Origin of the sequence: Aquamicrobium segne (genome assembly GCF_042656785.1) — a bacterium.
In the GTDB taxonomy this organism is placed as follows: domain Bacteria; phylum Pseudomonadota; class Alphaproteobacteria; order Rhizobiales; family Rhizobiaceae; genus Mesorhizobium; species Mesorhizobium segne.
In genome coordinates, this window is record NZ_JBHSLL010000054.1 from 1 (window position 1) to 51,902 (window position 51,902).

Sequence of the window (51,902 nt, forward strand, 5' to 3'; positions counted from 1 at the left end):
TTGTCAGCAGATCGGCGATCACTGCATTCTCGTTCTTCAGCTTAGGGCTGTAACGAAAGCAGGTCTGACCGACCCCAAACGCTCGACACGCCAGCGCAATGCTGACCCTGCGTCGTTCCACCGCCGTTTCGGCCATCTCGCGGCGCTGAGATGGCCGAGCTACTTTTTTCCAAGGGCTTCCTTGAGCAGATCGTTTTGCATGCTCAAATCGGCATACATCCGCTTCAGGCGACGGTTCTCGTCTTCCATGGCTTTCATCTGGCTGACCATGGACGCGTCCATGCCGCCATACTTCGCCCGCCATTTGTAAAATGACGCATCGCTCATGCCATATTCACGGCAAAGCTGCGCCACCGGCACACCGCCTTCGGCTTGGCGCAGGATCGCGATGATCTGTGCCTCACTGTATCTGCTCTTCTTCATTCAAATTCTCCTCAGACATCTTGCCGAGAAAATTCTACTAATGAAGACCCTTAATTTCAGGGGGGATTACCAGGGGAGGCCTTGACCTAATCTACCCGGAAGAGATGAGGCTCCTTGAGCGTCTGGCAGGGCTCGAAACCATGGCAGCATAGTCAACCGCCAAGGTTCAGCAGAAAGGGCATGACGGTCACGCCATGCCGAGCGCCGCCATGTACAGGTCAAGTATCGCCTCGGCCTCTTGCCGCTCAGCCTGATCCTGCTTGCGAATTCTGACGAGCTGCCTGACCGCTTTCACGTCGAATCCGGTCCCTTTACATTCAGCGTATACCTCCTTGATATCATCGGCGATCGTCTTCTTCTCTTCCTCGAGCCGCTCGATGCGTTCGATGAAGGCGCGGAGCTGGCCTGCGGCCACGGTTTGGCTGCTGTCGATGACTTCATCTGTCATTTCGTCGTTTCCTATTATGGGGAGAAGGCGTGTCGTCTAAGTCGACGAAGTGTCGCCTGATTAAGCCATTGATCTGATTGCTAGGCGACACCTTTTAGGGGCGACACGAAGCCGGTTCCCTTGGCTTCGGCATAGACTTCCTTGATATCGTCGGCAATGGTCTTTTTTTCTTCCTCAAGCCGCTCGATACGCTCGATGAAAGCCCGCAACTGGCCTGCGGCGACAGTGCTGCTGGTTTCGGTGATCTCATCGGCCATTATAGTCTCCATATGGTTGTCAGCGGGCAGCGACTCGTAAAGACCCGACCGCAAATTCAGTCCGGCTGGATGCCTGACCAGCTTTGGCGGGTCAAGAGGCAAAACCGGATGCACAAAGGCGGAAATGTTTTTCAGCCCCGCCTTTGTGCATCATCGCATCATCATTATTCAAGAATGACAAGCAGATCCTTGGCGTCAATCTGGTCGCCGGTATGCACCAGCACTTCAGAAACGATGCCGTCACGCTCGGCATGAAGTGCCGTTTCCATCTTCATCGCCTCGATGGACAGCAGCACATCGCCTGCCTTGACACTTTGTCCGGCCACAACAGCAATGGTCGAGACAACGCCGGGCATGGGAGCCGCCACATGCGCCTCATTGCCGATTTCTGCCTTGGGGCGGGCTTTTGCAGCCGAGGCGCCATGGGCCCGGTCAGGCACCTTGACCCGGCGCGGCTGGCCGTTCAGTTCAAAAAATATGGTGACCATGCCGGTTTCATCAACATCGCCAACAGCCAGACAGCGGATCACCAATGTCTTGCCCTTTTCAAGATCGACGAGAATCTCATCCTCAGGCTTCATGCCGTAAAAATAATTCAGCGTCGGCAGCACCGAAACAGGACCATAAATCTCCTGTGCAGCGGCAAAGTCGGCAAACACTTTCGGATACATCAGCCAGGAGGCAAATTCCTGTTCTGAAAGATCTCGGCCCACCTGTTCTTGCGCCTGTTTGCGGTCAGCCACAAGATCGGCAGCCTCAAGCAGCGAGCCCGGCCGCACTGTGATCGGGGCCGCACCTTTGAGCGCCTTCTTTTGCAAGGCAACAGGCCAGCCGCCCGGTGACTGGCCAAGATCGCCGCGCAGCATCGACACTACCGAATCCGGGAAAGCAATATCACGGTCGGGATTTTCAACATCGGCAACGCTTAACTCCTGGCTGACCATCATCAGCGCCATGTCGCCCACGACCTTGGAGGACGGCGTGACCTTGACGATGTCACCAAACATGAGATTGGCATCATGATAGGTACGCGCCACTTCACTCCAGCGCGCCTCCAGTCCCAGACTGCGGGCCTGTTCCTTCAGATTGGTGAACTGGCCGCCCGGCATTTCATGCAGATAAACCTCGGAAGCCGGCCCCTTCAGATCGCTTTCAAAGGCCACATACTGGTTGCGCACCGCCTCCCAATAGGCGGAAATTTTACCAATCCATTCACGATCAAGGCCGGGGTCGCGCTCATCGCCCCTCAAGGCTTCAACGATGGAGCCAAGACATGGCTGCGATGTGCCGCCCGAAAAAGCATCCATGGCTGCCTCAACGGCATCAACGCCTGCTTCCACTGCGGCCAGCACGGTCGCCCCTGCAATGCCGGACGTGTCATGCGTGTGGAAATGGATCGGCAAATCCGTCTCGTTGCGCAGCGTCTTGAACAACAGGCGCGCCGCATTGGGCTTCAACAGGCCAGCCATATCCTTGACGGCAAGAATATGCGCACCGGCTGCCTCAAGCTCTCTGGCCAGATCCACATAATATTTAAGATCATATTTGGCGCGATTGGGGTCAAGAATATCGCCCGTATAGCACATGGCCGCTTCGCACAACCTGCCCTCGGCAATCACCGCATCCATGGCCACGCGCATATTTTCAACCCAGTTGAGGCAATCAAAAACGCGGAACAGATCAACCCCGCTGCTGGCCGCCTGCTTGACGAAATGCTGGACGACATTGTCAGGGTAATTCGTATAACCGACACCATTGGCGCCACGCAGCAGCATTTGCAGCAGGATATTGGGAGCCGCCTCGCGGATCAGCGCCAGTCGCTCCCACGGGTCTTCGGTCAAAAAGCGCATGGAAACGTCAAATGTCGCCCCACCCCAGCATTCCAGTGACAAAAGCTGTGGCAAGGCCCGCGCATAGGTACCGGCAATGCGGGTAATATCATGGCTGCGCATCCGCGTCGCCAGCAGCGACTGGTGGCCATCACGCATGGTGGTGTCGGTGACAAGCACCTGTTTTTGGGCGCGCATCCATTTGGCAAAGCCTTCCGGCCCCAGCGCATCCAGCTTCTGCTTCGTGCCATCGGGAATTGCCCCTTCAAACCACGGCACGACAGGGGCCGCACCATCCAGTTTCGGCTGACGCCGCCCCCGTGTTTCAGGATGCCCATTGACACTGACATCCGCCAGATAGGTCAGCAGTCTTGAGGCCCGATCCTGACGCTTGACATGCGTAAACAGCTCCGGCGTCGTATCGATGAACTTTGTCGTATAGGAATTATCATGGAATTTCGGATGGGAGATAATCGCCTCAAGAAAGGTCAGATTGGTTGAAACGCCGCGAATCCGGAATTCCCGCAAGGCCCGGTGCATGCGGTTCAATGCTTCATCGGGTGTGCGCCCCGAAGCAGTGATCTTGACCAGCAAGGGGTCATAATACCGGGTGATAATGGCGCCTGAATAGGCAGTGCCACCATCGAGGCGAATGCCAAAGCCTGCCGCCGAGCGATAGCCGGTGATACGCCCATAATCAGGGATAAAATGCTGTTCGGGATCTTCCGTGGTAATGCGGCACTGAAGGGCATGGCCTTGCAGGTGAATATCGGACTGTACTGGCACGCCAGACTCCGGCGTACCGATCGCGTAGCCGTCAAGAATATGAATCTGCGCCTTGACGATGTCGATGCCGGTCACCTCTTCGGTGACGGTGTGCTCAACCTGAATACGTGGATTGACCTCGATAAAGTAGAATTTTCCTGTATCGACATCTTGAAGAAATTCGACGGTTCCTGCACCGACATAATCGGTTTCATGGGCAATTTTAAGCGCATGAGCACACAGTTCCTGTCGCAACTCGTCACTCAGATAAGGAGCAGGTGCGCGCTCGACCACCTTTTGATTGCGGCGCTGGATGGAGCAGTCGCGCTCAAACAGATGCACGGCATTGCCATGGGTATCGCCCAGAATTTGCACTTCCACATGGCGGGCGCGCTCAATCAGCTTTTCCAGATAGACCTCATCCTTGCCAAAGGCGGCGCGCGCCTCACGCTTGCCTTCCAGAACCTCACGGGCAAGCTCTTCTTCAGAGCGGATAACGCGCATCCCGCGCCCACCGCCGCCCCAGCTTGCCTTGAGCATCAAGGGATAGCCGATTTCAGCAGCCAGCGTCTTTACAGCCTCAATATCATCGGGCAGCGGATCGGTTGCCGGAATAACCGGCACGCCGACCTCGATGGCCAGATTGCGGGCAGCCACCTTGTTGCCCAGACGGCGCATGGTTTCAGGCTTCGGGCCAATGAAGATGACACCTGCTGCCGCACAGGCTTCGGCAAATTCAGGGCTTTCCGCCAAAAGCCCATAGCCTGGATGAATGGCGTCTGCTCCGGAAAGTTTTGCAACACGCAACACTTCCTCAATCGACAGATAGCTTTCAATAGGACCTAGATCGCGTTCCAGATGTGGCCCGCGGCCAACCTGATAACTCTCATCTGCCTTGAAACGATGCAGCGCATATTTGTCTTCTTCTGCCCATATGCCGACAGTTTTGAGACCAAGCTCATTGGCCGCACGAAACACGCGAATGGCAATTTCAGATCGATTGGCGACAAGAATTTTCGAAATAGCCAAAACTATACTCCGCTGACTGAAAGAGGCGCGCACATGTTGAATATAAAATGCTGCAGCGCAACAAGAATAATAAAAAACCCCGGAAACAATTCTGTTTCCGGGGTTCTAGAGCATTTTGCAGTCAGATGAAATCATCCGACGTCGTATAAATACGATTAAGACAAACAGAAAGAGCGCTATGCGCCGCTAAAGCGAGACGCTTTAGCGGCGCATAGCATATAATTGCGCTTTTAGCCTTCAACCCGGAAATAGGTGTAGCGGCCGTCCTCGCCCTTTCTCCACTGATAGACCACATAGTCAGCGTCGGTGCGGTCACCCTTCTCATCGAAAGACAGTTCACCCAGAACCGTGCTGAATGGGCCTTTTTCCTTGACGGCCTTGGCCACTTCCTGTGGATCGTTGGAACCGGCGGCGGCTGCAGCCTGTGCCAGAACCTGGGTCGAGGCATAGGCATAAAGCGTATAGGCTTCCGGCTCAAAACCACCCGAACGGAACCTTTCAACCACTTCCTGGGCTTCCGGGTTCAGGCGCGGGTCAGGACCAAAGGTGTTATAGGTGCCTTCCACAGCGTCACCGGCAATGGCGGCAAGCTCGTTGGAAACAATGCCGTCACCCGAAAACAGGGGGGCTTCAAGACCCTGATCGGCAGCCTGGCGGATGATCAGGCCAGCTTCAGTGTGCAGCCCGCCCCAATAGATCAAGGTGACGCCAGCTTCCTTCATCTTGGCAATCAGTGCCGAGAAGTCCTTATCGCCGACATTGACGCCTTCATACATGACTTCCTTGAAGTCAACATTATTCAAGGCTGCCTTCGTGGCATCGGCAAGGCCCTGACCATAAGGTGTCTTGTCATGGATAATGGCGACTTTGCCGTCCTTGAAATTATCAGCAATGAAGGCAGCGGCAATATCGCCCTGCTGGTCATCGCGACCGCACACGCGGATCGTGTTCCACAATCCTGCTTCCGTATATTGCGGATTGGTGCAACCCGGAGTCAGTTCAAGAATGCCGTTTTCATGATAGACGGCTGAAGCAGGAATACACACACCCGAGTTGAAATGGCCGATCACGAACTGAACGCCATCGGCTGCAAATTTATTGGCAACGGAAATGCCCTGTTTGGGGTCGGAAACATCATCACCGACCACGGAGCTGACCTGCTCGCCATTGATGCCACCAGCAGCATTGATATCGGCAATAGCCTGTTCAGCCCCGCGCTGGATCTGTGCACCAAAAGCCGCATTCGGGCCGGTCACCGGAACGCCGATACCAACCAGCACATCCGCCCATGCAGCGCCGCTGAAGACCAGCATTGCCCCCAGAGATACTGCCGCCAAGAGTGACTTTCTCATTTATACGCTCCCATTTTCCGAGTGGACGTGAATTGTCATTTCATGCGATGTCCACCCATCTCGCAGAAAATCAACTTTGCCTATTTCAGGCCGCTTGTCACGCGCTTTCAACCATGGCGCGAGATGCCCCTCCAAAAAAAGAATTTATCCAGCCTCCTGCCCTTTTGAGCGCCAGCTTAACAGCGACGTCCGCTCATAAAGCCAATTATATTGGGTCACCATCTGGTTGGTGCGGGTGTAACGAAAACCCAGAAATCCGAGCAGAATGAGGACAAGCGTGTCCACCAGATAATAATGCAGGCTGAGCATGGTGCCATCAAAAAGCGCATGGTGAATGAAGCGAACCGCCAGCCCCAGCCCCAGCAGATAAAAGAAGAGAGCAAGCTTTGGGCGCCAGGTCTGCGCACAGGCCTTACCTGTCATCCACGCTGCCCAGCCACCCAGCAGACAGGTGACGAAGAAAAACTGCCACACTGACGGCTCTTCATAAAGAATGCCTTGCACGATAGCGCCTCCACACTCAGCAACGAGCCTGCGGCCCGCTCCCCTTGAGTTTAAATTTTATAAACCCATTGCAAACATAAAACTGTTTTCTGGTTATGCGTATAGATAAAAACCTGGAGCATGATGGCGGTTCAAGAAAATCATCATGCTCTAATCTCTTGTTTTAGCCGTATTTATGCGACGCCAGATGATTCCATCTGTACTCACAAAATGCTCTAATGCCGACCACCCTCCAAATAAGCTGCACGCACTTCCGGATCGGCCAGCAGATCACGCCCGCTGCCACTCATCATCACCCTGCCATTGACCAGAACATAGCCGCGATGGGCAAGTTTGAGGGCTGCAAAAGCATTCTGCTCAACCAGCAACACAGTCAGTTTTTCAGTCCGGTTCAATTCCTTGATCGCATCGAAAATCTGTTTGACGATCAAAGGCGCCAGACCAAGCGACGGCTCATCGAGCAAAAGCAGTTTTGGGCGCGCCATCAAGGCCCGGCCAATCGACAGCATCTGCTGCTCACCGCCCGAAAGCGTGCCGCCGCGCTGGCTGATCCGCTCCTTAAGACGGGGAAACAGGGCAAAGACCTTTTCCACATCCTCATCAAAATATTTCAGCTTGTCGAGGCTGGCTCCCATCTGGAGATTTTCCAGAACCGTCATGCGCGGAAAGATCCGCCGCCCTTCCGGTGACTGGGCAATGCGCATCCGCGCAATCTCATGGGTGGGCAGGTTGGTAATCTCGGTCCCAGCAAAAACAATGCGCCCGGAAGCCGCCCGTGGCGTGCCAAACACCGTCATCATCAAGGTTGATTTGCCAGCGCCATTGGCGCCGATAATGGCAACGATCTCACCTTCATCAATGCTGACATTGACCTCGTTGAGCGCCTGGATATTGCCATAGAACGTATCGACATTTTTAATGTCGAGCAGCGGAGTTTTGGACATTATTTGCTTCCTCCGCGCCCGGTTGCCGGTTTAGTTGCAGCCTTTTTGACAAGCGCTTTAGCCTGGGCAATCCAGTTTTCACGGGTAATACGCCCAGTAAAGGCCAGATAAGATTCAACGGCTTCTATATCGGCCTTCTTCCAGGCAGCTATCTGGTCAAAATGATAGATGCCATGGTCATTGAGCTTTTTTTCATTGACCGGACCAATGCCCTTGATGAGCTTGAGATTGTCGGCCTTGCCATCACGTGGGGCAGAAAGACGGTTGGCAATGCCTGCTTTTTTGTCCACTGCCGGTTTGGCGGTTGCGGGCGCAGGAGCCATTTTTTTAACCTGACCGGCTTTGCTTGCGCCCACATCCACGGTCACACGCTCGCCATTGCCATGGACAACGGTATCGCTCACCGGCCCGGCCAGCATGGAGGCGGAAGCCTCCGGCCCATGCTCGATATCGGGGCCGGTATCGAGTTGCTCGATCACCTTTTCGTCGCCGACTTCAGTCAGGACGTCTTCCACTTCCTCATCATCAACGCCCAGATAGGCAGCAATGACGCTTGGATCGGTGCGCACCTCTTCCGGCGTGCCGTCAGAAATCTTGCGGCCATATTCAAGCACCACAATATGGTCCGAAATTTCCATGACAACCGACATGTCATGCTCGATCAGCAGGATCGATGTGCCGGTGTTTTCCTTGATGTCGCGAAGCAGCACATTCAACGCCAGCGACTCACGCGGGTTCAGGCCAGCCGCAGGCTCATCAAGGCACAGCAATTCGGGATCGGTGCACATGGCGCGGGCAATTTCCAGACGACGCTGCGCACCATAGGGCAGATCACCGGCAGGATCATCGGCCCGATCAATGAGATCGGCCTTTTCCAGCCACATCCTCGCCTTCTCGATAGCCTCGGCGGCAGCTTGCTGATAGCCGCCAATGCCCAGCATGCCAAGGATCGTATAGCCTGACGCCTTCATCAGCTTGTTGTGCTGGGCAATCAGCAGGTTTTCCAGCACCGTCATCCCCGCAAACAGGCGGATATTCTGGAATGTGCGGGCAACCTTGGCCTTGGCGGTAATCTGGAAGTCGGGCATGCGCTCCAGCAGGAATTCATTGCCCGCATGGCCGGTAAAGCGGATCATGCCTTCCGTGGGCTTGTAAAAACCCGTGATGCAGTTGAACACCGTGGTTTTGCCCGCCCCGTTGGGACCGATCAGTGCAGTGATTTCACCGCGCCGGACATCGAAGGACAGGTCGCCAATGGCAACCAGCCCGCCAAACTTCATGGAAAGGTGCTCAATCCGCAGGATCGGCATTGTTGTCGTGCTTGTCCCGCTCATCAACCGTGCCCTTCCGTCGTGAACTCGCCTGAAACCGTTTTGCGTTCCTTTAGGAAGGCTGTCGGTTCTCGTCTGGCGACGAAACCACGCGGCTTCCACACCATCACCGTCACCATTGCCGCCCCAAACAGCAGCATGCGGTAAAGCTCAGGCGTAAAGTCCGGCCCGAAAATCTGCTTGAGGAATTGCATTTCACGCAGGATTTCGGTGCCGCCGACCATGACGGCTGCAGCCACGGCAATGCCGCCAAGCGACCCCATGCCGCCAAGAACCACAATGGCGAGAATGATTGCCGATTCGAGGAAGATAAAGGATTCAGGACTGACGAAACCTTGCCGTGCCGCAAAAAAGGAACCGGCAAAGCCACCGAACATGGCGCCAATGGCAAAGGCGGTAAGCTTGGTGGTGGTGGTGTTGATGCCAAGCGAGCGGCAGGCGATTTCATCCTCACGCAACGCTTCCCATGCCCGGCCAACCGGCAGGCGGCGTAGACGAATGGTGACGTAGCCGGTGAGAATGCACAGCGCCAGAATGAGGTAATAGAGGAAGATTTTATAATAAGCGCCGGAGGTGGCGAGGTTAAACACCTTGGCAACGTAATTCGGATCGGAAACATTGAATGTGAACCAGCCGAAGAAGCTGACTTTCGGAATCCCGGAAATGCCTGCCGAGCCATTGGTCACTTCACGCCAGTTGATCAAAACAAGGCGGATGATCTCACCAAATGCCAGCGTGACAATTGCCAGATAGTCTCCTCGCAATCGCAAAACCGGAAAGCCGAGAATGACACCCCACATGGCTGCCATGGCGCCTGCGGCCGGCAGCAGGATCCAGAACGACCAGCCAAAATGGGTGCCAAGCAGCGCATAGGAATAAGCACCGACGGCGTAAAAGGCCACATAGCCAAGATCAAGCAGACCGGCCAGACCAACCACGATATTCAGGCCCCAGCCCAGCATCACATAAATGAGAACCTGGATGCCGAAATTATCGACCCATTTCAGCGAGCCCTGAAACCCGAGCAGGGCGACCATGACGACCGGATAGATCAGCAGGATGACAAAGCCGAGCGAATAGGCATGGGCGTTGATGAAGCTGCGAAAATAGAAAATGCCCCAGGCAACCACATAAATAATCGCCGCCGCCCGCAGCAAACCGACATAGGCTCCCCAATAGACCCCGACCGCAGCCTGAATGCTGCTGCCGAACAAGAACAGCCCGCCCGCCACAACAAGGCCAATGATGAGATTGCTCTTGCTGAAGAAGCGCAATGCAAATGCTGTCGGCAGTTTCCCGGTGCTTGCATCAATTTTTTTCTGCCCGGCCAAAAACGGGGTCAGGTAAACGACCTGAAGAAAGCGCAGTACAGCCGCCAGGACTACCAGCGCCGCCAGCAGATAGGGGCGCGGCACCAGCACCAGCTCATTGTGAATGTTCTGGTCGGACTTCAGACCGACAAGAAGCACAAACAGGAAAAAAGTGATGATGGCGGCGTAAAACGCTTCGCGCAGGCCAGTGGCGACTGTCGCACCACCGGCAGTTTTTCTGGTTTCAGCCATAGCCATTGTCAGACCTTTTCGACTTCTGGCCGGCCAAGAATGCCGGAGGGCATGAAGATAAGAACGATAGCCAGAATAGAGAAAGCGGCCACATCCTTATAGTCGATGGAGAAATAGGCCGACCAGATGCTTTCGATAAAGCCGATGGCAAGGCCACCCAGCACAGCCCCGGGTATGGACCCGATCCCTCCCAATACCGCAGCGGTGAAAGCCTTCACACCAGGCACAAAACCATCGGAAAACACCACCACGCCGTAATACATGAGGAACAAGGTGCCAGCCACTGCGGCAAGCGAGGCGCCGATGATGAAGGTGATGGAGATAGTGCGATCAACATTGATGCCAAGCAGCGCAGCCATCGTGCGATCCTGCTCACAGGCGCGTTGCGCACGCCCCAGCGAGGTTTTGTTGACCACATACCAGAAGATGCCCAGCAAAAGCGCCGTCACCACCACAATGATGATCTGCTTAAGCGAGACCGAGACGCCATAGACATCGTAAACCTTGCTGACCATGGGCGGGATCGGCTTGTTGCGCGGGCCTTGCGTGACCTGCACGAAATTGGACAAGACAATCGACATGCCGATCGCGGTAATCAGCGGCGCCAGCCGGAATGAGCCGCGCAAGGGGCGGTAGGCCAGCTTTTCAATCACCCAGTTATACAGGCTGACCAGCAGCATGGACACGATCATCATGATTAAAAGTGCAGCCACAACCGGCACGGAATAAAACATCACGCCAAGCAGCAGAAACACGATCAGCGCAACAAAGGCGCCAACCATGAAAATGTCGCCATGTGCAAAATTGATCATGCCGATAATGCCGTAGACCATCGTATAGCCGATCGCAATCAGGCCATAGATCGATCCCAGCGTCAGCCCGTTAATAAGCTGCTGGATAAAATACTGCATGTTTAAGCCGCTCCCCTGGAATGTCGCCTCCGCCGACGCATTCCCTTTTGTAGTTCCCCTAGTGGTACGGTTTCAATTTCGGATTGCAACTCTATTTTTATTCTTTCTCACGACTCCAAGTTGATATTTCCCGTCGTCAGTCAAGCTGCATTCTGTCCGTGAATCAGCGCGAAACCTATCATCTGGCCTGCACAATGTCATAGACATTTACGCATATGAGCCAGATGAAAAGACAAGAATTTGCGCCTTTCATGCCATTTACCGAAGATTATTGATCATTTGAGAAATTCATAACTCCCGGCAAAAATCAAGACCAGACACAAAAAAGGCTGCCTGTTATCCAGACAGCCTTTTTTTGATTGGGCACAAAAATGTTACTTCATCGTTGGCATGGCAAATTCTGCACCTTCCTTGACCCCTGACGGCCAGCGCGTGGTGACAGTCTTGGTCTTGGTATAGAATCGCACGGCGTCAGGTCCATACTGGTTCAGATCGCCAAAACCGGATTTTTTCCAGCCACCAAAAGTGTAATAGGAGACCGGAACCGGGATCGGCACATTGACACCAACCATGCCGACATTGACGCGGCTGGCAAATTCACGGGCGGCATCACCATCGCGAGTGAAAATAGCAACACCATTGCCATATTCATGCTCGGAAGGCAGACGCACCGCCTCTTCAAAGTCATGGGCGCGAACCACCGAAAGCACCGGCCCAAAAATTTCTTCCTTGTAGATGCGCATGTCAGGCGTCACATCGTCAAACAGGCAGCCGCCAAGGTAAAACCCATCCTCATAGCCCTGCATCTTGAAGCCGCGCCCGTCAACGGCCAGCTTTGCGCCTTCTTCCACACCAAGATCGACATAGCTGCGCACACGCTCCAGCGCCTGTCTGGTCACCAGCGGACCAAAATCGGCGCTCGGATCGGTTGACGGGCCAATTTTAAGGCTTTCAACGCGCGGGATGAGCTTTTCCATCAAGCGGTCTGCGGTTGCCTTGCCGACCGGCACGGCGACCGATACGGCCATGCAGCGTTCGCCTGCCGCACCATAGCCAGCCCCGACCAGCGCATCGACGGTCTGCTCCATATCTGCATCGGGCATGATGATCATATGGTTCTTGGCGCCGCCAAAACATTGCACCCGCTTGCCCCTGGCGCAACCTTGCGCATAAATATATTGCGCAATAGCAGACGAGCCGACAAAGCCGATGGCCGGAATGTCCTCATGCTCAAGAATGGCGTCAACCGATTCCTTGTCGCCATTGACCACATTGAGCACACCGGCAGGCAGGCCCGCTTCCAGCATCAGTTCAGCCAGACGCATCGGTACGCCCGGGTCACGCTCCGAGGGCTTGAGAATGAATGCATTGCCGCAGGCAATGGCGGGCGCAAATTTCCACATCGGAATCATGGCCGGAAAATTGAACGGTGTGATACCGGCAACCACGCCGAGCGGCTGGCGGATTGAATAAAGGTCAATGCCGGGACCGGCGCCTTCGGTAAATTCACCCTTCATCAGATGCGGCACACCCAGCATGAACTCGACCACCTCGACACCACGCTGAATATCGCCCTTGGCGTCAGGAATGGTCTTGCCATGCTCGCGCGCCAGAAGTTCAGCCAGCTCGTCATTGTCACGCGCCACCAGTTCAAGAAACTTCATGAACACGCGGGCGCGGCGCTGCGGATTGGTGGCGGCCCAACCGGGCTGTGCCGCCTTTGCCGAGGCAACTGCAGCATCCAGCTCTGCCCTGGAGGCCAGCGCCACCTTGGCGCGCACCGTACCATCAAGCGGCTGAAACACATCTGCCGTGCGGCCAGACGTGCCCTTCACATGCTTGCCATCGATAAAATGACCATACTCAATCATGCCATACTCCCTAAGCGAATGCCGGATTTCTCGTTGGCATGGAGTGTTGTCCCTTTGGATGCAGTTGGCAATGCGAGCCTGAACGCAACCATTGTGCAAATTTTATATAGCAATGGGAAAAGAGCTTTATTTAATGCATATTACTTACTGATTGCGGAGATGAAAAAATATGAACTGGGACGATGTTCGCATTTTTCTGGCAGTCGCCCGTGCCGGGCAGATTCTGGGGGCTGCACGACGGCTTGAGCTGAATCACGCCACGGTTGCGCGCCGTCTTGATGCTCTGGAAAATGCGTTGCGGGCCAAGCTGTTTCGCCGTCTGACCACGGGCAGCGAACTGACCTTGGCGGGGAAGCGTTTTCTGGAAATCGCCGAGCGTATGGAGGCCGGCATGATTGCGGCTCGTTCGGCCGTTGCCGAAGCAGATGAGGAGATTTCCGGCTCGGTGCGCATTGGTGCGCCCGATGGATTTGGCGTTGCCTTTCTTGCCCGCCATCTGGGTGACCTGACACGCCAGCACCGCGATCTGACCGTTCAGCTTGTGCCGGTGCCGCGCTTTTTTTCCCTGTCACGGCGCGAGGCCGATATTGCCATCACGGTAGAACGCCCGCAGGAAGGGCGACTGGTAGCGGGCAAGCTGGTCGATTATACGCTGGGCCTGTTTGCTTCACGCGATTATGCCGCCCGCCATGGCTTGCCCAAAAATGCTGCCGAACTGTCACAACATGCGCTGGTTGGCTATGTGCCGGACCTGATCGTCAGCCCCTCACTCGATTATGAGGCAGAGTTCAGCCCGCATTGGCATTCAGCCTTCGCCATTTCCTCAGCTCTTGGTCTGGCCCAGGCCGTGCAGGCGGGCGCAGGCATTGGCATCTTGCACACCTTCATTGCCCGCTCCATGCCCGACCTGATCCCGGTTGAGGCGGCAGCCCCCATCCGCCGCTCTTACTGGCTTGTCTATCACGAAACCATGCGCCCCCTGCGCCGTGTGCAAGCCGTGGCGCGTTTCATCACCGCAGCGGTTGAGCGTGAACGCGCCTTATTCTAAAGCACTTTGCAATCAGATGGCACGATCTGGCGTCGTACAAATGTGGTTGAAAAGACAACACCCGCCGGGGGAGGAGGTCCGGCGGGTGTCGTATGGGAAGGCCAGCTATCGGGAGGAGGATAATGGCTGGCCTGTTTCCACGAGGTCTGGGAGGAGGATAACCCCGCGGAATTCGATGATTGATAAATAGCCTTATGCACCTTGCGATAAAAGGTTCAATTTTGCATGGCTGCGTTGCAGCTTGTGCAACGCAGCATAAACCCTTCCGCTAGAGATCCAGGCTGCCCTGGCCAGTTCCGGCCTGCGCATAGGTCTTGCCGAAACGATTGGCCAGAAATGTGTCGAGTGAAATATCTTCCTGACGCACAAAGCCCTGCTGAGGCAGATCACCGGCAGCCAGCATGTCAAGCACGGTGCAGATGCCGGAAGCGGTGGTAACCTGAATGGCGCTCAACTGCCTGCCATTGAAGCTGCGGCTATAGACCTTGTTGGCATAGGTTTCCTGCATGTGGCGCCCATTCTTGTAGCCTGTCACAGTGACAAAGACGATCACCACATCCTGCATGGTGGCAGGCAGGGCCTTTTCAAAAATATCCTTCAGCACATCGCGGCGATGGCGCAGACCCAGATCATTCAGCAGCGCCTTCATGAAGGCGGCATGGCCGGGATAGCGAATGGTGCGGTAGTTGAGCGTGCGCACCTTGCCGTTCAGGGTCTCGGCCAATGTGCCAAGCCCGCCAGATGTATTGAAGGCTTCATAGGTTGCGCCATCCAGCGAAAATTCCTCACGCTCTTCCAGCGGCGGCACTTCAACCAGTTGACCTTCAACAATGGCTTCGCAAGGCTCGCAATATTCATTGATGACGCCATCCGTGCTCCAGGTCAGATTGTAATTGAGCGCATTGGACGGATATTGAGGCAGCGCACCAACCCGCATGCGCACAGTGTCCAGCCTGTCAAAGCGGCTGGCCAGATCGGCAGCGACAATGGAAATAAAGCCCGGCGCCAGTCCGCATTGAGGAATGAAGGCAGACTTTGCCGTCTTTGCCAGTTCCTTGACGCGGCGCGTGGAGGCAACATCTTCAGTCAGGTCCATATAATGCACATCAGCGCTGGCGGCAGCCTCGGCAATGCGCGTGGTCAGGCTGAAAGGGGCAGCACTCAGCACCGCAAATTTACCCGCCAGAGCTGCTTCCAGTTCTCCCGGAGCCGTAATGTCGAGCGCCAGGCCCGAAATCCCCTTTGTGCGATCCAGCCCGGCAAGCTGTGCGTCAGAACGATCAATGACCGTGACGCGGTAATCGCCGGTCTGCGCCAGCATGGCTGCAATGGTGGAGCCGATATTGCCTGCGCCCACAACGCTGATGTCTTTCATGTCTGCCCCTTCTGATGAATGGTTTTGTCAAGAGAATCGCCATTCCCTCATCAAAAGAAAGGTGCGTTTGGGCGAAATGCTGCTATGATTTTAGCGTTTTGACCTATAAGTTCATTGATATGATTAAAAATGCCGACCATCAGCTTATTGCCTTGCTGCGTGAAAACGCCCGCGCCTCCACGGCCGAACTGGCGCGGCAACTCGGGGTGTCGCGCAGCACCGTGCAAAGTCGGCTTGAAAGGCTGGAAGCGCGCGGCATCATTGCCGGCTATGGAGTGCGGCTGGCGCCTGATTATGAAAAAGGGCTGGTGCGTGCTCAGGTGCTGCTGACTGTGACACCCAAACAGTCAAACAAGGTGGTGCGTGATCTCAGAGCGCAAATGGCGGTGCGCACATTGCATTCGGTAAGCGGCAGTTTTGACATGATTGTGGAAGTGGAATCGCCTTCCATCAGTGATCTGGACAGGCTTTTGGACGAGATTGGCGCGATGGAAGGCGTTGAGCGCACATTGTCATCCATCATTTTATCGACACGCATTGAGCGCTAAAACAAGCGATTAGTCCGTTTCACTGTCCTGTACCGGGTTCACCATTTTCTGCGATACAGATTCCGTCACGGCTGAAAAAGAAGGAACCTGGGGGGTCTTTTCGATGCGGTCGCGATAAAGGGTTGCGCGCGCCAGCAGCATCACCGTGACCGGTGTGGTGACAGTGACCAGAATGGTAATCAGCAACTCATGGATCACCAGGCGCCCGCCAGCCAGTGAAAACGCCAGCATGGAGCCGATCAAGATTGCGCCGGCACCCCAGGTGGTGCCCAAAGTGGGCATATGCAGCCGCTTGTAGAAAGTGTCGGCCTTCAAGGTTCCGATCGCCCCCAACAGCGTCAACACTCCCCCGATCAGCACCAACACAGCGACCAATATGGCGACAACAAGCGGCAGGTCGGCAAAATGTGTCATTCGATCACCTCGCCGCGCATCAGGAATTTGGCCAAGGCTGCGGTGGATATAAAGCCAAGCATGGCGATGACAAGGGCTGCTTCAAAATACAGCGTGCTGCCGGTGCGCAACCCGAAGGTCAGCAACAGCAGCATGACGCAGACATAAAGCGCATCAAGCGCCATCACCCGATCCTGCGCGCGCGGTCCGTAAAAAATGCGTATCCCGTAACACAAGGCTGCCAGAACCAGCATCAATTGTGCAGCAAACACGGACCAGAGCAGAATGGCGGCACTCATTCAAAAATCTCCAGCAAAAAGCTTTCATAATGCTTGATGACAGCGGCATAGCTTTCTTCTGCGTCCACATCCAGAACATGGATCATCAGCAGATCTTCGCCCGAGCGGTATTCTATCCAGGCAGTCCCCGGCGTTGCGGTAATGATGCAGGCAAGCACAGCCAGCCCGGTCTTGTCACGCAGTTGCAACGGGATCGCCACGAAAGCAGCTTTTGCCTCATTGCGACGGTGCCCCAGAACAAGACCGGCAACAGCGACATTGGAATGGAATATATCAATGAAAACACGCCCGATCAGAAGCGGAATTTGGCTCCAGCGGCGGATGCGCGGCTTTGCCGGCTGCAAGGCCGACACCATCTGTGAAGTAACCAGAGCAAGAATGGCTCCCAGCAGCAAATGACCGGGACTAAACCCGTTCAGCAGCAACCACATGAGCAGCAAGGCAGCCGTCATCAGCGGATAGGGAAGCACACGCCTCATGGGTGCGCCTCCATTTGCGGTGACGGCTGTTGGCGGGCGGACAATACACCTTCAATATAGGCGTCTGGCGTATGCAGCGATTGCGATGTCGCATCCACATAAGCCATGACCGGGCCAGCCTTGATTGTCATGGCAACGCAGAGTGCCAGAAGCAGCGCAATGGGTGCAAATTCAACCAGCAGAACACGCGGCACCGCTGCTTCTGTCGGCTGCGCCCAAAAGGTGCGGATGCCAACACGCAGCATGGCGACCATGGCAAACAGGCCAGAAATGATCAGCACGGCAAAGAAGGCCCAGGCCATGCCCGAAATGGCGTTGTCATCACCGGTTGAAAGAGCTGCCGCCAGCAGCGCAAACTTGCCAAGGAAACCCGACAGTGGCGGCATGCCGGCCAGCAACACCCCACACAGCGCAAAACACAGGCCAAGAATGGCCAAAGTGGCAGGCAATGTGACGCCGACCTCTTCCACAATCTCTTCTTCTTCGGGGTCGTCGCCATAGGCTTCCATGGTCACGGCCAGAATATTGGCGGCCGGGTCTTGCGAACGCTCGATCAGCTCAACCAGTAAAAACAAGGCGGCAATCGTCAGTGTTGAGGTGACGAGATAATAAAGCGCGCCTGCCGTAACGCCTGCATCAGCCATGCCAACTGCCGCCAGAAGCGTACCTGACGAAACCAGAACACTGTAGGAAACGAGCCGCGCCATGGCTTGAGAGGCCAACACCCCGATTGTGCCAAAGCCCATGGTCACCAGACCTGCGATTAACAGACCGACATCACCAAAACTGGCGGAATCACCGGCTTGTGTGCCCAAAAGCAGTGGCGACAGGCGCAGCACCGCATAAACCCCCACCTTGGTCATGATCGAAAACAAGGCCGCCACCGGCGTGGCTGCCGCCGAATAGGCGCCCGGCAACCAGAAACATAAGGGCCACATGCCCGCCTTGGTCAAAAAGGCAATGCCGAGAATGGCTGTTCCAGCTTCCAAAAGCGCCCTGTCCTGGGCTGCCACCGCCGGAATGCGCACGGCAAGATCTGCCATGTTGAGTGTGCCGGTGACGCCATAAATGAGGCTGACACCGATCAGAAACAGCATCGAAGCGCCAAGATTGACAACGATATAATGCATTCCAAAGCGAACCCGGGCAACGCCCGAGCCATGCAGCATCAGCCCATAAGAGGCAGCAAGCAGCACCTCGAAGAAAACAAACAGATTAAACAGATCGCCGGTCAGAAATGCCCCGTTCAGCCCCATCAGCAGGAACTGAAACAGCGAATGGAAATGCTGGCCGCCCTTGTGCCAGCGCGCCAGTGAAAACACCAATGCCGCAATCGCCAGCAGGCAAGACAACAGCACCATCAACGCCGACAGGCGATCCACCACCAGCACGATGCCATAAGGGGCTGCCCAGTTGCCAAGCAGATAAACACTTGCCACCGAGCCTTCCACATCGGCCTGCATCACCAGAAGCCAGGCGATAATGAGCAGACAAAGGGTGGAGGAAACATTGATCAGCGCTTTGAAACTGTGGCGACGCTCATCAAACAGCAGCAGAAAAGCGCCGGTAATCAGCGGCAGAATAATGGGGGCAATATCGAGATGGCTGGCAAGTTGCATTACGGCTCCCTGCCATCGACATGGTCAGAGCCGGTCAGGCCACGCGCCACCAAAAGCACCACCAGAAACAGGGCCGTGGTGGCAAAACCAATGACAATAGCTGTCAGCACCAGCGCCTGAGGAACAGGATCGGTATAGCTGGACGGATCAACCATGGTTGATCCGTCCAGCACGGGTGGCACACCACTGCGCAGACGGCCCATGGAAAAAATGAACAGATTGACGCCATAAGCAATCAGCGAAAGGCCGATAATGACCTGATAGGTGCGCGGGCGCAGCAAAAGCCAGACGCCGGAGCCGATGAAAACACCAATACCGAGCGATAAGGTCAGTTCGTTCATGAAGCCTCCCGATCAGCAAGTGCGGCAGTTTTGGCGACGCGCAGCTTGCGAATGGACTGGTGCGCCAGAGCAATCAGCATCAGCACTGTTGCCCCCACGACCAGCGCAAAGACGCCAAAGTCAAAGAACAGCGCCGTAGCAGCCGGAATTTTACCGATAAGCGGCAGATCGATATAACGGGCATGTGAGGTCAGGAAGGGATAGTCCAGAACCCATGCGCCAATGCCGGTTGCAGCCGCAATCAACAGGCCCAGACCGATCCATCTGACGGGAAGCACCCGCAGCCGCTCTTCCACCCAGCGTGTTCCCGCCGCCAGATATTGCAAAATAAAGGCCGAGGCCAGCGCAATGCCAGCGACAAAGCCGCCGCCCGGCAGATCATGGCCGCGCAGGAACAAATAGGCGGCAAGCATGATGATGACAGGAAACATCCACTGCATGATGACCGAGGGAACATATAGATAATCACCGATAATGGTTCCACTATCGGGCATATCCGCCGGATCGCTGACCGACTGGTGACGCTGCTGCTGCGTGGAGCCGACACTTTCAGGGGCGGGGCGAAAACGGCGCAGCAATACAAAGACGGTGATAGCCACAATGCCCAGAACGGTGATCTCGCCAAAAGTGTCAAAGCCACGGAAATCAACGAGGATCACATTGACGACATTGGTGCCCCCGCCCAGCAAATAAGCATTTTCGACAAAATAGTCGGCAATGGTGGGTGGCGCTGGCCGGACCATCACCGCATAGGCGATCAAAGCCATGCCACCGCCACAGGCGATTGCCAGCGCAAAATCCCGATAGCGCCGCAATTGCGCAACCAGCGCCTGCATCGGCGTCTCGGCATCGCGCTTGTGCTGCGGCAGCCAGCGCAAACCCAGCAAGATCAGCACTGTGGTCACAACCTCGACCAGAAGCTGGGTCAGAGCAAGATCAGGCGCCGATAGCCATACAAAGGTGACACAGGTCACAAGCCCTGCCCCGCTCATCAGGATAAGGGCGACAAAGCGGTGATATTTGGCTTGATAGGCCGCACCAATGGCGCAGGCCATGCCCAGCAGCCAGAGCAGGGAAAAGACCAGATCATTGCTGCCTGCAAGCCGGACAGGCGGCAGGACCGGGCTGCGCCACAATGTCAGAACCGCTGCAATCAAGGCAATGACCACCAGCAGAAGAAGCTGTGGCTGCAACCGGCGCGTTCCAAGCTGGCTTTCCAGAAAGCGAGCCCAGCGCCATGAGACGGTAACCATCACCTGTTCAAAGATACGCTGCCCGTTCAGGCGCCGGAAATAAGGCGGCCCCTCCTCGCTGGTTGCCAGATAGGTGCGGATAGCCAGATAAAGCAGCGTGCCTGCCACCAGAGCCAGAGTGCTCATCAGCAACGGCATGGTAAAACCATGCCAGATGGCAAGGCTGTAATGCGGCGTCTGCGCCCCCAGTACGGAAACAACAGCCGTGTGCAGATAAGGGCCAACCGTCACCCCCGGAATGATACCGACAACAAGACAGATCAGCACCAGCAAAAGCACCGGCAACCGCATGAAAAATGGCGGTTCATGCGGCTTTCGTGGCAAGGGTTCGGGGGCAACGCCAAAAAACACGCTATGGATGAAACGGATCGAATAGGTAACCGCAAAAGCGCTGGCCACGACGGCTGCATAGGGTGCGATCGTGTCCACCCAGGAATCGGCATGATGTTCCAGCGCCTCGGCAAAAAACATTTCCTTGGACAAGAAGCCGTTGAGCAACGGCACCCCTGCCATGGCCGCGCTGGCGACCATGGCAAGAGTGGCGGTCATGGGCATGGCGCTAAGCAAGCCGCCCAGTCGCCGCATATCACGCGTTCCTGTCTCATGGTCGATAATACCGGCTGCCATGAACAGTGATGCCTTGAAAGTGGCATGGTTCATCATGTGGAAAATGGCCGCCACTGCGCCGAGCGGGCTGCCAAGGCTCAGCAGCATGGTGATAAGGCCCAGATGGCTGATCGTCGAATAGGCCAGCAAGCCTTTGATGTCCTGCTGGAAGATGGAGAAAAAAGCCCCCAGAACCAGCGTAATCATACCGGCAAAGCCGACAATGACGAACCAGTCATGGGTCCCCGCCAGAACCGGCCACAAGCGCGCCATCAGGAAAACACCGACCTTGACCATGGTTGCCGAATGCAGAAAGGCCGAAACAGGCGTGGGGGCGGCCATGGCGTTGGGCAACCAGAACTGGAACGGAAACTGTGCGCTCTTGGTGAAGGCACCCAGCAGCACAAGAATCAGGATCGGCCGGTAAAGATCATGCTCACGCAGCAAATTGCCAGAGGTCAGCACATCATCCAGATCATAGCTGCCCACAACATGACCGATCAGCAAAACGCCACCCAGCAACGCCATGCCGCCAATGCCGGTCACCGTCAAAGACATGCGCGCGCCATCACGGGCAGCCGCATTGTGATGCCAGTAGCCAATCAGCAGGAACGAAAAAATACTGGTCAGTTCCCAGAAAATCACCAATTGAATGAGATTGCCGGAAAGCACGACGCCCAGCATTGAACCGGCAAAGGCAAGGAAGAACATATAAAACCGCGGAACGGGGTCTTCCGGTGACATGTAATAACGCGTGTAGATCACCACCAGCAAACCAATGCCGGAGATCAGCAGCGCAAACATCCAGGCAAAACCGTCAATACGGAAAACCAGTTGCAGCCCAAGCTCGGGCACCCAGTCCACCACATGGCGAACCGCCCCGCTGTCGGAAATTCCCGGATAGGCCAACATCACCAGAATGAGGATGACCAGCATGACGCCGCCCGAAAGCCAGGCTTCGGCGTTGCGCGCATTGGCAGGCATCAAAACGGCAACAATGCTCGCCACAAAGGGTAGCACAATCATCCAGATGAGCGACGTGCCGCCCCACATGCACAGTTCCTTTGAATTGAATGGAAACGATAGTAGCTGATTTCACCTATTATGGTTGAATCTGCCATCGCATCGCAAGGGCTGATTGACGCAATTATTCCCCAACCATTCCAGATTCAGGCCGCGGCATCAGAAATGCCGGAGGCTTCGTCAAATGCATTATCGGAAAGACCGAAGGCGCGGGCCAACCGCTCACGATAGCCCTTGTCAAAGCGCAACCCGGCTTCCATCTGTTCGATTTCCCTGGCCGTCAAGCCGCTGGTAATTGCAGCATCTTCAATCGAATAGCCCAGATATTCTCTATAGGCACGGATCACCGAAACTCCATTTTCAGTGCTGGCCAGCACTGCTTTGGGCAATACATGTGAAGCTACGGTGGCCATTCTTGTCTCCAATACAGAAAATCGACTTTCCAAACTCGGGCAGCGAAGGCCGATATGAAACAGGATGCGAAAAAGCCCAGAGCAGGCGGCATCACTATTGGGGCCTCGTTTAAATCATAGGAGGCACAGGCGCAATATGGTGAATTGAAACAAGTCGATCAAGAACCTTGCCAAAACGCGGTGCTGGCAGTGTTGAAATCCGGTTGACAGGTCTGGAGAGGTTCATTAACAACCGTACGGTTATAAACTAAAGAGGGCAGTATGGCACGTCCCCGGACCATTGATCAGGGCACGATTCTCAACGCAGCCGAAGCGGTTGTGCTGCGTGATGGCGCAGCCCATCTGACGCTTGACGCCGTCGCCCACGAGGCTGGCATCAGCAAAGCCAGCGTCATTTACGATTACAAAACCAAGCAGGCGCTGATTCAGGCCGTCGTTGATCGCTGGATGCGCAACTGGGAAGAGGAAATCAACGAAACCGTCGGCGCCGACACGAAAAAGCCCGACGCCAGATTGCGCGCACGCCTGACCATGTTTCGCAAATTTTCCGACAGCGATAAAAGCGCTGTTGCATTTCAGCTCTGCCTGGCAATGGCACAGGATGCTACGCTGCACAAAACCCTTCAAAGTGGCTTTCGCGAGCAATTTGATCGCATTCTCGCCAAATCTGAAAATAAGGACATCACCTTGATGGCCTTCCTGATGCTGGAAGGCATGAGCCTGCTTGAAGTCCTGGGGATTATTTCCTGGCGACCCGATGAGCGCGACAGAATGGCCAATCTGGTCGAAGCCTTCCTCGACAGCAAAAACAAGCCTTGCGCTTCTTCTGCTCAACAATCATCGCCACACGCCCGGCAGGCCAGGCCTGCCTGACATATTTTTTAGCCTTCACCTGAAAATCAGATCCCCCCAAAGACGCCTGACTCAAAAGGCCCGGAATTTCCTGATGAATATAAATGGTTTCTTTCGCCCCGCATCCGTATTCGTGCTGAGCGCAGCCTTACTTGCCGGCTGTAATGATCAGTCGCAAGATTCAGCCGCTGGCGCACCTGCCATGCCACCGGCGCGAATCGCTGTCATTGAGGTTCAGCCCCAGCCGATCCCAATCGTCAATGAATTGCCGGGGCGCATTGCCCCCACCCGTCTGGCGGAAGTGCGCCCGCGTGTCTCGGGCATTGTCATTGAACGTGTGTTTGAACAAGGCTCACAGGTTGAGCAAGGTGATGTGCTCTACAAGATTGATCCTGCACCCTTTCAGGTCAGGGTCGACAGCGCCAAGGCCACTCTGGCACGTGCACAGGCCGTGCAGCTACAGGCCCGCCAGACCACCGAGCGTCAGGAGCGCTTGCGCCAGCAAAACGTATCAAGCGCCCAAAATCTCGATAATGCCATTGCCCTGCTGGCGCAGGCTGACGCCGATGTGGCTGCTGCCGAAGCCGGGTTGAAGGAAGCTGAACTCAATCTGCAATATTCTGATGTGACCGCCCCCATCAGTGGCCGCATCGGTCGTGCACTCATCACGGAAGGGGCGCTGGTCAGTTCCAACAGCCTTGAAAATCTGGCCACGATCCAGCAACTTGACCCGATCTATGCCGACTTCACTCAACCGGCGGCCGATCTGATCCGGTTGCGCAAGGCGCTTGAAGAAGGCGCGCTGATGACCGGTGAAAATGAGGCGCAAGTCCAGCTTCTGTTTGATGACGGCTCCCGCTACAGCCACTCCGGACGCTTGCTGTTTTCTGAAGCCGCAGTTGATGCAACCACCGGACAGGTGACCTTGCGCGGTGAGTTCCCCAATCCATCCGATGATCTTTTGCCGGGCATGTATGTGCGCGTCCAGATCGAACAGGGTATTGAAACTGCCGCCATTTCTGTTCCCCAACAGGCCGTTCAGCGTGACGCAGGCGGCCAGTCCAGCGTGCTTGTCGTCAACGCGGAAAACATCGTCGAACAGCGTCAGGTCACTGTCGGACGCCCGGTAGGCGAACATTATGTCATCCATTCGGGCCTTGCCGCTGGTGATCGCGTCGTTGCTGAAGGCTTCCAGAAAACAGCACCCGGTGCAACCGTCCAGCCAGAACCGTTCCAGCCACAAACCGGCGCCACCAGCGCCGAAACGCCGGACGAATAGGATCTGAAACCATGGCACAATTCTTTATCAGCCGCCCCATTTTTGCATGGGTTGTGGCTATCTTCATCATGATTGCCGGGGTGCTGGCCATTCCGCTGCTGCCGGTTTCGCAATATCCGAATGTGGCGCCACCACAGATCTCGCTTTATGCAACCTATCCGGGGGCTGCGCCTGAAGACATTTATCAAAGTGTCACCTCGCCAATCGAGCAGGAATTAAACAGCATCGACGGCGCGATTTATTTTGAATCGACGTCCGACGCTTCCGGCATGGTGCAGATCACCATCACATTTGAACCGGGCACCGATACGGGGCAGGCCTCGATTGATGTGCAAAATGCGGTGCGCCGCGTGGAATCTCGGCTGCCGCGCATCGTCGTTCAGCAAGGCGTTCACGTGCAGGAGGCGGGTTCGGGCTTTCTGATGATGGTGGCGCTGCTGTCAAAGGATGGCTCAACCGATGTGGTGGGGCTGGGCGACTATCTCAGCCGCAACGTGCTTGGTGAAATCCAGCGTCTGGAGGGTGTTGGCCGGGCACAGGTTTTTGCCAGTCAGCGGGCCATGCGCATCTGGATTGATCCAGACAAGATGGTCGGTCTCAACCTGTCATCTGCTGATATTTCCACGGCCATCACCCAGCAGAATGCGCAGGTTGCCGCCGGTCGTATCGGCGCACGGCCCAATCCGATCAATCAGCAGATTGCCGCAACGGTTCTGGTCAAGGGTCAGTTGACGACGCCTGAGGAATTTGGCGCCATCGTCTTGCGCGCCAATCCGGATGGATCGTCAGTGCGCCTGCGCGATGTTGCCCAGATCGAAGTCGGTGCAGAGACTTATAATTTCTCGACCCAGATCAATGGCCGCCCGGCAGCGGCACTCGCCGTACAGCTTTCCCCCACCGGCAACGCCATGGAAACAGCCGCCGCCGTGCGCGCCAAGATGGCGGAACTGGAGAATTATTTCCCTGAAGGGCTGGAATATCTGGTGCCTTACGACACCTCGCCTTTTGTGGCCGTGTCGATCCAGAAAGTGCTCGTAACTCTGGCCGAAGCGGTATTTCTTGTCTTTCTGGTGATGTATCTGTTCTTGCAGAATTTCCGTTACACCATCATTCCCACATTGGTGGTGCCTGTCGCTTTGCTGGGAACGCTGGGGGTCATGTATGTGGCCGGTTTTTCCATCAATGTGCTGACCATGTTCGCCATGGTGCTGGCCATCGGCATTCTTGTCGATGACGCCATCGTCGTGGTGGAAAATGTTGAGCGCATCATGGCCGAGGAAGGCTTGCCGCCCAAGGAGGCGACACGCAAGGCCATGAGCCAGATCTACAGCGCCATTATCGGCATTACGCTGGTGTTGACGGCGGTGTTCATTCCCATGGCCTTCTTCCCCGGCGCCGTTGGTGTCATCTACCAGCAATTCAGCCTGACCATGGTGGTTTCGATCCTGTTTTCCGGCTTCCTTGCCCTGTCGCTGACCCCGGCCCTGTGTGCAACCTTCCTGAAGCCGATGAAGAAGGGGCATGAACCAAAGCGTGGTTTCTTTGGCTGGTTCAACCGGCGTTTCGAGGCGCTGACCAATGGCTATACCGGCTGGGTTGGTGGCATGGTACGCCGGGCCGGCCGTTTCATGCTGATCTATGTCGTACTGGTTGGCGCGCTTGGCTATCTATTCCTGCAATTGCCATCCTCCTTCCTGCCCAATGAGGATCAGGGCTTTCTGATCGTCGACATGCAGGCTCCCGCCGAGGCCAGCGCCAACCGTGCCCTTAGTGTTTCCGATGAAGTGGACGCCATTTTTACGGGCGAGGAAGCGGTGCAGGAGCGTGTTCTGATCAACGGCTTTTCCTTCTCCGGTTTTGGCGACAATGCCGGTCTTGCCTTCATCACCTTGAAAGACTGGAGCGAGCGCGACGCCAGCAATTCAGCTTCCGCCATTGCCCAGCGGGCAAATGGCGCACTGTTCCAGATCAAGGATGCCATGGCTTTTGCCCTTTCACCGCCGCCGATTCAGGGGCTGGGTACTTCGGGCGGCTTTTCTTTTCGCCTGCAGGACCGTTCAGGTCTAGGCCAGGCAGCACTTGCAGCCGCAACCGGCCAGTTGATGGCCGCAGCAAGCGACAGTCCCATTCTCACAGGGCTGCGCATTGAAGGCATGCCCGATGCGGCACAGGTGGTGATCGACATTGATCGCGAAAAGGCCAACACATTCGGCGTTGCTTTTTCAACGATCAATTCAACCATCTCGGCCAATCTGGGCTCGTCCTATGTCAATGACTATCCCAATGCGGGGCGGATGCAGCGCGTGACCATTCAGGCCCAGCAGGATCAGCGCATGAGCGCCGATGGCATATTGAACCTGAATGTGCCCAATGCTTCGGGCGGCATGGTTCCGCTGCGCTCCTTTGCCACCGTAAGCTGGACCAAGGGTCCGGCTCAGGTGGTGGGCTATAATGGCTACCCGGCAGTGCGTATTTCGGGCAACGCTGCACCAGGCTATTCATCTGGTGCGGCAATTGACGAAATGCAGCGTCTGGTCAGCGAGTTGCCGCCAGGTTTTGGTTATGAATGGTCGGGACAGTCCTTGCAGGAAATCCAGTCCGGCTCACAAGCGCCTTTCCTTGTCGGCCTGACGATTGTCTTCATCTTCCTGCTGCTGGCTGCGCTTTATGAAAGCTGGTCGATCCCGCTGTCTGTCATGCTGGTTGTGCCGCTCGGCATTATCGGATCGGTGCTGGCCGTAATGCTGCGCGACATGCCCAATGACGTGTATTTCAAGGTCGGCCTGATCACCATTATCGGCCTTTCGGCCAAGAATGCCATTCTGATCGTCGAGTTCGCCAAGGATCTTCGTGCTGAGGGCATGGGCTATATGGAGGCAGCCATTGAGGCAGCCAGACTACGCTTCCGGCCCATTCTCATGACCTCGCTGGCTTTCACGCTGGGCGTTACCCCGCTGGCTGTTGCCACAGGGGCCAGCGCCGCCAGTCAGAACGCCATCGGTACCGGTGTGCTGGGCGGCATGATCTCGGCTACGGTTCTTGCCGTGTTTTTTGTGCCGGTTTTCTTCACCTTCATCATGCGCATGCTTAAAAACACCGATGAACGGCCACAGACACTCCCGGCAGAACCGGAGGCTGAGAAAGCACAATAAAATATGTATTAAGGCCTGTCTCTCGAACCGGAAACCAGTTTCGAGAGACAGGTTTTAATTCTGCGTCTCGCTTGCCGCCAGATAATGTTTGCGCTTGTCTTCATACATCAGCATATCGGCCCGTTTGACAACCGCTTCCAGCGGCTCACCCGGCGCACTGGTGGCAACCCCGATTGAAAGATCAAGCTTGATATTTGAATAATACTGGTTGTTGATTTCCACCAGCCGGAAAATTTCCTCCGCCATGGTTTCAGCTCCGCGCTGGTCCATATAGGGTAAAGTCACGGCAAATTCATCACCGCCGATGCGCGCGGCATGGCCCGGCTTCTTGACCGCCTCATTGAGCACCTCCCCGACCCGCCGCAACAAGCCGTCACCCGCCGCATGGCCCCATTGGTCATTGGTGGCCTTGAGACCGTTGAGATCAATGATAAAGATCGAGACCGGCGTTTGTGCTGTGCGCTCTATGCGGTTGAGTTCATCGACAAAATGAGCGCGGTTATAGAGCTTGGTCAGCACATCATGCTTGCCCAGATATTCCAGATAGGCCTCCGCCTTCTTGCGGGCCGTAATATCGGTAAGCGCCACCTGAACCAGCGACCAGTCTTCTTCATATCCCGGCAGAACAGAAAACTGCATCAGCACATGGCGCTCGGAGCCATCCAGCGCATAATTCACCACTTCACGGCGCTGGAAAAGAACGCCATTCCACAGATCGATAAGCTGCTCGCGGAAAAAAACCTCCATCTCGCCCTTGAAGATCTCAGGCTGGCTTTGCAACAGGGTTTTCTTGTCGGGGGCCAGAAAAAGCTCCAGCGTTTCCACATTGATGTCCAGAACCCGGATTTCACTCATGCATTGCAAAACAAATTCCGGGTGCACATCGGTGAAGACGCGAAAATCAACAATCCCGCGCTGGCGTATCGTGTCCATCAACTGCTTGATGCGGCTGAAATCTTCAACCCATAAAGAAACAGGCGAATGTTCAAACAGACCTTCGGCATAGAGCTTGTGGCGATCCAGTTCACGCCGTGCATTTTCACGCGGGGTGACATCTTCGATGGAAAGCAGGACCCGGTCCCAGCTTTCCTCATGACCGGGCAATATCCTGCCCTTGAGCTGAATATCGATGCGCCGACCGGTCAGTGTATAATTGACCGTATCGCTGTGGAAATTATCAGACCCGTTCCAAAGCTGCACCAGTTCACCAATATGTGGCTCCAGCATATCGTCGCGAAAAACGGATTGCAGTTCATTGCGCAAATGCTCGATATCGCGCGCCTCATAAAGTGAAAGCGTCTTTTGATTCACCTTCAAAAGGCGGATCTGACTGGTGCACAGTAAAAGACGGCTGCTATCTTCCAGAAGAAAGGCTTCAAGATCGACAATGCCTTGCGCGCGCCATGCCTCAAACTGCTTGCGCAAGCCGCTGTAATCTTCCAGCCACAACGAAATCGGCGCCAGGTCAAAAATACTGGCGCTATCGGAAAAGTCAGCAGCAATAGTCATCAACCCCTCACGGCCCGGCTTCTCCAGAAATTGCAGCAAAGACATATCTCAATCTGCCACAACCATTACGAGCCATATCTATAAAGCCATGGCTAAATAATGATTACTGCCTGAATATCCGCTGTACTTGCTACCGGCTAGAGCAATTCGTTCGTTTCCAAAGAAACAAGAAATGCTCTAGGATCAAGGCAAAGCCTCCCCCCTTCCAAAGTGGTCAATTCAATGTGTCCCGACTATTTTTCCCAGATCGACAATTATTCTTCAGATCCAGACAAATATCTGGCGGTCCCCTTCGTTCCCACCGAGGAAGATATGGTGGAGGTGATGCTGGATCTGGCTGAAATTACCGCCCGCGATCTGATCTATGATCTTGGTTCGGGTGATGGCCGCATTCTGATTGCAGCCGCAAAACAGCGCAATGCGCGTGGTATCGGCATCGACATCGACCCGGTCCGGGTTGGCGACGCCATGGAATTTGCAGGCTGGGCCGGTGTCGAACTGCTCGTTGATTTTCTGGAAGATGATATTTTCACGGCTGATTTCAGCAAGGCGACGGTTGTCACTCTTTATCTTCTGCAATCGGTCAATGTGCAATTGCGGCCCAGACTTTTAAACGAGTTGCGCCCGGGCACCCGCATTATCTCCCATGCTTTCGATATGGGGGACTGGGCGCCTGATGACTGCCGCAAGATCGGAAACATAAACATCTATAAATGGATCATTCCGGCAAAGGTGGAAGGCAATTGGCAATGGGAAGCAGCAGAGGGTGAAAACTGGTGCTTTGAACTGGAACAGAAATATCAGGAGGTGGACGCCAGGGCCTGGCTCAACCGGCAAGAGGTTGAACTGACCTATGCAGATCTGTGCGGAAACCGGCTGACCATGGAGTTTGCCGAAAACGACATTTCGCCAACCCGCAAGATCACACTAACTTTCGAGAATGGGCAGATCGTGTCAGGCCGGGCAGAGAACGAATAGTCTGTATTCAGGGTCTGTTTTCAACCGGATAATCCACACCGATCAGATAAAGCCCTTCGGGTGGCGCCACCTGCCCGCAGGCTGCCCGGTCGGCAGCTTCAAGGGCTGTCTTCAGATCATGACTGCTCCACGCACCATCCCCCACCCGCTTGAGCGAGCCGACCATGGAGCGCACCTGATTGTGCAAAAAGGCCCGCGCCGAGGCCCGGATCTCGATAATATCGCCAAGGCGCGTCACATCAAGGCGGTCCAGGGTTCGCACCGGGCTGCTGGCCTGACATTGGGTGGATCGAAAAGTGGTGAAATCATGCCGCCCGAGCAGCAATTGCGCTGCCTCATGCATGGCTTCTTCATCAAGCGGCCTGGGAACCCACCAGAATTTTCCCTTATCCAGCGCCAATGGGCTGCGACGGTTATAGATACGATAGAGATAATGGCGGCCAAGGGCTGAAAAGCGGGCATCAAAACTGGCATCGACCTGTGTTGCAGCCAGAACCGCCACATGTTCCCGTGCCTGCTGAAGATGCGCATTCAGTGCATCACGCACTGTATCGTCAGGCCAGTCTTTTTCCAGATCGACATGGGCAACCTGTGCACGGGCATGAACGCCGGTATCGGTGCGGCCAGCGCCCCTGATCGAGACAGTTTCGCCGCTGAACCGGAAAATGGCGGTTTCCACCGCCTGCTGCACTGTTGGCAAATCAACCTGCCTCTGCCAGCCTGCATAGGGCGCACCGTCATATTCAAGGTCAAGCCGATAGCGCGGCATCAGCCTTCAGCCAGCCATTTCAGGAAGGTGCGGATAAACATCATAAGAGCCTGGCCCCTGCCATCAGCCGCGCACCACGCAAAAATTCCGATGCAGGCGTTGCGCGTGAACCGGCGCGCTGAACCTCTTCAAGCCGGAGATATCCTTCACCACAGGCAATGGTGAGTGCATCATCAATCATCATGCCCGGTTCATGTGAAGATTTGCTTTTTGAACCTTCCATCAAGGTCGAGCGCAGCAGCTTGAGGCGCTCCCGCTTGCCGCCAGCCTCAAATTCACACCATGCGCCGGGAAAAGGCGACAGGCCGCGTATATGATCATGCAGCTGCCCGGCAGGCAGGGTCCAGTCGATACGGGTTTCTGCCTTGTCGATCTTTTTGGCGTAAAGAACACCCGTCTCAGACTGTGGAATGAAGGTGAGTGAATCGCCAGCTTCCAGCCTTGCCAGCGCCTCCACCATCAAACTGGCGCAGGCTGGCATCAGTTCATCATGCAATTCACCGGCGGTCATATCCGCACCGATCGAAATTATGCGGGTCAGCGCCACCGGACCGGTATCCAGCCCTTCTTCCATGCGCATGACCATGACCCCGGTTTTTTCATCACCTGCCATAATGGCGCGTTGAATGGGCGCAGCGCCGCGCCAGCGTGGCAGCAATGAAGCATGACCATTCAGGCAGCCAAACCGGGGCGCATTCAGAACAATCCGTGGCAGCAGCAGGCCATAGGCCACGACCACGGCAATATCGGCATTGAGGCCGCAAAATACGTCCTGTTCGGCCTCATTTTTCAATGATAAGGGGGTATAGACATCAATGCCCAGCCTTTCAGCCTCGCGTTGCACAGGTGAAGGGGTCAGTTCAAGCCCGCGCCGCCCGGCGGCGCGCGGTGGCTGGGTATAGGCAGCAACAAGCTCATGACCAGCCTGTGCGATGGCGCGTAATGTGGGCACCGAAAATTCCGGCGTGCCCATGAAAATGACGCGCAAACCCATGGCTAGACAACAGGTCCGCTGGCTGATTTCTCACGCGCCAGCTTGCGGAATTTGCGCATGACAATATCGCGCTTCAACTTTGAAATATGATCGATGAACAAGACGCCATTGAGATGGTCAATCTCATGCTGGAGGCAGGTAGCCATCAGCCCTTCAGCCGCCATTTCCTGTGTCTCGCCGTCACGGTCGATATATTTTACCCGCACGGTTGCGGGGCGCTCAACCTCGGCGAAATAATCCGGAATCGAGAGGCAACCTTCTTCATAGACAGAGCGCTCATCACCAAATTCCACAATCTCCGGATTGATGAAAACCTGCGGATTTGGCTCGTCGTCTTCACGGCTGGCAAGGTCGATCACCAGAAGACGCAGCGGCAGACCGATCTGGATGGCGGCAAGACCAATGCCGGGCGCATCATACATCGTCTCCAGCATGTCATCGGCCAGATTGCGCAACGCATCATCGACACGCTCGACTGGCCTGGAAAGCTGCCGCAACACGGGATCGGGAAGAATGATGAGTGGTTTGATTGCCATGGCAGTCACGTAAGGCCTTGCTGCTTTTGCGTCAACCGGCAAGCTGCATATGTGTTCACGTTTTGATCTGGTTACGCAAGCCAAATCTGTTATGCTGTGCCCATGACCCCGCTGCAAAACCCTTTTTCCATGCCGATTGCCCAGCTTGGGGCCTCAATAATTACGCTGGGGCAGATACTGGCTTTTCTGGCGCTGGCTTTCAGTGTGCTGCTGGCTGCCACCATTGCAACGCTGTGGCGGGCAGCAAGATTGCGAGCGCATGCAGCCACAGAAGCTGCCGACAACGCCCGCAATGCAGAAGCACGCATGGCCGAGATTTTACACAGTCAGGCCCAGATGCAAGGGCGCATGGGCGCAATTGCCGAAATGTTCAACTCCCGGCAGGCACAATTGACCCAATCACTTAACCAGCGGCTCGACGCCATGAGCGGACGGCTTGGCCACAGCATTACCGAGCAGACGCGCACCACGCATGAAAACCTTGCCAGATTGCAGGAGCGACTGGCCACGATCGACAGCGCACAAAACAACATTCAGGCGCTGGCCGGACAGGTGGTGCAGCTTCAGGCCATTCTTTCCGACAAGCAGACCCGCGGCGCCTTTGGTCAGTCGCGCATGGAGGCAATTGTCGCCGATGGCCTGCCGATGGGCGCTTATGAGTTTCAGGCCACCCTGTCCAATGGCAGCAGGCCGGATTGTCTGGTCAAAATGCCCAATGCAACGCCTTCACTGGTCATTGACGCCAAATTTCCGCTGGAAGCATGGAACGCCATCCGGGCTGCCGAAACGGCTGAAGAGCAAAAGAAAGCAGCGCAGGCATTCCGGCGCGATATTGAAATTCACATTCGCGATATTGCCGATAAATATCTGCTGCAAGGCGAGACGCAGGACACGGCCTTCATGTTTGTGCCTTCCGAATCGATATTTGCTGAAATTCATGAGAATTTCGAGGCGCTGGTGCAGCGAGCGCATCGTGCCCGCATCGTCATCGTGTCGCCTTCACTTTTGATGCTGTCCATTCAGGTGGTGCAGGCCATTTTGAAAGATGCACGGATGCGCGAGCAGGCCCACGTCATTCAAGGTGAGGTGGTCCGGCTGATGGAGGATGTAAACCGGCTGGATGAGCGGGTGCGCAAGCTGCACAGCCATTTCGGGCAGGCGGCAAAGGATGTTGACGATATTCTCATTTCCACCACCAAGGTGATGAAGCGCGGGGAGAAAATTGAGGCGCTGGAATTTTCTGGCGCAGCGGAAAAAACAACAGACAGGGACGACCCGCCATCTTCGCGCGCGGCCTCGTCCAAAACGGGCCAATTACGACTGCGAATTGTCGAGGAGCCTGAAGAAGCCAATAATGCTTGATCCGGGTCGCGTTCAGACTTATTTCATCTGCTGTGGGGACGGCCCCATAATTTCAGTGACACTGAAGGACTGAAATTATTGCTTCTGGTTGGGACGACCCGCCATATAAGCGAGCGTCTCATGAGTTGGGTTTTGCTATTTATCGCCGGTCTGTTTGAAGTGGGCTGGGCGATCGGTCTTAAATATACGGATGGCTTTACGAAAGTGACGCCAACAATCCTGACTGCGCTGTCCATGCTGGTCAGTGTGGTTTTGCTTGGCCTTGCGCTCAAGCATCTGCCGGTAGGTACCGGCTATGCCGTCTGGACCGGTATCGGTACGATAGGCACGGCCCTGCTTGGCGTCATTTTGCTGGGCGAACCGGCAACAGCAGCGCGGCTTGGCTGCATCGCCCTTATCATTGCCGGTATTGCCGGTCTCAAACTGGTAAGCTGATTGTAGCATCCACAAATGACAAAAGACCGGCCTCTTGCGGGGCCGGTCTTTTCGTTTCCGATAATCATAATTAGAGCATTTCTTGTTTTCATGGAAACGAATGAAATGCTCTAATCTCTTGTTTTAGCCGCATTTATGCGACGCCAGATGATTCCATCTGGCTGCAAAATGCTCTAGCGGACGGTAAAACCCGGAGGCATACGGCCGTTACGCGCTTTACGTGCTGCATAGCGCGCATCGCGCTTGGCCTTGCGTTCAGCTTCAAGCGCCAGTTCAAGAGCAGCACGTTCAGCTTCCTCAGCCTCACGAATACGAGCCTCTTCAGCAGCGATACGTTCAGCCTCAGCCCGTTCAGCCGCTTCACGAGCCAGCTTTTCCTGTCGAATCCGGGCTTTTTCAGCCTCACGCTCGGCACGGGCGGCAAGAATAGCCTCACGCTCGGCCTTGCGGGCCAGAACGCGCGGATCATCTTCTGCAGGCCGCTGTTTGAAACGCTCCAGAAGAGCCTTTTTTGCATTGTTTGCGGCATTGCGCCGCTCAAAAATGTCTTTTTCCCTGTAGATAGCCAACTTTAATTCCCTGAAGATCAGTATGCGTGTCTTACATACTGCGTGAATGTCAGGGTTCAAGCACCAAAAAGGCATGACAGCCATGAATTCATACAATGTTGCACAGCTACGACACTTTCCAGGCTGAATTTACGGCAATCAAACACATTTCCTGTGTACGCCAAGTCGCCAGAACATCGGTTCTGTTGCAACGTTTTGAATACCGACACTGTGGCAAGGAGAGCCTCTGACATTATCACGGCAAGCCATGGCCACATATTTACAAAACCGCGCTGAAACTTCTGGATATTCCCGGCCCAATACGCTTTATGCCAAACCGGCCTCTTATCTACAGGACAGGCCGCAGACCATGATTGCTGATTTTGCCTGAAAAACTTTCCTGCGGCTGCACAATTCATGCAGCAAGCGGCTTCATTTCCAGCAAGGCCCTTGCTGCCATCTCATCGGTAATCAGGACTTTGGCGTTTGTAGCCAGAATGCCGGCGTGAATGGCCTGTGCCTTGCGCACCCCGCCAGATGAAATAATGACCCGCGGAACCTTGCGCAACTGGTTGGGGTTGATCGCCATGACCCGCCCATTTATCGGATGGTCGATAACATTGCCGGTCTCGTCGACAAAATGACACAAGACATCGCCAACAGCGCCGGCCTTGTGCAGGCTTACCTGATCTTCCGGGCTGAGCAGACGTCGTTCAAAGATCGAGGCCTTGCTGTTGACGTCACTGACACTGATCAGGGCCAGATCAATATTGGCGGCCTTGTCTTTCAGCATTTTGAGATCTCTTTGCGCCCATAAGGCAGATGCAAGCTCGACATTCTCGACAAAGGCGGGTGCGGTAATCTGATAAAATTCAGTGCGATAAAATTCGACAAAACGCCAGGCAACGGCTGACGGATTTTGGGATGTGGCATGTGTAAGCCCGCCCAGAAGCGATACGGTGGTCAGATTTTCAACCTCGCGCCACACTAAAGAGCGCATGCAGATCTGAAGCGTAGCCCCCCATCCAACCCCCACCGACATGCCATTTTCAATATGTTGTGAAATATATTTGCCCGTTGCATGTCCAACGACCGAGGCCACGCTGGAAGGGGTCTGGTTCATTGCCGGAACGACAACCGCTTCATAAAGGCCCAGATGCTTTTCCAAAGCACGTTGCAGCCTGATCAGCGGCTCTGCCTTGGCGTTGATGGATGTGTGTACCGTTCCATCCTCACGCGCGGCCGCCAGCAGCCGGGTAGCCTTGACGCGGCTGATACCAAGATGTTTGGCGACCTGTTCCTGCGTCAGCCCCTCTACGAAATAGAGCCAGGCGGCGCGAATCTTCATTTCCTCCTGGCTCAGCTGGAAATTTGATTTCATGGCTGTCTTGCCAGCGTTCAGCATCCTGAATTCCCAATTTTTTTAAACAGAAGACATGTTTATGAATTTGAACATTTTTGTATCAACAAACGAAAAAGATAATTCATCATTGTCTGTTTAAAGCCATATTATTTAAAGTCATATAGCGCGCTCAGGTTGCTGGTGCAATTTTCAACACCCCAACTTTAATGTGGAAAACCTTCTGAATTTTTCTGCATTCTGGCTGTTTTCTTCAATTTTTGCAGATTCTCAGCTGCTCCTGACGGGAGAAGACGGAGATGGCTTGACAGATTATAAAAAATGAACAATTTTTAATTTTGAGAACAATTGTTCATGGTGGAATGACAATGAAACTTACGCGTCGGACTTTTGGTGCAGGCGTGCTTGCCACGTCACTCCTGCCAGCTCTGGGCGCCAGGGCGCAGGCAAACAAGCTGACCGCCTATATGGGTCCGCCCGAGCCGACCTGCGCTGCCCTGATCGAAAATTTTGACAAGAGCTCAGGCATATCGACCACCTTTTTGCGCCTTTCGGCAGGTGAAGCGGTCAACCGCGTGCGCGCCGAAAAGGCCCGCCCTCAGGCCAGCATCGTCTATGGTATCGGCCTGCCTTCAATGATGACGCTCAAGGACGAGGGTCTGCTGGAGGCCTACCGGCCAGCCGGAGTGGAAAATATCCCGTCCAAATATGTGGATCCGGAAGGTTACTGGACCGGCATCGATGTAGATTTCATCGGCTTCGTCTCCAACAAGCAGTTTCTGGAAGAGACAGGGCTGAAGGCGCCGCAAAGCTGGGAAGATCTTCTCAAGCCCGAATATAAGGGTCAGGTCTGCCTTGGCAGCCCCGCAACATCGGGCACCGGCTATCTGTTTATTGCAACCGTCCTGCAAATCATGGGCGAAAAGGATGGCTGGGAATATCTGAAGCGCTTTAACGAAAATGTTGCCCAGTATACCCGCTCCGGAATCGGCCCGACCCAACTGGTGGGACGCGGCGAGGTTGGCATCGGCATTCTGTTTGCGCATGATATTTTAGGCAGCATCCATAAGGGCTTCCCGCTTGAAATGTCCTTGCCGGAAGAGGGAACAGGCTATGATCTTTTCTGTGCGGTCATGCTCAAGGATGCGCCCGAGCCTGAGGCGGCCAAGGCGTTTCTTGACTGGGCGGTAACGGCTGAATCACAAGAAATTCTGGCCGAGTCGGGCTATTTTGATGTTCCCACCAATACGCAGGCCAAAATCCATGATCTTGTTAAGCCATATGCCAATGCCAAGCTGATCGACTTTGACTTTGCCTGGGCCGGAAACCCCGACACACGCAAGGAAATCGTCGAACGCTTCCAGAACGAAATACTGGCTGGCCGAAATTAATTCTATGAATTCCGTACCTTCTGTAAGTAAAGAGGAAAAAACGGATCGTCGGGACTGGACCCTTTATTGGGTCTATCCCGGCGTTGCCGTCTTTGTCCTGGTCCTCACCGCCTATCCGATGCTCGATTTGCTGAGCAGGGCATTTGTCGTGGATGGGCAGGTGTCTGCCGGTCCTTTGATTGAGCTGGTGTCCAGCTCTTATAACAGAACCGTATTCTGGAACACGCTTCTGCTTGGCGCAACCGCCGCGGTTCTGGGAACCATACTTGCAACCGCCTATGCCTATGCCATGACGCGTGTCGAGATCCCCGGAAAGAAGATCTGGCATTTCATTGCGCTTTTGCCGACAATCTCGCCACCAATCCTGATGGCACTTGGCCTGATCATGCTTTATGGGCGGCGCGGCTTTATCACTTATGAACTGTTTGGCATCCAGACCGCCGGACTATACGGCTTTACCGGCCTGGTGATTGCCCAACTGGTTTCTTATTTTCCTTTCGCCTATCTGCTTATGCTCAATCTGTTCAGGGGGCTTGACGCCTCTCTGGAAGAGGCAGCCTTGACCATGGGCGCCAATGGATGGACGGTTTTGCGCACGGTCAGCCTGCCGCTGCTGGTTCCGGGCCTGCTTGCCTCCATGCTGTTGATGTTCAGCTATTCACTGGCCGATCTTGGCAACCCACTGTTGCTGGGTGGCGATTATCCGGTCCTGTCTTCCCAGATTTATCAGATGATCATCGGCATGTATGATACTTCCGGCGGCGCAGCGCTTGCCGTCATGCTGCTGATTCCGGCGCTGATCATGTTCTTTGCACATAAGATGTTGTCGTCGCGCATGTCATTTGCGTCAGTCGGCGCCAAGGGTTCAAGTCGGCACCGGGTGACCCGTCACAAGGGCGTCCGCGCGGCTGCACTGGTCTTTGTCGGTGTGATAACGCTCATCATCTGCCTGCAATATGGGATCATTCTGGTTGCCGCCACAACCCAGTTGTTTGGTGTTGATTATACCTTCACAGTCAAGCATTTTGTGGCAGCCTTCACCAAATCCCGCGGGGCGCTTACCGACACCCTGCTATTGGGCGTGATTGCATCGCTTCTATCAGTGATCATCGGCTTGCTGATTGCCTGGATTATCGCACGCACCAAAGCGCCGGGGCGTTCCATTCTGGATTTCGTGGCAAATCTGCCGCTGGCCATTCCCGGAACGGTAATCGGTCTGGCGTTTGGGCTGGCGTTCAACGCACCGCCGCTTATCCTGACGGGAACGGCCTTTATCATCATTGCCGCGTTTGTCGTTCGCAGCCTGCCTTATGGTATCCGCACCGGGGTGGCAGCCTTTGACCAGATCAGCCGCTCGCTTGATGAGGCCTCGACAACCATGGGGGCAACGAATGGCCAGACCCTGTGGAAGATCCTGTTACCAATCGTGCGGCCGGCCCTGATTGCCGGGATGATCTTTTCCTTCACGCGCAGTGTCACAACATTGAGTGCGGTGATCTTTGTCGTCTCCCCTCACTGGTCTTTAGTGACGCCGACGATCCTGTCCCAGATGGACCGTGGCGATATGGGAGAAGCAGCAGCGCTCAGCGTCATTGTCGTGGTGTTGGTTCTTCTCATTATCCATGGCGTGCCGCGGTTGCTTGGCCGCGACTGGCGCGAGACTGATTAGAGCATGTTTCCTAAAGCCTGCCTCCCGAACCGGGAACCAGTTTTGGGATAAAGACATGCGTAAAAACAAAGGCTTAAAGCGGGTCGCATAAATCTGAAAGATTGCGACACGCTTTAAGAATTACAGATTTTCTGGATAAGAACATGCACAAAAAAACTTAGAGCAGGATGAAGATCCAAGAAGAAATCACCATGCTCTAAGGTATTTTATAGTCCCGTGAAATCACTTGTTCTTATATGAATGCTGCTGAAACAAAAGATTGGATCATTTCATCTGTTGATGAAATGATCCCGGAGTTACGTGATGGTACAAACAGCTTCCGCAAAATCTCTCTCGATCCGCAATCTCGACAAGTCCTATCCCCTGGGTGGCGGACGGCGTCTACCCGTGGTGACCGATTTCAATCTGGAACTTGCGCCAGGTGAATTCGTGACCCTGCTTGGGCCCTCTGGCTGCGGCAAGACCACAGTCTTGCGCACGCTTGCCGGCCTTGAGGATTTTGAAACCGGTGAGATCCTTCTCGACACCCGCTCAATAGCAAGGCTGCCAACACACAATCGGCGCATTGGGCTGGTTTTCCAAAACTATGCGCTGTTTCCGCATATGACAGTCTTTGACAATGTCGCTTATTCCTTGAAATTGCGGCGTGAATCGCGTGAGAAGATTCAGCAGGAAGTGCAGGCGGCGCTGGCCTCGGTGGGCCTTGCCGAGCATGGAGCACGGCTGCCCGGACAGCTCTCGGGAGGCCAGCAACAGCGCGTGGCGGTTGCCCGGGCACTTGTGATGCATCCCGATCTTCTGCTGTTTGATGAGCCATTGTCCAATCTTGACGCAAAATTGCGGGTGCAGGTACGCTCGGAACTGCGGCGTCTGCAAAAGCAACTGGGCACCACGGCGCTGTTTGTGACCCATGATCAGGAAGAGGCGATGAGCCTTTCGGATCGTATTGCCGTCATGCAAAGTGGTAAAATCGAACAGATCGGCCCGCCCGAAGAGATTTATGCCCGTCCGGCCACTCTTTTTGTGGCGCAGTTTGTCGGCAAGGTGAACGCATTTTCTTCAACGATTGTCGGGGAAGAAGACGGCAAGGCCGTGGTTGAACTGATGGGCAAGACAATACGCACTCCCTTGCCATCAGCCGACATGCCCAAAAATGTGCTGGCCCTTGCCAGACCGGAAGCAACAATCCTTCAGGACCCGCAACACAGCCTGCTGGCCGGCATCGTGGAAGAGCGGGAATATCTGGGGGCCCTGATCGAATATCGCATCAGGGTTGGCGATACGCTGGTGACAGCCGTACGGGTTGCCCTGGGCGATACGATGCAGGCGCGCGAAGGCGACCATGTCGGGATCGGTTTTCTTGAAGAGACCATCCATTTGTTGCCCGAGACGAAGCGGGGCGCGTGAATCTGAAAGATTTATTTGCAACGCTTGACAAACGCAAAGTATGAAAAACGGAAAGCCAGCCCTAATGACAGACCAAAAAGCCCCCTTCGATCGGGTCATCGTTCTTGTTCTTGATGCATTGGGAATTGGCGCTCTTCCTGATGTGCATCTGGTGCGCCCCAATGATGTCGGCTCAAACACGCTCAAGCATGTGGTGCAGGCCAGCGGCGGCTTGAGCTTGCCTAATCTGGAAAGGCTTGGCCTTGGAACCGTGGCGCCCGGCAGCGGGATCCGTGTCGAACCCTCCCCTGTCGCAGTCCACGGGGTGTTCAATCTTGGCTACAAGGGCGCCGATACCTATCTGGGGCATCAGGTCATCATGGGCTCGCGGGTTGCCGATGTTCCCGAGGAGCTTTTTGAAGTCGTTCGTGACGAGGTGGCGCAAGCACTGATCCAGAAGGGGCATCATGTCGAAGCTGCTGGTGAGGGGCTTTCTGCATTATTCGTCGATCATGCGATGATTTGCGGTGATAATCTGGAAAGCGATCCTCTTCAGACCTATCACTGTGTCGGCTCTATTGACGATATTGCTTATGAAAAGATTGTCGAAGTGGGAGAAATCCTGCGTTCCGTGGCGCGTGTGCGGCGGGTCGTGGCCATGGGTGGCTATGGTTTTCATGCCGCCGATATACGTCGCTGCACAGAATTGCGGCCAACAGGACAATGCGGCGTCAACAATGTGGCGCTTGGCCTTTACACCAGCAATTATGTCGTGCGCCACCTTACGCAAGGCACCAGGCCGGATGTGCAGGTTCCCACCATTCTCAAGAAGGCCGGCTATGAGGTGGAACTGCTGGGCAAGGTCGCCGATGTAATCACCTGTGAAGGCGCCCACAAGGAGCCGCATGTTCTGACAGGTCAGGTTCTGGAGGCAACCTATCAATCCATGGCGCGTGTACGTTCAGGCTTGATCGCCATCAATATTCAGGAAACCGATCTTGCCGGACATGATGAGAGCGCTGCGCGCTATGCCAACTGCCTGAAGCTGGCCGATGAAGGCATTGGGCGCATCATGTCGATGATGAGTTCCAGGGATTTGCTGATCATCACTGGCGATCATGGAAATGATCCGACGATCGGCCATGACAAGCATACACGTGAATTCACACCGCTTCTGGCCTGGTCGCCCGGCATCAAGCCAAAGGGCATTTTCATGCGTGACAGTCTTTCCGACATTGCAGCAACAATTGCCGATGTTTTTAGTGTTGCAAGACCTGAAATCGGAACAAGCTTTTTAGACGACATCACAGTCTGAACCGCGGCAAGCTCCTGAAGCATTTTTGCGATAACAGATGATTCCATCTGACTGCAAAATGCTCTAGCCCGGTCGGCGCGTCTTATTTGCCGGGTGATGCCGGATGCCATAAAAGCCGATTCTGACCTTGCTCATAAGCCTTGCCGTTCGGGTAGGACACCAGTTCCATCTGCATGCCCCATGGGGTGAGGAAATAAACCCATGTCTGCCCGGCGCTCGGGCCTTCCTCGCGCACCACCGGTTCGCCCAGCACGCGAATGTCGTTTTCCTTCAGATAAGCGATCGCCTCATTGATGTCATCCACATAGAAGGCCAGATGGTGGCCGCCGATATCGCTGTTCCTCGGTTGCTCGAGACGCTGGTCAGGCGCCGAATATTCAAAAATTTCAAAGTTGGAGCCATTGCCGCAGCGCAGGAACTTCAACCGTTTCATCACCGCGCGGGGGTGAAGATTGAGTTGCGTCTGCATCCAGTCGTCATCCGACTGGAAGGGGCCGAGTTCATAAAACGGCTCACAACCGATGACCTTGACGAAGAAATCGACGGCCTCATCAAGATTGGGCACCGTAAAGCCGATATGCTCGGTGCCGCGAAGGCCTGGCAAGCCGTTCTTCATTCGCCGACCTTCACATTCCGGTACATGACATCGCCTGCCTTTTCGATTTGAGATTTCAGCAAAAATCACCTTATTGGATACAAATATGCAGAACAGTCATAGTGGTCAATGAATTAATAGCATTGTTTAGCCTGTTATTGCGGTTATTTTTACTGATGCCTATTTTTTTGTATCCAATCTGTTGACCGCCTGAAAACACCGTGTCACTAATGGTGATAGATGCTTCAGTCGTACAAAAGCCGACACCAGATCGGCTGGGGAACGCTGGCAAACGCAGTATCCGACGACAGGCTGGAAGCCGCTCATCGATGGGGCGGCTTCTAGCTCGCGCGTCGCAGGTGAGTTGGGACGACAGGAACCCTGATGCCAGAAACGAGTTCACTATCCGGCATGGCCGATTGGCTTGATTTTCGCGCCACCGCGGCCGATTGGGATCAGGCCGCCCCGCAATCGCTGGGGGCGATATTGACCAGCCTGCATCTGGTGCGGGCATTTGAGGAAACGGTTCTGGAACTGGCAGGTGAAGGCCTGATCCATGGTCCAGCACACTCATCCATCGGGCAGGAAGGCGGCGCGGTCGGCTCCATCATGGCGCTGCGCGCCGACGACCAGATCAACGGGTCGCATCGCGGCCACCATCAGTTCCTGGCCAAGGCGCTGGGCTATGTGGCCCCCGACATGCTTTCCATCGACGGCGCCTTCAACAGCGATGTCATCGCCGTTCTGCGCCGCGCGCTGGCCGAGATCATGGGCCTTGCCGAAGGCTATTGCCAGGGGCGCGGCGGCTCCATGCACCTGCGCTGGCGTGAAGCTGGCGCGCTCGGCACCAATGCCATCGTCGGCGGCGGCGTGCCGTTGGCCGCAGGCGCAGCCTTTGCCCACAAGCAGGCAGGCACCGATGCGGTGGCGGTCAGCTATTTCGGCGACGGGGCGGCCAATATCGGCTCGGTTCTCGAAACCATGAATCTTGCCGCCGTATGGAAGCTGCCGCTTTGCTTCTTCATCGAGAACAACCGCTACGCCGTATCCACCACCGTCGAGGAATCGAGCGCCGACACGCGCCTGTCGTCGCGGGGTCAGGGCTTTTCCATCCCCTCGTGGCGGGTCGATGGCATGGACCCGCTGGCCGTCAATCTCGTCATGCAGGAAGCGCTCACCCACATGCGCTCCGGCAAGGGGCCGACGATTATCGAGGCCGACGTCTACCGCTATTTCCACCAGAACGGCCCGTTCCCGGGCAGCGCCTTCGGCTATCGCACCAAGCAGGAGGAAGAAAGCTGGCGTGCCCGCGATCCGCTCGACCGGGTCGCCCGTGAAATGATTGCCCGCTCCATGACCAGCGAACAGGCGGTGGCCGCGCTTCGCCAGCGTGCGCAGGAAACCATGGCGCAAATTGTCGGTGAACTGACCACCCGCATCGACAATCGCCGCGAGATCCGTGCCGAATTGTGGCCCTCGCCCGATTTCCGCGACGTTGGCATCCGCAGTGACCTGAAGGAACTTTCGGGCATGCGCCACGCCGAGGCCGAAACTTTTTCGGGCAAGACCGAAGATCGGGTGTTCGTCAACGTGATTGCCGATCTTCTCGACCGCCGCATGGCTGCCGATGAAGGCATCGTCGTTCTTGGCGAGGACGTCCACCGCCTGAAGGGCGGCACCAACGGGGCGACGCGCGGCCTCAAGGACAAATATCCCGACCGCGTGCTCGGCACACCGATCAGTGAGAACGCCTTTCTCGGGCTGGGCGGCGGGCTGGCCATGGACGGCCGGTTTCGTCCCGTGGTCGAATTTATGTATCCCGACTTCATGTGGGTCGCAGCCGACCAGGTGTTCAACCAGATTGGCAAGGCCCGCCACATGTTCGGTGGCGACATCGACATACCGCTGGTCCTGCGCACCAAGATCGCCATGGGAACCGGCTATGGCTCACAGCATTCCATGGACCCTGCCGGTATTTTCGCAACCTCTCCGGGCTGGCGCATCATTGCGCCCTCCACCGCATTCGACTATGTCGGCCTGATGAATACGGCGCTTGCCGCCAATGATCCGGTTCTGGTCATCGAGCATGTCGATCTCTACCAGACGACCGGCAAGGCGCCCGTCGACGATCTCGATTATGCCATTCCGTTCGGCAAGGCGGCCATTCGTCGGCATGGCACAAAGGCGACGCTCTTGACCTATTCCGCCATGGTCGCGCGCTCGCTCGAAGCCGTCGAGGCGCTTGGCGTGGATGTCGAGGTCATCGACCTGCGCAGCCTCGACCGCGCCAGCCTCGACTGGGATACGATTACCGAAAGCGTCAAGAAGACCAATCTGGTCATCATCGTCGAGCAGGGAGCGCAGGGCACGGCCTATGGCGGCTGGCTCGCCGACGCCATCCAGCATCGGCTGTTTGACTGGCTCGATCATCCGGTCGAGCGGGTGACGGGCGGCGAAGCATCCCCCTCGATCTCCAAAATCCTTGAGCGGGCGGCTTATGCCGGCACCGAAGAGGTCATCATCGGCCTGAAAAGCCTGCCGGGGCTTGCCCATGGCTGAGATTCTGCGGCTGCCGGCCATTCTTGCCAATATGACCGAAGGCACTCTGGCGCGCTGGCTCAAGGCCGAGGGCGACATGCTGGTGGCGGGCGAGGCTTTCGCCGAAGTCGAGACCGACAAGGCGGTGGTCGAGATTTCAAGCGAAAATAGCGGGCGGCTTGCCCGTATCCTGCATGAAGCCGGAAAGGTGCTTCCTGTGGATACCGCCATCGGCGTCCTGGCGCTGGCAGGCGACGACGATGCGGCAATAGCGGCGGCGGTCATGTCGCAAACCGAGGCAGAAGAGGCAGAAGCGCTCACCTTTGATGCAGAGGTTCAGGTCGCCCCATCCGTTTCCCTACCCGAATCTCGCGTGGCGGCTTCGCCCAACCGCCTGTTCGCCAGCCCGCTGGCACGTCGCCTTGCGCGCGAAAACAGCATCGACCTTGCCAGGCTCACCGGCAGCGGCCCCAAGGGCCGCATCATGCGTGACGACGTCAAGGCCCATCTCGATATGGCCGCCAGTGCTGCGCCCGTCGCACCGGCTACCGCACCGCCATTCGTGACCGATGCGCCGCACGACAGCATTCCGCACTCACAAATGCGCCGCACGATTGCGCGTCGGCTGACGGAATCCAAGCAAAACATCCCGCATTTCTATCTGAGTGCCGACTGCCAGATGGATGCACTGATCGCGTTGCGCCAAAAGATCAACGCCGACCGCCCCGGCGACGCCCGCATCAGCGTCAACGATCTGGTGGTCAAGGCCGCAGCAGCCGCACTGGCAGCACTGCCGACCTGCAATGTAAGCTGGACCGAGGATGCGCTCTTGCAATGGCATCGCGTTGACATTTCGGTGGCGGTCGCAACCGATGGCGGGCTGATCACACCCATTATCACCCAGGCCGACCGCAAATCATTGTCCGCCATCTCGGCGGAGATCGGCGATCTGGCAAGCCGGGCGCGCGCCGGCACGCTGCGGCCGGACGAATACCAGGGCGGTTCGTTCACCATCAGCAATCTTGGCATGTACGGCGTTCGCGATTTTGCCGCGATTCTCAACCCGCCGCAGGCCGCCATCCTCGCGGTTGGTGCGATAGAGCCGCGCATGATCGTACGCGACCGCCAGTCGGCCATCGCCGACATGATGACCTGCACGCTTTCGCTCGATCACCGCGCCATAGACGGCGCGCTGGGCGCGCAATGGCTTGGCCTGTTCAAAGAATTGATCGAAAATCCGCTGCGGATACTCACCTGAAAAGGTATGGTACGCTCTTCGAGCGATTTTACATAATGGCCCAACGATAAACAAACAGGAGGAAAGAAAATGAAGACATCACTCAGAATCATGCAAGGTGTGGCATTCGCCGCCCTGATCGGCTTTTCCGGCACGGCGCTCGCGCGCGACCTGACCGCCGTCGGCTTCGGTGGCGCGGTTCAGGATGCCTTCCGCAAGGCTTACTTTGCGCCTTACGCGGCAGAGAAGGGCATCACCATTCTGGAAGACACGACCAATGGCGGTCTTGCCAAGCAGAAGGCCATGATCGATGCCGGCAACGTCACCTGGGACGTCATGCAGATGGAGGACGACGAGGTCACCGTCGCCTGCGAATCAGGCCTGCTGGAAGACATCGACTGGACAACCCGCCCCAATGGCAAGGATATCGACCCGACGCTGTTCAAGGAATGCGCTGTCGGCGCGCTGAGCTGGGCCAAAGTGCTGACCTACGACACCGACAAGATCAAGGACGGCCCCCAGTCCTGGGCGGACTTCTGGAACGTCGAGAAGTGGCCGGGCAAGCGCGGCCTGCGCAAGACGGCGAAGCTCACGATGGAAGTGGCGCTGATGGCCGACGGCGTCAAGCCCGCCGATGTCTATGACGTGCTCGCCACCAAGGAGGGCCAGGACCGGGCCTTTGCCAAGCTGGACGAATTGAAGCCGAACATCCAGTGGTGGGAAAGCGGCGCGCAGCCGCAGGAATGGCTGTCTTCCGGCGACGTGGTGATGACGACCGCCTATAACGGGCGCATCGCAGCTGCCCAGAATGAGGGCAAGAACTTTGCCATCATCTGGGATGGTCAGATCAATTCCTGGGAATTCTGGGCAATCATGAAGGGAACGCCCAATCTCGACCAGGCGATCGATCTCGTCGACTACATGATGTCGCCAGCGCCGCAGGCCGTTTTCGCGCAGACCATTCCCTATGGTGTCAGCAATGTCAAAGTCATGGATGAGCTTTCGCCTGAGGCGTTGGCACAACTGCCGTCCGCACCGGAAAATCTGAAAAACAGCATCCGCTTCGATGCCGATTTCTGGATTGACAACAACGAGGAACTGTCCGCGCGCTTCGCCACCTGGGTTGCGCAATAAAGCAGAGCCATTAAAAATCGTGCCGGCGAGGCGTCGCCGGCACGATTGGAAGGACCATGGACCCTATGGCACAAGCTGTCGAAAGCGACGTTGAAACCGGCGATCTGAAGCGTGAATGGCTGCGGTCCGGCAAGAGCCGGCGCAACATATCGCTGCTGCTGGTCGCGCCGCTGTTCATCTATGTGCTGGTGACGTTCATGCTGCCGATCGGGCTCGTCCTTTACCGTTCGGTGGAAAACAGCGAACTGGCCCAGGCGCTGCCATTAACCGCCACCGAGTTGTCACAGTGGCGTCCGGCTACTCCCGGCGACCTTCCGCCCGACACGGTCTTCGCCACCTTTAGCCGCGAACTGGCCGACGCGGAGCGGCACGACGTGGCGGAACTGGCGCGGCGTCTGAACTATGAAATCAGCGGCCTGCGCACCATCGTCATGAGCACGGCCCGCAAGATACGCTCGATCAAGACCGAACCTGCCGATGAGGACGCACGGCAGATGCTGATTGAAATTGATCCACACTGGAACGAACCCACCTATTGGCATGCAATGAAGCGGGCCGCGCCACACTATACCCCCTACTACCTGCTGGCTGCTCTCGACCTCAGGCACGCTGACGACGGCACTATCGTCCGGGCGCCGGAAGATCAGCGCACCTTCGTCGATATCCTGCTGCGGACACTGCGCATCTCGGCGATCGTGACGCTGGTTGCCCTGCTGCTCGGTTTTCCCTACGCCAATCTGATGGCGACATCGGGCAAGCGCTTTGCCCTGTTTTTGATGATCGCGGTGATGCTGCCTTTCTGGACGTCGCTGCTGGCACGCACCTCAGCCTGGATCGTGATGCTGCAGAAGGAAGGGCTTATCAATACGTTCCTCGGCTATGTCGGCCTGATCGATCGACCGCTCGAACTCATCTTCAATACCACCGGCCTTTATATCGTGATGGTGCACATGATGCTGCCCTTCATGGTTTTGCCGATCTTCGCCACGATGAAGGGCATTCCGCCGCATTTCATGCGCGCTTCAGCCTCTCTCGGCGCCCATCCCATGCGCGGCTTTTTACATGTCTATCTGCCGATGACGCTGCCCGGCGTCGGAGCCGGTGCGCTGCTTACCTTCATCGTCACGGCCGGCTACTACATCACACCCTCTCTCGTCGCCAGCGCCCGCGACCAGATGATCGGCTATTTCATCGCCTTCTTCATCGACAAGACCATCAACTGGGGCATGGCCTCGGCATTGGGCATCATGCTTCTGGTCTGCGTCGCCGCAATCTATATGATTGCCGCCCGCACCGTCGGCGTGCGCCAACTGGCAGGCCTGAGGTAAAGCCGATGCAATACCGACATCAACGCGCCGTCATTCGCTTCGCCTACAAGGCATTCGGCGTCGCCATGGCGTTATTCCTGGTCGTGCCGCTGCTGGCGGTGGTGCCGCTGTCATTCAGTTCGAGCAGCTTCCTGTCCTATCCCGTGCCCGGTTTTTCGATGCGCTGGTACGAGACGGTGTTCCAGAACGGCCCGTGGATGACTGCTCTGAAGAACAGCCTCGTCATCGGCGTGGTCTCAACCATCGCCGCCGTTATCCTCGGCACGCTGGCGGCCTACGCCTTCGCACGGCGTGACCTGCCAGTACCCACCGCCATTCTGGGCTTCCTGATCGCGCCGATGATCGTGCCGCCGATCATCAGTGGCCTCGGCATGTATTTCCTGCTCGCCTATGTCGGCCTGACCTCGACCACCTTTGGTGTGATCGTCGCCCACACCGTGCTTGCCGCGCCCTTTGTCCTGATAACGGTTACGGCAACGCTGCAGGGCTTCGACATGGGGCTGCTGCGTGCAGCCGCCACCTGCGGGGCATCGCCGCCGCGCGCCTTCATGAACATCGTCATGCCGATCATCGCGCCCGGCATCGTTGCTGGTGCGCTGTTTGCCTTCATGACCTCATTCGACGAGGTGGTGGTGACGCTGTTCCTGGCGGGACCAGCGCAACGGACACTGCCGCTCAAGATGTTTGAAAGCCTGCGCGACAGCATCGAACCCTCGATCCTGGCGATGGCAACCTTCCTGATGCTCATCGCCGTGCTGGCATTGATTAGCGCCGCGCTCCTCATGAGCAGGGGTGCAAAAAACCTGAGGACCCTCAAAGATGACTGACTTGAGCTCGACCGCCTACGACCCGCGCGACGGCATTGCCTTCGTGGAAGGCAAATACATGCCGGTGGCCGAAGCCACGGTGCCGATCCTCGACCGGGGCTTTGTCCGATCCGACGCGACCTACGATGTCGCGCATGTGTGGAAGGGCCAGTTCTTCCGCCTCGACGACCACATCGAGCGCTTCTTTGCCTCGATGCGCGGCCTGCGCATGAGCCTGCCCTACTCGCATCAGGAAATCGCCGATATTCTGATCGAATGTGTGCGCCGCAGCGGCTTGCGAGATTCCTACGTGCAGATGACCTGCACACGCGGCCTGCCGCCGGCCGGCACGCGCGATCCGCGCCAGTGCAAGCAGCGCTTCTATGCCTTCGCCACGCCCTTCGTGTGGATCGCCAATGACGAGCAGCGCGAAAACGGCATGCAGATGATCACCAGTTCCGTCCAGCGCATTCCACCAACGTCGGTCGATCCGAGGCTGAAGAATTTCCATTGGCTTGACCTGACGATGGGCATTTTCGAAGCCTATGACCGCGACGCCATCGTTGCTGTGCTGCATGACGGCCAGGGCAACATCACCGAAGGTGCCGGATTCAACGTCTTCACCGTCAAAAACGGCGTGCTGGCGACACCTGAGAGCGGGGTGTTCGAGGGCATGACGCGACGCACCGTGATCGAGCTGTGCGAGCAGTTGCAGCTTCGCTGCGAGGTACGGTCTGTGTCGACAGGCGAGTTGGCGCAGGCCGACGAAATCTTCCTGACCAGCACGGCTGGCGGCATCATGCCGATCACCACACTCGACGGCAAGCCGATTGCCAGCGGCAAGCCCGGCCTGATCACAAAACGGATACATGACCTGTACTGGCAACGGCAGGAAGAAGGCTGGCTGGCGACACCAGTCCCCTATGAGGATGTCTGAAACGATGCAGAGCGGCAATATCGTCGAATTCAAGGGCGTGCAGAAAACCTATGACGGGCACAACCTCGTCATTCGCAATCTCGATCTGGAGGTCAGGAAGGGCGAATTTCTGACCCTGCTTGGCGGGTCAGGTTCGGGCAAGACCACGACGCTGATGATGCTGGCGGGCTTCGAGACGCCGACGCGCGGCCACATCATGATGAACGACGTGCCAATCGAACATGTCGCGCCACATCGGCGCGGCATCGGCGTGGTGTTCCAGAACTATGCCCTGTTTCCCCATATGACCGTCGAGCAGAACCTTGCCTATCCGTTGCGCATGCGCGGCGAGAGCAAGGCCCAGATCGCCGCTAAGGTAGCCCGGCAGGTCGACATGGTACGCCTGCACGGCATGGAGCAGCGCCGTCCGCAGGAGCTGTCCGGTGGCCAGCAACAGCGCGTCGCGCTGGCCCGCTCGCTGGTCTTTGAACCGGAACTGGTGTTGATGGACGAGCCGCTCGGCGCGCTCGACAAGGCGCTGCGCGAGCATATGCAATATGAGATCAAGCAGATCCATCGCGACCTCGGCGTGACCATCGTCTATGTGACGCACGACCAGTCGGAAGCGCTGGCAATGTCGGACCGGATCGCCATCTTCCAGAATGGCGACATTGTTCAGATCGACAGTCCGCACGATCTCTACGAGCGCCCGGCAAATGTCTATGTGGCGGGATTCATCGGCGAGAACAACATTCTGGCAGGAAGCGTGGAGCGGCAGGCCGCGGACGGTGCAATCACCGTCAAGTTGCCTTGCGGTCGCGAGGTTACGGCAAGAGTGGCCGGTGCGGACCCTGCGACGGGCGCCGAGACAACGCTGACCGTCCGGCCCGACAGGCTGGTCATTGGCGGCGATGCCTCCTCGCTTGGCAACAGCCTGCCGGGGCGCGTCCTCGACATCACCTATCTCGGCGATCATTTCCGGGCGCAGATCGATATCGGCGGCGACCAGAGGATCATCGTGCGCAGGCCATCGGGCCAGCTATCGGGCAAACTGGAGAGCGGCGACGAAATCCTTGTCGGATGGCGCGTAGAGGACGGTCTGGTGTTCCTGTAGACAGGGCCTTTAGGGTCGAAACCCAATCAGAGTATTGCGTAAATTTTTGAAATCAGATTCTGTGCATGTACAGACA

44 protein-coding genes and 2 pseudogenes are annotated in these 51,902 nt (G+C 56.2%); 20 read left to right on the plus strand and 26 right to left on the minus strand.

Features of this window, described 5'->3' with window-relative positions:
• From ACFPLB_RS14230 to ACFPLB_RS14280, 11 genes and pseudogenes are all read right to left on the minus strand, one after another.
• Positions 1-423 (minus strand): annotated as a pseudogene (locus ACFPLB_RS14230) (transposase); the annotation flags it as partial.
• A gap of 187 nt (positions 424-610) precedes the next feature.
• The gene (locus ACFPLB_RS14235; protein WP_378230783.1) at positions 611-871 is read right to left on the minus strand and encodes a DUF2312 domain-containing protein; all 261 of its coding nucleotides are present in this window, start codon (positions 869-871) and stop codon (positions 611-613) included.
• A 101-nt stretch (positions 872-972) separates the two neighbouring features.
• Positions 973-1,128 (minus strand): annotated as a pseudogene (locus tag ACFPLB_RS14240) (GapR family DNA-binding domain-containing protein); the annotation flags it as partial.
• Between the two features lie 164 nt (positions 1,129-1,292).
• Positions 1,293-4,751: a pyruvate carboxylase gene (pyc, locus tag ACFPLB_RS14245; RefSeq protein WP_378230785.1), complete on the minus strand. Its 3,459-nt coding sequence runs from the start codon at positions 4,749-4,751 to the stop codon at positions 1,293-1,295.
• A 230-nt stretch (positions 4,752-4,981) separates the two neighbouring features.
• On the minus strand, positions 4,982-6,103 hold the full coding sequence (locus tag ACFPLB_RS14250) for a branched-chain amino acid ABC transporter substrate-binding protein (RefSeq protein ID WP_378230787.1): 1,122 nt from the start codon (positions 6,101-6,103) through the stop codon (positions 4,982-4,984).
• Positions 6,104-6,247: 144 nt separating this feature from the next.
• Positions 6,248-6,607 (minus strand): DUF6867 family protein, encoded by a 360-nt coding sequence (locus ACFPLB_RS14255; protein WP_378230789.1) that lies wholly within the window; start codon positions 6,605-6,607, stop codon positions 6,248-6,250.
• A gap of 215 nt (positions 6,608-6,822) precedes the next feature.
• Positions 6,823-7,551: an ABC transporter ATP-binding protein gene (locus ACFPLB_RS14260; RefSeq protein ID WP_378230790.1), complete on the minus strand. Its 729-nt coding sequence runs from the start codon at positions 7,549-7,551 to the stop codon at positions 6,823-6,825.
• Entirely contained in the window at positions 7,551-8,885 is a 1,335-nt protein-coding gene (locus tag ACFPLB_RS14265) for an ATP-binding cassette domain-containing protein (protein ID WP_378230792.1), read from the minus strand. Before ACFPLB_RS14265 ends, ACFPLB_RS14260 begins: the two co-directional genes overlap by 1 nt.
• The gene (gene livM / locus ACFPLB_RS14270; RefSeq protein ID WP_378230794.1) at positions 8,885-10,444 is read right to left on the minus strand and encodes a high-affinity branched-chain amino acid ABC transporter permease LivM; all 1,560 of its coding nucleotides are present in this window, start codon (positions 10,442-10,444) and stop codon (positions 8,885-8,887) included. Before livM ends, ACFPLB_RS14265 begins: the two co-directional genes overlap by 1 nt.
• A gap of 8 nt (positions 10,445-10,452) precedes the next feature.
• Positions 10,453-11,355: a branched-chain amino acid ABC transporter permease gene (locus tag ACFPLB_RS14275; protein ID WP_378230797.1), complete on the minus strand. Its 903-nt coding sequence runs from the start codon at positions 11,353-11,355 to the stop codon at positions 10,453-10,455.
• Positions 11,356-11,729: 374 nt separating this feature from the next.
• Positions 11,730-13,226 carry a CoA-acylating methylmalonate-semialdehyde dehydrogenase gene (locus ACFPLB_RS14280; RefSeq protein WP_378230799.1) on the minus strand — a complete coding sequence of 499 codons (1,497 nt, stop codon included), beginning with the start codon at positions 13,224-13,226 and terminating at the stop codon, positions 11,730-11,732.
• Between the two features lie 169 nt (positions 13,227-13,395).
• Between ACFPLB_RS14280 and ACFPLB_RS14285 the strand changes: the two genes are divergently transcribed.
• The gene (locus tag ACFPLB_RS14285) at positions 13,396-14,274 is read left to right on the plus strand and encodes a LysR family transcriptional regulator (protein ID WP_378230801.1); all 879 of its coding nucleotides are present in this window, start codon (positions 13,396-13,398) and stop codon (positions 14,272-14,274) included.
• A gap of 268 nt (positions 14,275-14,542) precedes the next feature.
• Here ACFPLB_RS14285 and ACFPLB_RS14290 read toward each other — a convergent pair whose 3' ends face one another.
• Positions 14,543-15,649 (minus strand): saccharopine dehydrogenase C-terminal domain-containing protein, encoded by a 1,107-nt coding sequence (locus tag ACFPLB_RS14290; RefSeq protein WP_378230802.1) that lies wholly within the window; start codon positions 15,647-15,649, stop codon positions 14,543-14,545.
• A gap of 119 nt (positions 15,650-15,768) precedes the next feature.
• Between ACFPLB_RS14290 and ACFPLB_RS14295 the strand changes: the two genes are divergently transcribed.
• Positions 15,769-16,197: an Lrp/AsnC family transcriptional regulator gene (locus tag ACFPLB_RS14295; protein ID WP_378230863.1), complete on the plus strand. Its 429-nt coding sequence runs from the start codon at positions 15,769-15,771 to the stop codon at positions 16,195-16,197.
• Positions 16,198-16,206: 9 nt separating this feature from the next.
• Here ACFPLB_RS14295 and mnhG read toward each other — a convergent pair whose 3' ends face one another.
• From mnhG to ACFPLB_RS14330, 7 genes are all read right to left on the minus strand, one after another.
• Positions 16,207-16,611, minus strand: a complete 405-nt coding sequence (gene mnhG, locus ACFPLB_RS14300; protein WP_378230804.1) for a monovalent cation/H(+) antiporter subunit G — start codon at positions 16,609-16,611, stop codon at positions 16,207-16,209.
• On the minus strand, positions 16,608-16,889 hold the full coding sequence (locus tag ACFPLB_RS14305; RefSeq protein WP_378230806.1) for a K+/H+ antiporter subunit F: 282 nt from the start codon (positions 16,887-16,889) through the stop codon (positions 16,608-16,610). Before ACFPLB_RS14305 ends, mnhG begins: the two co-directional genes overlap by 4 nt.
• Positions 16,886-17,368 (minus strand): Na+/H+ antiporter subunit E, encoded by a 483-nt coding sequence (locus tag ACFPLB_RS14310; protein WP_378230808.1) that lies wholly within the window; start codon positions 17,366-17,368, stop codon positions 16,886-16,888. Before ACFPLB_RS14310 ends, ACFPLB_RS14305 begins: the two co-directional genes overlap by 4 nt.
• Positions 17,365-18,987, minus strand: a complete 1,623-nt coding sequence (locus tag ACFPLB_RS14315; protein WP_378230810.1) for a monovalent cation/H+ antiporter subunit D — start codon at positions 18,985-18,987, stop codon at positions 17,365-17,367. The genes ACFPLB_RS14310 and ACFPLB_RS14315 overlap by 4 nt, the downstream gene beginning before the upstream one ends.
• The gene (locus tag ACFPLB_RS14320) at positions 18,987-19,328 is read right to left on the minus strand and encodes a Na+/H+ antiporter subunit C (protein ID WP_378230812.1); all 342 of its coding nucleotides are present in this window, start codon (positions 19,326-19,328) and stop codon (positions 18,987-18,989) included. The genes ACFPLB_RS14315 and ACFPLB_RS14320 overlap by 1 nt, the downstream gene beginning before the upstream one ends.
• Complete coding sequence (locus tag ACFPLB_RS14325) at positions 19,325-22,240, minus strand: monovalent cation/H+ antiporter subunit A (protein WP_378230814.1); 2,916 nt, start codon at positions 22,238-22,240, stop codon at positions 19,325-19,327. The genes ACFPLB_RS14320 and ACFPLB_RS14325 overlap by 4 nt, the downstream gene beginning before the upstream one ends.
• Positions 22,241-22,356: 116 nt before the next feature.
• Positions 22,357-22,623, minus strand: a complete 267-nt coding sequence (locus tag ACFPLB_RS14330; RefSeq protein ID WP_378230816.1) for a helix-turn-helix domain-containing protein — start codon at positions 22,621-22,623, stop codon at positions 22,357-22,359.
• 261 nt (positions 22,624-22,884) lie between these two features.
• Here ACFPLB_RS14330 and ACFPLB_RS14335 point away from each other — a divergent pair, with 261 nt between their 5' ends.
• The 3 genes from ACFPLB_RS14335 (at position 22,885) to ACFPLB_RS14345 (ending at position 27,906) form a co-directional block, all read left to right on the plus strand.
• Positions 22,885-23,496: a TetR/AcrR family transcriptional regulator gene (locus tag ACFPLB_RS14335; RefSeq protein ID WP_378230818.1), complete on the plus strand. Its 612-nt coding sequence runs from the start codon at positions 22,885-22,887 to the stop codon at positions 23,494-23,496.
• Between the two features lie 73 nt (positions 23,497-23,569).
• Positions 23,570-24,754 (plus strand): efflux RND transporter periplasmic adaptor subunit, encoded by a 1,185-nt coding sequence (locus ACFPLB_RS14340; RefSeq protein WP_378230820.1) that lies wholly within the window; start codon positions 23,570-23,572, stop codon positions 24,752-24,754.
• A gap of 11 nt (positions 24,755-24,765) precedes the next feature.
• On the plus strand, positions 24,766-27,906 hold the full coding sequence (locus ACFPLB_RS14345; RefSeq protein WP_378230821.1) for a multidrug efflux RND transporter permease subunit: 3,141 nt from the start codon (positions 24,766-24,768) through the stop codon (positions 27,904-27,906).
• A gap of 54 nt (positions 27,907-27,960) precedes the next feature.
• Here the strand turns inward: ACFPLB_RS14345 and ACFPLB_RS14350 are convergent, their stop codons facing one another.
• Positions 27,961-29,415 (minus strand): sensor domain-containing diguanylate cyclase, encoded by a 1,455-nt coding sequence (locus ACFPLB_RS14350; protein WP_378230865.1) that lies wholly within the window; start codon positions 29,413-29,415, stop codon positions 27,961-27,963.
• Between the two features lie 222 nt (positions 29,416-29,637).
• Between ACFPLB_RS14350 and ACFPLB_RS14355 the strand changes: the two genes are divergently transcribed.
• Entirely contained in the window at positions 29,638-30,393 is a 756-nt protein-coding gene (locus ACFPLB_RS14355; protein ID WP_378230823.1) for a methyltransferase domain-containing protein, read from the plus strand.
• Positions 30,394-30,400: 7 nt separating this feature from the next.
• On the opposite strand, the gene truA is transcribed toward ACFPLB_RS14355, so the two are convergent.
• From truA to def, 3 genes are read right to left on the minus strand one after another with little or no spacing between them, the layout of a single operon-like run.
• Positions 30,401-31,162, minus strand: a complete 762-nt coding sequence (truA, locus tag ACFPLB_RS14360; RefSeq protein ID WP_378230825.1) for a tRNA pseudouridine(38-40) synthase TruA — start codon at positions 31,160-31,162, stop codon at positions 30,401-30,403.
• 40 nt (positions 31,163-31,202) lie between these two features.
• Positions 31,203-32,150, minus strand: a complete 948-nt coding sequence (gene fmt, locus ACFPLB_RS14365; protein ID WP_378230867.1) for a methionyl-tRNA formyltransferase — start codon at positions 32,148-32,150, stop codon at positions 31,203-31,205.
• A gap of 8 nt (positions 32,151-32,158) precedes the next feature.
• The gene (gene def, locus ACFPLB_RS14370; protein ID WP_378230827.1) at positions 32,159-32,692 is read right to left on the minus strand and encodes a peptide deformylase; all 534 of its coding nucleotides are present in this window, start codon (positions 32,690-32,692) and stop codon (positions 32,159-32,161) included.
• Positions 32,693-32,794: 102 nt separating this feature from the next.
• On the opposite strand from def, the gene ACFPLB_RS14375 reads away from it, so the two are divergent.
• Together ACFPLB_RS14375 and sugE are read left to right on the plus strand one after the other, a co-directional pair.
• Entirely contained in the window at positions 32,795-34,054 is a 1,260-nt protein-coding gene (locus tag ACFPLB_RS14375) for a DNA recombination protein RmuC (protein WP_378230829.1), read from the plus strand.
• Between the two features lie 120 nt (positions 34,055-34,174).
• Positions 34,175-34,489 carry a quaternary ammonium compound efflux SMR transporter SugE gene (gene sugE, locus ACFPLB_RS14380; protein ID WP_378230831.1) on the plus strand — a complete coding sequence of 105 codons (315 nt, stop codon included), beginning with the start codon at positions 34,175-34,177 and terminating at the stop codon, positions 34,487-34,489.
• A gap of 173 nt (positions 34,490-34,662) precedes the next feature.
• Here the strand turns inward: sugE and ACFPLB_RS14385 are convergent, their stop codons facing one another.
• On the minus strand, positions 34,663-35,058 hold the full coding sequence (locus ACFPLB_RS14385) for a DUF6481 family protein (RefSeq protein ID WP_378230833.1): 396 nt from the start codon (positions 35,056-35,058) through the stop codon (positions 34,663-34,665).
• A gap of 247 nt (positions 35,059-35,305) precedes the next feature.
• Between ACFPLB_RS14385 and ACFPLB_RS14390 the strand changes: the two genes are divergently transcribed.
• Positions 35,306-35,428 (plus strand): hypothetical protein, encoded by a 123-nt coding sequence (locus ACFPLB_RS14390; RefSeq protein WP_378230835.1) that lies wholly within the window; start codon positions 35,306-35,308, stop codon positions 35,426-35,428.
• 24 nt (positions 35,429-35,452) lie between these two features.
• Here ACFPLB_RS14390 and ACFPLB_RS14395 read toward each other — a convergent pair whose 3' ends face one another.
• Positions 35,453-36,385 carry a sugar-binding transcriptional regulator gene (locus ACFPLB_RS14395; RefSeq protein ID WP_378230837.1) on the minus strand — a complete coding sequence of 311 codons (933 nt, stop codon included), beginning with the start codon at positions 36,383-36,385 and terminating at the stop codon, positions 35,453-35,455.
• Positions 36,386-36,765: 380 nt separating this feature from the next.
• Here ACFPLB_RS14395 and ACFPLB_RS14400 point away from each other — a divergent pair, with 380 nt between their 5' ends.
• From ACFPLB_RS14400 to ACFPLB_RS14415, 4 genes are all read left to right on the plus strand, one after another.
• Positions 36,766-37,788 (plus strand): ABC transporter substrate-binding protein, encoded by a 1,023-nt coding sequence (locus ACFPLB_RS14400; RefSeq protein WP_378230839.1) that lies wholly within the window; start codon positions 36,766-36,768, stop codon positions 37,786-37,788.
• Positions 37,789-37,792: 4 nt separating this feature from the next.
• Positions 37,793-39,457 (plus strand): ABC transporter permease, encoded by a 1,665-nt coding sequence (locus ACFPLB_RS14405; RefSeq protein WP_378230841.1) that lies wholly within the window; start codon positions 37,793-37,795, stop codon positions 39,455-39,457.
• A gap of 303 nt (positions 39,458-39,760) precedes the next feature.
• The gene (locus ACFPLB_RS14410; protein WP_378230843.1) at positions 39,761-40,864 is read left to right on the plus strand and encodes an ABC transporter ATP-binding protein; all 1,104 of its coding nucleotides are present in this window, start codon (positions 39,761-39,763) and stop codon (positions 40,862-40,864) included.
• 64 nt (positions 40,865-40,928) lie between these two features.
• The gene (locus tag ACFPLB_RS14415) at positions 40,929-42,158 is read left to right on the plus strand and encodes a phosphopentomutase (RefSeq protein WP_378230845.1); all 1,230 of its coding nucleotides are present in this window, start codon (positions 40,929-40,931) and stop codon (positions 42,156-42,158) included.
• Positions 42,159-42,240: 82 nt separating this feature from the next.
• Here the strand turns inward: ACFPLB_RS14415 and ACFPLB_RS14420 are convergent, their stop codons facing one another.
• Entirely contained in the window at positions 42,241-42,762 is a 522-nt protein-coding gene (locus tag ACFPLB_RS14420; RefSeq protein ID WP_378230847.1) for a VOC family protein, read from the minus strand.
• A 375-nt stretch (positions 42,763-43,137) separates the two neighbouring features.
• Between ACFPLB_RS14420 and ACFPLB_RS14425 the strand changes: the two genes are divergently transcribed.
• The 7 genes from ACFPLB_RS14425 to ACFPLB_RS14455 all read left to right on the plus strand — a co-directional run bounded on the left by ACFPLB_RS14425 (position 43,138) and on the right by ACFPLB_RS14455 (position 51,826).
• The gene (locus tag ACFPLB_RS14425) at positions 43,138-45,312 is read left to right on the plus strand and encodes an alpha-ketoacid dehydrogenase subunit alpha/beta (RefSeq protein ID WP_378230849.1); all 2,175 of its coding nucleotides are present in this window, start codon (positions 43,138-43,140) and stop codon (positions 45,310-45,312) included.
• Positions 45,305-46,549 carry a pyruvate dehydrogenase complex dihydrolipoamide acetyltransferase gene (locus ACFPLB_RS14430; RefSeq protein ID WP_378230851.1) on the plus strand — a complete coding sequence of 415 codons (1,245 nt, stop codon included), beginning with the start codon at positions 45,305-45,307 and terminating at the stop codon, positions 46,547-46,549. Before ACFPLB_RS14425 ends, ACFPLB_RS14430 begins: the two co-directional genes overlap by 8 nt.
• A 69-nt stretch (positions 46,550-46,618) precedes the next feature.
• On the plus strand, positions 46,619-47,662 hold the full coding sequence (locus ACFPLB_RS14435; protein WP_378230853.1) for an ABC transporter substrate-binding protein: 1,044 nt from the start codon (positions 46,619-46,621) through the stop codon (positions 47,660-47,662).
• Between the two features lie 56 nt (positions 47,663-47,718).
• Positions 47,719-48,990, plus strand: coding sequence for an ABC transporter permease (locus ACFPLB_RS14440; protein WP_378230855.1), 1,272 nt, complete (start codon positions 47,719-47,721; stop codon positions 48,988-48,990).
• A 5-nt stretch (positions 48,991-48,995) separates the two neighbouring features.
• Entirely contained in the window at positions 48,996-49,817 is an 822-nt protein-coding gene (locus ACFPLB_RS14445; protein ID WP_378230857.1) for an ABC transporter permease, read from the plus strand.
• The gene (locus ACFPLB_RS14450) at positions 49,810-50,733 is read left to right on the plus strand and encodes an aminotransferase class IV (RefSeq protein WP_378230859.1); all 924 of its coding nucleotides are present in this window, start codon (positions 49,810-49,812) and stop codon (positions 50,731-50,733) included. The genes ACFPLB_RS14445 and ACFPLB_RS14450 overlap by 8 nt, the downstream gene beginning before the upstream one ends.
• Before the next feature lie 4 nt (positions 50,734-50,737).
• Entirely contained in the window at positions 50,738-51,826 is a 1,089-nt protein-coding gene (locus ACFPLB_RS14455; protein ID WP_378230861.1) for an ABC transporter ATP-binding protein, read from the plus strand.
• Positions 51,827-51,902: the final 76 nt, after the last annotated feature.

Excerpts from the sequence above, each read along its gene's own strand:
- ACFPLB_RS14320 (WP_378230812.1), bottom strand. The coding sequence starts at position 19,328 with ATGAACGAACTGACCTTATCGCTCGGTATTGGTGTTTTCATCGGCTCC.
- ACFPLB_RS14450 (WP_378230859.1), top strand. The coding sequence starts at position 49,810 with ATGACTGACTTGAGCTCGACCGCCTACGACCCGCGCGACGGCATTGCC.
- ACFPLB_RS14260 (WP_378230790.1), bottom strand. The coding sequence starts at position 7,551 with ATGTCCAAAACTCCGCTGCTCGACATTAAAAATGTCGATACGTTCTAT.
- ACFPLB_RS14295 (WP_378230863.1), top strand. The coding sequence starts at position 15,769 with ATGATTAAAAATGCCGACCATCAGCTTATTGCCTTGCTGCGTGAAAAC.
- ACFPLB_RS14455 (WP_378230861.1), top strand. The coding sequence starts at position 50,738 with ATGCAGAGCGGCAATATCGTCGAATTCAAGGGCGTGCAGAAAACCTAT.
- ACFPLB_RS14310 (WP_378230808.1), bottom strand. The coding sequence starts at position 17,368 with ATGAGGCGTGTGCTTCCCTATCCGCTGATGACGGCTGCCTTGCTGCTC.
- ACFPLB_RS14330 (WP_378230816.1), bottom strand. The coding sequence starts at position 22,623 with ATGGCCACCGTAGCTTCACATGTATTGCCCAAAGCAGTGCTGGCCAGC.
- ACFPLB_RS14235 (WP_378230783.1), bottom strand. The coding sequence starts at position 871 with ATGACAGATGAAGTCATCGACAGCAGCCAAACCGTGGCCGCAGGCCAG.
- ACFPLB_RS14265 (WP_378230792.1), bottom strand. The coding sequence starts at position 8,885 with ATGAGCGGGACAAGCACGACAACAATGCCGATCCTGCGGATTGAGCAC.
- ACFPLB_RS14355 (WP_378230823.1), top strand. The coding sequence starts at position 29,638 with ATGTGTCCCGACTATTTTTCCCAGATCGACAATTATTCTTCAGATCCA.
- truA (WP_378230825.1), bottom strand. The coding sequence starts at position 31,162 with ATGCCGCGCTATCGGCTTGACCTTGAATATGACGGTGCGCCCTATGCA.
- sugE (WP_378230831.1), top strand. The coding sequence starts at position 34,175 with ATGAGTTGGGTTTTGCTATTTATCGCCGGTCTGTTTGAAGTGGGCTGG.
- ACFPLB_RS14415 (WP_378230845.1), top strand. The coding sequence starts at position 40,929 with ATGACAGACCAAAAAGCCCCCTTCGATCGGGTCATCGTTCTTGTTCTT.
- ACFPLB_RS14435 (WP_378230853.1), top strand. The coding sequence starts at position 46,619 with ATGAAGACATCACTCAGAATCATGCAAGGTGTGGCATTCGCCGCCCTG.
- ACFPLB_RS14285 (WP_378230801.1), top strand. The coding sequence starts at position 13,396 with ATGAACTGGGACGATGTTCGCATTTTTCTGGCAGTCGCCCGTGCCGGG.
- ACFPLB_RS14280 (WP_378230799.1), bottom strand. The coding sequence starts at position 13,226 with ATGATTGAGTATGGTCATTTTATCGATGGCAAGCATGTGAAGGGCACG.
- ACFPLB_RS14290 (WP_378230802.1), bottom strand. The coding sequence starts at position 15,649 with ATGAAAGACATCAGCGTTGTGGGCGCAGGCAATATCGGCTCCACCATT.
- ACFPLB_RS14275 (WP_378230797.1), bottom strand. The coding sequence starts at position 11,355 with ATGCAGTATTTTATCCAGCAGCTTATTAACGGGCTGACGCTGGGATCG.
- ACFPLB_RS14390 (WP_378230835.1), top strand. The coding sequence starts at position 35,306 with ATGGCCACATATTTACAAAACCGCGCTGAAACTTCTGGATATTCCCGG.
- ACFPLB_RS14395 (WP_378230837.1), bottom strand. The coding sequence starts at position 36,385 with ATGAAGATTCGCGCCGCCTGGCTCTATTTCGTAGAGGGGCTGACGCAG.
- ACFPLB_RS14250 (WP_378230787.1), bottom strand. The coding sequence starts at position 6,103 with ATGAGAAAGTCACTCTTGGCGGCAGTATCTCTGGGGGCAATGCTGGTC.
- mnhG (WP_378230804.1), bottom strand. The coding sequence starts at position 16,611 with ATGACACATTTTGCCGACCTGCCGCTTGTTGTCGCCATATTGGTCGCT.
- livM (WP_378230794.1), bottom strand. The coding sequence starts at position 10,444 with ATGGCTGAAACCAGAAAAACTGCCGGTGGTGCGACAGTCGCCACTGGC.
- ACFPLB_RS14425 (WP_378230849.1), top strand. The coding sequence starts at position 43,138 with ATGCCAGAAACGAGTTCACTATCCGGCATGGCCGATTGGCTTGATTTT.
- ACFPLB_RS14315 (WP_378230810.1), bottom strand. The coding sequence starts at position 18,987 with ATGCAACTTGCCAGCCATCTCGATATTGCCCCCATTATTCTGCCGCTG.
- ACFPLB_RS14305 (WP_378230806.1), bottom strand. The coding sequence starts at position 16,889 with ATGAGTGCCGCCATTCTGCTCTGGTCCGTGTTTGCTGCACAATTGATG.
- ACFPLB_RS14405 (WP_378230841.1), top strand. The coding sequence starts at position 37,793 with ATGAATTCCGTACCTTCTGTAAGTAAAGAGGAAAAAACGGATCGTCGG.
- ACFPLB_RS14375 (WP_378230829.1), top strand. The coding sequence starts at position 32,795 with ATGACCCCGCTGCAAAACCCTTTTTCCATGCCGATTGCCCAGCTTGGG.
- ACFPLB_RS14410 (WP_378230843.1), top strand. The coding sequence starts at position 39,761 with ATGGTACAAACAGCTTCCGCAAAATCTCTCTCGATCCGCAATCTCGAC.
- ACFPLB_RS14340 (WP_378230820.1), top strand. The coding sequence starts at position 23,570 with ATGAATATAAATGGTTTCTTTCGCCCCGCATCCGTATTCGTGCTGAGC.
- ACFPLB_RS14400 (WP_378230839.1), top strand. The coding sequence starts at position 36,766 with ATGAAACTTACGCGTCGGACTTTTGGTGCAGGCGTGCTTGCCACGTCA.
- def (WP_378230827.1), bottom strand. The coding sequence starts at position 32,692 with ATGGCAATCAAACCACTCATCATTCTTCCCGATCCCGTGTTGCGGCAG.
- ACFPLB_RS14325 (WP_378230814.1), bottom strand. The coding sequence starts at position 22,240 with ATGTGGGGCGGCACGTCGCTCATCTGGATGATTGTGCTACCCTTTGTG.
- ACFPLB_RS14345 (WP_378230821.1), top strand. The coding sequence starts at position 24,766 with ATGGCACAATTCTTTATCAGCCGCCCCATTTTTGCATGGGTTGTGGCT.
- ACFPLB_RS14440 (WP_378230855.1), top strand. The coding sequence starts at position 47,719 with ATGGACCCTATGGCACAAGCTGTCGAAAGCGACGTTGAAACCGGCGAT.
- ACFPLB_RS14335 (WP_378230818.1), top strand. The coding sequence starts at position 22,885 with ATGGCACGTCCCCGGACCATTGATCAGGGCACGATTCTCAACGCAGCC.
- ACFPLB_RS14445 (WP_378230857.1), top strand. The coding sequence starts at position 48,996 with ATGCAATACCGACATCAACGCGCCGTCATTCGCTTCGCCTACAAGGCA.
- ACFPLB_RS14430 (WP_378230851.1), top strand. The coding sequence starts at position 45,305 with ATGGCTGAGATTCTGCGGCTGCCGGCCATTCTTGCCAATATGACCGAA.
- ACFPLB_RS14350 (WP_378230865.1), bottom strand. The coding sequence starts at position 29,415 with ATGACTATTGCTGCTGACTTTTCCGATAGCGCCAGTATTTTTGACCTG.